A 54,938-nucleotide genomic window follows, 5' to 3' on the forward strand; every position below is an offset into this window, starting at 1 on the left:
GCGGAACTCGTGGGAGAGTTCCACTTCGGTGGGGATGCGGCACCAGTGCTCGATGGCGTACTTCGCCACCTGGCCGGCATAGGCGGAGGTGCCGCAGGCGAGCACGACGATCTTGTCGACGGAACGCAGGATCGACTCGTCGATGCGCAGTTCGTCGAGCACGAGCCTGCCCGAGACGTCGGACCGTCCGAGGAGCGTCTGGCCGACGGCGTCCGGCTGGTCGTGGATCTCCTTCTCCATGAAGGAGTCGAAGCCGCCCTTCTCGGCAGCGGCCGCGTCCCAGCTGACGTGGAACTCGGTGCCCTCGGCGGGTGCGCCGAGGAAGTCGGTGATGGTGACGTCGTCGGGCGTGATGGTGACGATCTGGTCCTGGCCGAGCTCGACGGCGCGGCGCGTGAAGTCGATGAAGCCCGAGACGTCGGAGCCGAGGAAGTTCTCGCCGTCGCCGAGTCCGACGACGAGCGGGGAGTTGCGGCGGCCGGCGACGACGGTACCCGGCTGGTCCTGGTGGATGGCGAGCAGGGTGAAGGCACCCTCGAGGCGCTGGCAGGCCTGCTGCAGGGCCAGGGTCAGGAGGTCGCCCTGGGCGCCGCTCTCGATGAGTCCGCGGTAGAGGTAGCCCACGAGCCCGGCAGCGACCTCGGTGTCCGTGTCCGAGATGAAGGTCAGGCCCTCGCCCGTGAGTTCGGCCTTGAGCTCGGCATAGTTCTCGATGATCCCGTTGTGGATCAGTGCGAGCTTCCCGCCGTCGGCCAGGTGGGGGTGCGCGTTCTGGTCGGTGGGTCCACCGTGCGTCGCCCACCGCGTGTGACCGATACCGGTCAGCGAGCGGGGCAGCGGATCGGCGGCCAGCTCCTCCACGAGGTTCGTCAGCTTGCCGGCCTTCTTACGGGACTCGATGCCGTCGGCGGTGATCACCGCCACTCCCGCGGAGTCGTACCCGCGGTACTCGAGGCGCCGGAGGCCCTCCATGACGACGTCGAGCGCTCCGTGCTGCCCGTCGGCCGACTCCTGGTCGCTCGACGGAGCGACGGAATCCAGCACCGACGTTCCCTGGCCGTGGTCCCGGCCTACGTATCCCACAATTCCACACATGGCATCAAGCCTACCGGTGGCTTCGTTTGTTAATGCGCAGGGCACCGGGCAGAATCGATGGGTGAGTGAGAGAAGCACGGGGACGCAGCAGGCCACCAGTGCCGAATCCATCACACCCTTCGTCGAGCTGGACCGCCAGATGTGGTCGCGCCTGTCCAACGAGATCGAGAGTCCGCTCAACGTCGAGGACGTGCAGCGCCTTCAGGGACTCGGGGACACCCTGAACCTCGACGAGGTGCGCGAGGTGTACCTTCCCCTCTCCCGCCTGCTGAACCTCTACACCGCAGCGGCGGGGCAACTTCATGCGGCCACAAACACGTTCCTCGGGGAGACGACCACCAGGACCCCCTTCGTGATCGGCGTCGCCGGATCCGTGGCAGTGGGCAAGTCCACGACGGCGAGGGTGCTCCGCGAACTGCTGCGGCGCTGGCCCGACACCCCGGATGTGGAACTCATCACCACCGACGGCTTCCTCTACCCCAACGCCGAGCTCGAGCGGCGCGGACTCATGCAGCGCAAGGGCTTCCCGGAGTCCTACGACCGGCGTCGCCTGCTCCGTTTCGTCAGTGAGATCAAGAGCGGGGCGGCTGAGGTGCGCGCCCCCTCGTACTCGCACCTCACGTACGACATCGTCCCCGGACGGGAAGTGGTGGTCCGGCGGCCCGACGTCCTGATCGTCGAGGGCCTCAACGTCCTCGCGCCCGCACGTCCACGACCCGACGGCATCACCGGCCTGGCCCTCAGCGACTTCTTCGACTTCTCCATCTACGTCGATGCGAAGACCACCCACATCGAGCAGTGGTACATCGACCGCTTCCAGTCCCTGCGGTCCGGCGCCTTCGCCGACCCGGAGTCCTACTTCCACCGGTACGCGAACCTCACGGACGAGGAAGCCCGCCAGACCGCCAAGGGCATCTGGGAGCGCATCAACGAACCCAACCTCGTGGCCAACGTGCTGCCCACGCGCGGCCGCGCGCAGCTCGTCCTGACCAAGGACGCCGACCACTCCGTCCGCCGCATGCTCCTTCGAAAGACCTGACCGTGCGCGTCATGCCGTGCGCGGTCCTGACCACTTCGTAGGTATCGGGCCTTCCGCAATCGGGTCCGGATCAGAGCCCGGGATCCAGGGGCACGCCGGTCTCCTCCGCCAGGGCCTGGAGGAGCCGGTCCTGGAACGCGACGTCGTGTACCGCTCGATGCGGCTCGCGCCGCCGTCGGTGGTACCAGTACCCCCCGCTCGTGAGGGCGTCGGGATCGTCACCCGTCGCGAGCCATACCTGGGTCTGGTGGCCGAGCTCGAGGTCGTCGGGTGCGTTGGGCCCACCCATCCTGGTCGGAACCCAGCCGGGGTCCACCGCGTTGCCGAGCAGTCGGGGGTGCAGGCGGGCGAGCGCGACGGCGAGCGTCGTCACGAAGAGCTTGCTGTCCCCGTAGGAGCCGGGCACGCCCCCGCGCCAGTCCACGCCCTCGAGCGACGCGCGCCCGCCGTAGTGGGAGCCGCTGCTCAGGTAGACGTGGCGCCGCGGACCCTTGAGCAGCGCGGTCAGGAGGTAGGGCGCGATGACGTTGACGGGGAAGACCGCCCGCCCGCTCCAGACCCCTGCGTTGTGGATCACCGCGTCCAGCGGCTCCGCCCCGTCCAGTTCTGCCGCGATGCGCAGCACTGCATCCCGGTCCTCGAAATCCCCCAGCACCAGGCCTGCCCCTCGCCGGGTGAGGTCCTCGAGGGCGGCCGCCCGGTCCTGGTTGCGGGCGTGCACCACGACGTCGTGTCCGTTCCCGAGCAGCATCTCAGCTGCTGCCCGCCCGAGCCCGTCGGCGGAGCCGGTGACCAGGATCCTCATGCTCGTGCCGCCTTTCGAGTTGCTGACGCACTCTTCATCGGAGCTGCTCCTCGCCAGGAACAGGTCCCCCGCCGGCTCGTCCGGCCGCCGGCGATCAGCCTAGGGTCCCGCGTGCCGACGGCGCACCGCAAGACCGAACGAACGTCTCGGGGTCTGCAGCGCTGCTGGTGCATGCCCTCCATGCGGTCTGCGTCAGGCGCCGCGGCGGGCTTCCGCGGGCGCAGTCCGGGCGGTCCCACCTGCATCGGACACGCGCGGGGTCCCCTCGCCGTGCGAGCGGTAGCGCCAGAGGCCGATCCCGACGACGACGGCGGCCAGAGCCAGCGAGAGCAGGAGCGACTCCCGGGTCGTGTCCAGGACGAGCATGCCGACCAGCAGTGCGACGATGCTGACGATGGCCACCCAGGTCAGGTACGGGAAGAACCACATCCGCAACTGGAGGGACTGGGCGGACGCGCCCATCCTGCGGCGGAGGATCAGCTGCGAGGCGGCGATCACGAGCCACACGAACAGGGCGATCGCTCCCGAGGTGTTGACCAGGAAGAGGAAGACCGTGTCCGGAGCGATGTAGTTCAGGCCGACGGTGATGAAGCCGACGACCGTGGAGGCCAGCACTGCAGCGGCCGGGACACCCCGCTTCGAGATGCGCATCCAGGCACTCGGGGCGTCGCCCCGGTGGGAGAGCGAGAACAGCATGCGGCTGGCCGTGTAGAGGCCGGAGTTGAGGCAGGACAGCACGGAGGTCAGCACGACGATGTCCATGATGGTGCCGGCCCCGGGGATTCCGAAGAGGTCGATCACCGCGACATACGGGCTCTTGGCCACGGAGGCCGAGTTCCACGGCAGCAGGGTGACCACGACGGCGATCGACCCGATGTAGAAGACCAGGATGCGCCAGACGGTGGATTTCACGGCCTTCTTGACCGCGTCCACCGGGTTCTCGGATTCGCCGGCCGCGATGGTCGCGATTTCGGCGCCGAAGAAGGAGAAGACGACCACCAGGATGCCCGCCAGCACCGCGCCCGGCCCGTTGGGCAGGAAGCCTCCGTTGCCGACCAGATTATCCAGCCCAGGGGCAGGAACGCCGGGGACGAGCCCCAGGATCGCCGCGAGGCCGAACAGCAGGAACAGCACGATGGCGGTGACCTTGATGGACGCGAACCAGAACTCGAACTCGCCGAAGGACTTCACTGAACCGAGGTTGGTGAGGGTGAGGAGGACCATCAGGAGCAGCGCCCAGACCCACTGGTCGATGCCCGGCACCCAGCGGTGCATGATGGCGGCGCCGGCCGTGGCCTCGATACCGAGGACGATGATCCAGAACCAGGCGTAGAGCCAGCCGATGCTGAACCCCGCCCAGCGACCCAGCGCCTTGTCCGCGTAGGTGGAGAAGGAGCCGGTCTCCGGGTTGGCTGCTGCCATCTCGCCCAGCATGCGCATGACGAGGATGACCACCAGTCCTGCGGCCAGGTAAGCGACCAGGATCCCCGGACCGGCCTGCTGGATGGCGGCACCGGATCCGACGAAGAGTCCGGCTCCGATCACGCCGGCAATGGCGATCATCGACAGGTGCCGCGGTTTCAGGGATTTCGACAGCTGGTGGTCAGCGGGCATGGAAGGGCCGTTCTTCGGAGGGGAGTCGGACCGGCTACGGCGGAGTTCGCGGTGCTGCGGGTCACGGGACGTTCTACCCTAGACCGCCGGCCGCGGGATCGAGAAACGATCCAGGGAGCCAGGACTTGCGGATGGGGCTCGCCTGGGCAGTCCCTCGTAGACTGGTCCTCCCACCGTCCCGAGGAGTTCTGTTGTGCCGTATCGCAGTAAGGACCTACTTCAGCAGTGGGTACATGAGTTCGCCGCGACCGGCGCGACCCTGAAGAGCGTCATCGAGGTACTCCGGCACGACGGCGGAGCAGGTGCCGATACAGGGCTGGTGGTGATGCGGATGACCGACCTGCCGTCGGACGTCTACCTTTACCCCGTCTCTCCTGGTAACCCGACGTGGGAAGTCAACTTCGGACCGCGCGAGCGCGACCTCACGATGAGCGCAGGGAAACTCCGCGACCTTGCGAAGGAGTTGACCGAGGCGGCAGCGCTGTGTGAGTTCTTCGAACTCAAGTCGGCACAGCACGCCTCGGCGTCGGGGCGTACTGCGGTGCCGGCTCCGTAGCACCCCACCTGCCGCACCCGACCGGCCGGGACACGGTCCCCTGTCCACGGCCGAAGCTCACCGCCGGACCGGACGGCGTCGTCCTTGTCCTCCCCCGGCATCGGACGGACACTGGGAGCGTGCAGGACGTCGAGGTTTCTGCTGTGACTCTGGAACGGGTCGCCGCATCAGCGATCCAGGCTGATCAGCCGGTGCACGTACTGGACCATGAGTTCCGACCGTTCGGACTGTCCCCGGCCAACATGACGACCGGTGGACTGTGGCAACTGCGGGGTACTGCCGCCGACAGCCGGGGCTACCGTACGTTCCACGCCGTGCTCAAAGTGGTCTGCACTCCCCCTGGTCGAACATCTCGACGAGGAAAGCGCCGGCATCTGGATGGAGGACGTCCGGGAGGATCCCGCGCCGGCGTGGGATGCCGGGCGCTACGCGCACATGGCCTGTCTTCTGGGGCGGCTGGCAGGTGTGCCGGGGGCTCCGATGGGAGTCAGGCGGGACCTGGCAGACTTCGTGGCAGGCCCCGGGAAGCATGTTTTCATCCCCCTGCTCCGTTCGGGGATGCTGTTGCTCGCAGGACGGGTCAATGACGGGCTCATGGATGGCGCGATGCCGCCTGTGCTCGCTCCTGGCTGCGTGGACGCCTACGTACAGGGACTGAGAACGGAAGGCGCCCGCTCTCCCCGGCCCTCGTGCGGCGCGGCGTCGCGATCTCCATGACGATCCAGAGCGGGCTGTCCGCCCTGTTCCCCCGCAGCTGGACGAACGGGTCACGAAGGAGCTCCGCGCTCTCGTGCACGCCCGGGCCGGCATGGCACGCTTCCTCATCGACGAGCCCGCGGCATCCGCACTGTGACACCCGCGGGACGGCAGTAGCGGGACGACGACGAGCATCGGGGCCCGGGCGGTCCTCGATGCTCCCTCCTGCGTGAGCCGACCTGGGATCTCCAGGCGGAGGTGTCACAGAACTCCTGCGGGCGGTGTCTTGATGATGTCGATGAAATTCCGAAGGAGGGCATGATGTCTGGAACGGTGCGTGTAGTGGTGATCGGTGGCGGGTATGCCGGAGTGATGGCGGCGAACCGGGCTGCCGGAGGCAAGCCTGGTGCAGCTCCTGTCGAGGTGGTCCTGCTCGATCCGGGGACGCAGTTCACCGAGCGGATCCGGCTGCACCAGGTCGGCGCGGGGGGCCGGGATACGGCAGGGGTGGACTGGGCAGAGGTGCTGCACCCGCGGGTGCGTCGCGTGCAGGCCCGGGCGCTGAGCATCGACTCCGGGAACCGGCTGATCCGGGGCGACCATGAGCCCCTCCGTTTCGACTGGCTGGTCTATGCCGTCGGCAGTGGGGAACAGCCGGCGTCCCTGTTGTCGGTGGCGAATCGGGCAGCAGCAGGATCGACACGGGAAGCAATCGCCGGGCTGGCTCCGGGCTCGGCTGTGACGGTGGCCGGGGCCGGCCCGACCGGGGTGGAAGTGGCGAGCGCGCTGGCGGTGGCACGCCCCGACCTGCTCATCACGGTCGTTGCGCCATCGGGCCTGACGCACCCGCTCACCGGCCGGCACGCGGTGGCCCGCCGCCTGCAGCACCTGGGGATCTCCGTTGAGGCAGGGGTGGTGGATCCGGTCACCGGGACGGTCACGTCCGACGGGCGCTGCCGTCCTTCCGCCCCTGCAACGATCTGGACGGCAGGGCTCGCCGTGCCGTCCCTGGCTTCGGACAGCGGACTTCCAGTGGACGGGGACGGGCGGCTCCTGGTGGACGTGACCCTCACCGTGCCGGGGCACGAACGCATCATCGGTGCCGGCGACGCTGTGCGTGTCACCGGAGCTGCCGGGGCGCACCTCCGCGCCTCGTGTGCGGCGGCCATCCCGCTGGGGGCCCACGCCGCCGACACCGTGCTCGCCCACCTGTCCGGCGGCGCACCCTCGTCCATCGACATCGGTTATCTCGTGCAGTGCCTCGATCTGGGCGCCGGGCGAGGACACCTGCAGTTCGTGCACCCGGACGACGCGCCCCGCGTCGTGGCACTCTCCGGACGGGGTGCGGGGTGGGTCAAGGAACAGGTCTGCCGGATGACCGTGGCGTGGCTGGCCAGGGAGGCCCGCAGACCGGGGTCCTTTCGAGGGCCTGCGGGCCCGGCCGTGCCCGTAGGCTGATGCCTGTGGCACCCATGACGGAGCAGGACGAGTTGTTCGCCGCCCACCGCTCCATGGTGTTCGCCATCGCCTACGAGATCCTCGGCACCCGCGCCGACGCCGAGGACGTCGTCCAGGACACCTACCTGCGCTGGGCGGGGGTGGACCTGGCCGCGGTCCGCACCCCCGGTCCTACCTCGCGGCCGTCGCCACCCGCACGGCGCTCAACGCGGTGCGGACGGTGGCCCGCCGTCGGGAGGACTATCCCGGGCCCTGGTTGCCGGAGCCCCTGGTGGCGGAGGGAGACACCCCGGAGCAGCACCTCCTGATGCAGGAGCAGCTCAGCTACGCCCTGTCGGTGCTGCTGCAGCAGACCACGCCGGAGCAACGCGCCGTGTTTCTGCTGCACGACGTCTTCGGGTTGCCCTACCAGGCCATCGCCGAGGCGGTCGGCAGGAATGCGGCGGCGGTCCGGCAGATCGCCGTCCGCGCCCGGGCCCGGCTCACCGCCGTCGACCGCACGGTGCTGAGCGCCGAAAGCACCACCGTGGCCCTCACCGCGTTCCTGGACGCGCTGGTCACCGGGGATCTCCAGGCCCTGATGGACGTGCTGGCCCCCGACGCGGTCCTGCTGTCCGACGGCGGCGGCAAGGTCGTCGCGGCCCGCAAGCCCATTCTGGGAGCAGAGGCCATCGCGGCGTTCCTGCTGAAGATCGCCCGTACCCCGGTGCCGCACATGCGCGTGGACATCGGCTCGCTCAACGGTGGCCCGGGAATCCTCATCCGCTCAGGGGATGACCTCGAACTGACCCTCGCTGTGGCCCTGGATCACCGGCGCAGGATCACCGGCATCTACCTCGTGCGCAATCCCGACAAGCTGCGCCGGCCGGCGACCGCCACCGCGCGGCGGGGCGTCCCCACGACCGGCGGTGGCCCATAGCAGGTCCTCCCACGTGAGCGGAACCGGCTGTGCCCTTGTCCTCGAGGTCCGTCCTGCGGAAGCTGGGATGACGACACCCGCCCGGTCAGACCAGGAAAGAGGTACCTTCCGTGACACAGCTTGGCTTCCACTGTTCGCATGAACAACTCGGGCCCCGGCAACTCCTCGACAACGTGAAGAAGGCGGAGGACGCCGGCTTCACCGCCGCGATGTGCTCGGACCACCTGAGTCCGTGGAGCGAACGCCAGGGCGAGTCGGGCTTCGCCTGGACGTGGCTGGGGTCCGCGCTCGAGGCCACGTCGCTCTCGCTCGGAGTCGTGACCGCGCCGGGCCAGAGATACCACCCGGTCATCACCGCCCAGGCTATCGCCACCGTGGAGCTGATGTATCCCGGCAGGTTCTGGGCGGCGCTCGGCAGCGGGGAGGCGATGAACGAGCACATCACGGGTCAGAGGTGGCCTTCCAAACCGGAACGCAAAGCGCGCCTCGCAGAGTGCGTCGACATCATCCGGGCGCTCCTGACAGGGGAAGAGGTCAGCCATCAGGGCCTGGTCACGGTCGACCGGGCGAGAGTATGGTCGCTGCCCGACACTCCGCCGCCTCTTATCGGAGCGGCAGTCACCCGGGAAACCGCCGCCTGGGTGGCCTCGTGGGCCGACGGTCTCGCGACGATCCTCCAGCCGATGGACGAGCTGCGGAAGGTCATCGGCGCCTACCGGGACGCAGGGGGCCGCGGCGACGTCGTCATCCAGACCCAGGTGAGCGTGGCGCCCAGCCGCGAGGAGGCTCTGTCCATCGCCCACGATCAGTGGCGGACGAATGTCTTTCCGCCACCCCTGTGCTGGGACCTCGAGACTGCGGAGCACTACGACCAGGCAGCCGAGCACGTCACCCCCGCTGCCGTGGCCGAGTCCGTCTTCGTCACCGACGACCCCGGCCAACTCGTCGATCTCCTCGACGCGATCTCGGAGCAGGGGGCCGACCGGATCTACCTGCACAACGTCGGCAAGGAGCAGGATTTCTTCCTTGCAACGATGGCAGAGCAGGTACTGCCCCAACTGGACATCACCCCACGACAGACTCCGGAGGTCGCCGTACCCGGTTCCTGATGCCGGTTGCCGGCTCCCCCTACCGGCCTTCTGGCTGCCTTCCTATACTTGCGCCATGGCAATGTCATTGCTGTTCGGCGTGATTGCTTCCAGCGCCCTGATAGTGGGCGCATTCATCGGGTTGCGTTTCGAACTGCCCAAGCGCGTTCTGGCGATCCTCCTCTCCTTCGCCGCTGGATCACTGATCACGGCCCTGACCTTCGAACTCTTCGAGGACGCCTTCGAGCAAGGGGGCATCTGGCGTGCAGCGGTCGGTCTGCTCGCGGGCGCCGTGGTCTTCACGGCCCTGAGCGCGTTCCTCGACCGCTGGGCGCAGCAGGGTGACCGATCCGTCCCGGCGGACGAGTACGAGGGCAGCCCCAAACTCGACACCGATGCTGCTGCCTCGGACCGCTCCCCCACGACGGCGTCCACCCGCGGTGCGGCGGGCCTGGCCCTCCTGGCCGCAGTCACCCTCGACGGCGTTCCCGAGAACATCGCCCTGGGCGTCGCGCTCGGCGGAGGGACGGGCGGACTGGCTCTGCTGGCCGCGATCTTCGTCTCCAACCTGCCCGAAGCACTCGTGGGCGCGTCGTCGATGCGCAGCCAGGGCAAGTCCTCTCGGACGATCCTCGGCCTCTGGGGCATCTGCGCGGTGTTACTGGTCATCGCTGTCGTCGTCGGTGCCGGACCGCTCTCGGGTGCCGACCCGGAGACCATTTCGCTGCCCTTGGCTTTCGCGGCGGGAGCGGTCATCGCCTCGCTGGCCGACACCCTCATGCCGGAAGCCTACGAACACGGCGGGCCGGCAGTAGCCCTCAGCACCGCCGCCGGATTCGTCCTCTCCTTCATTCTGTCCCTCATGTGACGCGCGCCGCGCGCAAAAACCAAGCGAGCTTACTAGCATGGAGGTGATGGCCGCCATCGCATCAGGACGAACGGCCGTTGCATTTGGTCTCACCCATCCTTCGACGGCTGCTGCACGAACAAGCTTCAGTAGTCACTGCAAGCATCACTCACATACTTAACTGGGAGAACAATCATGACCACAGCAAACACCCACGGCGCGGGCACCCGCACCAACGTCCAGAAAGCAGCCCTCGCCGTCGGCGCGGTCTTCCTGCTCGTCGGGCTCCTCGGGTTCATCCCTGGTATCACCAGCCAGTACGACCGGCTCAGCTTCGCCGGGCACGAGTCCGGCGCCATGCTCCTCGGCCTGTTCCAGGTCTCGGTCCTGCACAACATCGTGCATCTGCTCTTCGGTGCCGCCGGCATCGCCATGGCCCGCACCATCAGCGGAGCACGTTCCTACCTGCTGTACGGGGGCATCATCTACCTCGTCCTGTGGATCTACGGACTGGTCATCGACCAGAACTCCGCCGGCAACTTCGTGCCCCTCAACGGAGCGGACAACTGGCTCCACTTCCTCCTCGGCGTCGGCATGATCGCCCTGGCCCTGCTCCTTACCCGCGGGCGTGACCGCAAGGCAACGCACGCCTGACCTGAACCGTCAAGGTGAAGCGCGAAAGCGCACCGATGAGGCTCCGGGATATACATTTCGGAGCCTCATCCGCGTCCGGGAACTTATCGGGTGGGGAACGAAGACGGCTTACTATACGGTTTGTCCATGACCTCACCGCGCCGGTTCGACACCATCACGATCATCTTCAATCCGAACAGCACCGGAGATGCCCCGACGCTCGCAGCTGAGCTCCGTAATGAACTGGTGCCCGCGCTGCCCGGGTCGGAGGTGATACTGCAGCCCACGGAGCACGCAGGGCATGCGATCGATCTGGCCCGAGAGGCGGCTTCGGGACCGAACGCCCTGGTCGTCTCGGTCAGTGGTGACGGCGGGTACAACGAGGTCGTCAACGGCGTACTGGCCGGCGGCAGGGACGATGCCGTGTGCGCGGTCCTCGCGGCGGGCAACGCGAACGACCACCGCCGCGTGACGGGGCGCAAGCCGCTGGCCGAGGCCATCATCGAGGGCCAGGTCCGCAGGATCGACGTCCTGCGCCTGAGCCTGGACGCACCGGGAGCAGAACCGGTCCACGCCCATTCCTACATCGGCTTCGGGCTGACACCGGTCATGGCGATCGACCTGGAGAAAGGGAGCAAGGGCGCCCTGAAGGAGATGTTCTCGGTCGCGCGCACCTTCCGGAAGTTCAAGCCCTTCGAGATTCGCCTGAGTGACGGGAAACGCCAGAAGTTCGACAGCCTGATCTTCGCGAACATCGCCCAGATGGCGAAGTACGCGACGCTGAGCGAAGCCGACGAGCAACCGACCGACGGCCAGTTCGAGGTCATCCTCTTCCCGCACGCGGCCAAGTGGCGGATCCTGCTGACTGCCGTGCGAGCAGCCACGAAGGGGTTGGGAGACCAGCCGAGCTATTCCCGGTACCGGTTCTCGACGCTCAAGCCCATGCCGTACCAGATCGACGGGGAAGTGAAATCCGTGGAAGCGGACACCGTCATCACCATCGAGAGCGTCCCGCGAGCCATGTCGACCCTCGGTTGATCATCGACTCTCGCCGGGCCGCAGCACACCGCTCTGTCCGCGCGTCCAGGCTTCCGGCCTGCCCGCTCCCGACCACGATCCCGACCCCGACAGGAAACTGATCCGCCCGTGGCCCTCCGATCCGCCAGGTACCTCCCGCCTGCCCTCCTGCCTGCCCTCCTCCCCCGTGGGACGGGGCGGACAGCGAGCAGCCGGTCGATCGAGGGTGAAGGGGAGCTGTACCGGTTGCATCGGCACGTCAGGGCGGGAGATCCCGTGCCAGAACCGGCGTTCGTGCTGGTCCACGGCATCGGGATGTCGCACCGGTACTTCGATCGCCTGCAGGCCGAGCTGCTCGATCACGGTGATGTCGTGGTCTTCGATCTTCCTGGTTTCGGTGGCACTCCCCGGCCGTCGCGTCGATTGGGAGTGGCGGACTACGCGCACCTGATGGGGCAGGCTCTCGAGCAGGCCCGGCTGTCGTCGTGCGTCCTCGTGGGGCATTCGATGGGCGCACAGTTCGTCACGGAGCTGGCGCTGCAACGCCCCGATCTCGTCTCGGCGGTCGTCCTCATGGGTCCGGTCACCGATACGGCTCATCCCTCCGCCGTCCGGAATGCCGTGGCGCTGGCAGTGGACAGCCTTCTGGAGACACCGTCCACCAATCTGCTCGTCGCCGGTGCGTACCTTCGGTGCGGCATCCGCTGGTACCTGACCGAGCTGCCCGTGATGCTCGGCTATCGCCTCGATGATCGGCTTGCCCGGGTGGTCCAGCCCGTCCTGATACTCCGCGGAAGCATCGACCCGATTTCCCGACGGGCCTGGTGCGGGCGGCTCGGCAGAGCAGCCCGCCGCGCGATGGTGGTGGAGGTACCCGGCCAACCGCACGGCGCACACCGCGGCGCTGCACCTCGGGTCGCCCGGGAGATCAGGCAGTTCCTCGGCCGCTACTCCGCCGCAGTTCCGGAGGACCACCGGCACGCACCGGAGACGCAACTCCGCGGATGAGGACGGCGACGACCGGCCGCACGCACAGCGGGGCTCGGACGGCAAGGGCTGTCGGCAGCCCCAGCACGGCCCTTGCACAAGCCTCGCTCATGCAGAATGGAGCACTGGGACGCGTGCTAGGAGGAGCCTGTGAGCTTTGAAGACCTTGATCGGGTGGTAGCTGCGGCACGGAAGGACACCGCTGCTTCACTCGATGACCCGTCTGCCAGTATCGACCCGCCGGAGGAACTCCAGAGCGCAGTGGCATCGGCGATCAGCAACGGCGAGTCCCTGGCCGCGGTCGCTGCCATCGCCGACCTGTCGCCTCTGGCGGCGCTCGACGTGCTGGAGCGGCACGGCCCCCAGGCGAGCCCGGCCTCACCTGTCAACTGATCCGACCGACTGATCCGACCGACTGATCTGCCCGGCTGTCCCGGTGCACCGCTTCGCGGGTGTCAGGTCTCGAGCATGTCCCGCAGGTCGAGTTCCTCATTGACTTCCTCGAGCCGGAATTCGGTCTCGGGATGCGCCTCGCCGTCGGTCGCGTACTCGAAGTCCAGCTCACGGTGGACCTTGCTGTTCAACACCTCGACCTGCTCCGTCGGCAGGGAGCCGACGTCGGGGAATGCCTCGTGGGGCGCGATCCTGCTTTTCATAACCATCCATTTCCCACTGAGTCGACGAAAGCGCCATGCCGGGCATCCGCAGCGGCAGGAACGGGAGCGCCGCCACTGATTGTAGGCATACCGGAAGCCGTCCATCGGCCGCGGGGTGGTGCACTCCGTGAATCCTGAACCAATCTTGAGCGGAGGGTGCGCATCGACGTCGACCCGGCGGGAGCCAGGCCCGCCGAAGATCTCACAGCGGTCCGGGGCCTCGGATAGGTGAACGTCACGGAGCGTTTACGCAGCACGCAAGGACCGGAAATGCGCGCTCACTAGCGTCAGGGGAAAGCAGGACCACCCATCCCCTGGAGGACTCCGTGAGCATTGACGAAGCATCATCGCCCCTGGCCGCCGCGCCGGCAGCTCCGGCGAGCGCGCCGCCGCTGGGGCACCGCAGCGGCCGCTGGATCGACAACTGGGACGCCGAGGACACCACGCAGTGGAACAGCGTCGGCAAGTCCATCGCCAAGCGGAACCTCCAGTGGTCCATCGCCTGCGAATTCCTCGGCTTCGTGGTCTGGCAGCTCTGGTCGATCGTCGTCGTGTACCTGCCCGCGGCAGGCTTCACCTTCTCGACGTCGCAGATCTTCTGGCTGATCTCCATGCCGTCCCTCGTCGGGGCCACCCTCCGCATCCCCTACACCTTCATGGTGCCGAGGTTCGGCGGCAGGAACTGGACCATCATCTCGGCCCTCCTGCTCCTGATCCCGACGATCGGACTCGCGCTCTGCGTCTCGAACCCGGAGACTCCGTTCGGCGTGATGCTCGCCGTTGCGGCGCTCGCCGGCTTCGGCGGCGGCAACTTCGCAAGCTCGATGGCGAACATCACCTTCTTCTACCCCGCTCGCGAGAAGGGCTGGGCCCTGGGCCTGAATGCCGCGGGCGGCAACCTCGGTGCGGCCGTCGCCCAGCTCGTGGTCCCGGTCGCCGTCGTGCTCGGTGCCGCGGCCACCCTGAACCTGCCGCTCGCCGGCCTGCTCTGGGTGCCACTGATCCTGGTCGCCGCCTTCGGCGCCTGGAAGTACATGGACAACCTCTCCAGCGCCAAGAGCGACCTCGCCGGTTCACTGGCCGCCGTCCGCGAACCGCACCTGTGGATCATGGCGCTGCTCTACATCGGCACCTTCGGGTCCTTCATCGGTTTCGCGGGTGTCTTCCCGAAGCTGATCGCCGATACCTTCCCCACCTTCTCCACGATCGCCATGGGCCCGGTCACGCTGGGCCTGGCCTTCCTAGGTCCCTTGGTCGGTTCCCTCGCCCGGCCCTTCGGCGGGCGCCTCGCGGACCGGTTCGGCGGAGCACTCATCACCGTCGGGGCGTTCGCCGTCATGGCGGCTGTCGCCCTCGCCGTCGTCTGGACACTCCCGCTGGCCAACTTCTGGCTCTTCCTCGGCCTGTTCCTCGTGCTCTTCGCCGCCGCCGGATCGGGCAACGGCGCCACCTACCGGATGATCCCGGTGATCTTCGCCCGGCGCGGTGCCGCCGCAGGATCTGCGGAGCTGCGTGAATCCGTCAGCACGGCCCGCAAGTCGGCGGCGGCCCTCGGCCTCATCTCGGCGGTCGGCGCCTACGGCGGCTTCCTCATCCCGCAGGTCCTCAACGCCTCGAAGGGCGCCTCCGGAAGCTACGACGGCGCGTTCTACGGGTTCGTCGGCGGCTACGTCCTGATGCTCGCCGTGACCTGGTTCTTCTACCTCCGCCGCTCCTCGACGCTCGGCAAGGTCTGACCGGTGGAGCAGGCCGGGACCGGGCAGCAGACGCACTGCCCCTACTGCGCCCTCCAGTGCGCCATGACCGTCACGGCGAGCCACAGCCACGGCAGGAACGACGGCGTGACGGTCACCGGGCGGGAGTTCCCCACCAACCGCGGCGGGTTGTGCCGGAAGGGCTGGTCCGCCGCGGACCTGCTCAGCCACCCGGACCGGCTCACCGCCCCCCTGGTGCGCGGCGCCGACGGCGTGCTGCGGGAAGCGGGGTGGGATGCCGTGCTGCACCTGATCGCCGACCGGGTCCGCAGCATCCAGGCGGATTCCGGCCGGGACTCGGTCGCGGTGTTCGGCGGCGGCGGCCTCACCAATGAGAAGGCCTACACGCTCGGCAAGTTCGCCCGGCTCGCGCTCCGCACATCCCGCATCGACTACAACGGCCGGTTCTGCATGTCGTCGGCGGCAGCGGCCGGGAACCGCGCGTTCGGCGTCGACCGCGGCCTCCCCTTCCCCCTGGAGGACCTCGACGCCGCGTCCGTGGTCCTGCTCCTCGGCTCGAACACCGCGGACACCATGCCGCCGTTCGTCCAGCACCTCCGGGGAGCGCAGGCCGCCGCGGGCCTGGTCGTCGTCGACCCACGGCGCTCCGCCACCGCCCGCCTGACCGACCAGGGCAAGGGCGTCCACCTCCAGCCCACGCCCGGCACGGACCTCGCGCTCCTCCTCGGCCTCGCGCACGTGGTGGTCGCCGAGGGCCTCGAGGACCGCCGCTACCTCGCAGCACGGACCAGCGGGTACGACGACGTCGCACGAGGGCTGGCCCGCTGGTGGCCCGAGCGCGTGCAAGGCATCACGGGCGTCCCCTCCTCCGCCATCCGGGCGACGGCGAGGCTCCTGGCGCAGGGAGCGCGCAGCGGAGCACAGGGCGGCCCTGGTGCCTACATCCTCACCGGGAGGGGCATCGAGCAGCACGCGGACGGCACCGACACGACCACCGCGGCGATCAACCTCGCGCTCCTCCTCGGCCTGCCCGGCACACCGCACAGCGGCTACGGGACACTGACGGGCCAGGGCAACGGGCAGGGCGGCAGGGAACACGGCCAGAAGGCGGACCAGCTGCCCGGCTACCGGAAGATCACCGACCCTGCGGCCCGCGCGCACGTCGCCGCGGTCTGGGGGGTGCCCGAGGACGCCATCCCCGGGCCCGGACTGCCCGCCGTCGAACTCCTCGCCTCCCTTGGCCAGCCGGGCGGCACCCGCTGCCTCTTCGTGCACGGTGCCAACATTGCGGTATCGGCACCGAATGCCTCGGCGGTGATCGACGGACTCAAGTCGCTCGACCTCCTCGTCGTCTCGGACTTCTTCCTGTCCGAGACCGCAGCACTGGCCGACATCGTGCTGCCCGTCCTCCAGTGGGCCGAGGAGGAGGGCACGGTGACGAATCTCGAGGGCCGGGTCCTGCGCCGACGAGCAGCCGTTCCCCCTCCCGCCGGCGCCCGGAGCGAACTGTGGCTGATGCAGGAACTCGCCCGCCTGCTCGATGCTCCGTCGCTCTTCAGCGACGACCCGGCGACGATGTTCGACGAACTCGCCCGCGCCAGCGCCGGCGGGATCGCCGACTACTCCGGACTCGACTACAGCGTGCTCGACGGCGGAGCGGCCGCGTACTGGCCCTACCCCGCGGGGAGCACCGGCACTCCGCGCCTGTTCCTCGACGCGTTCGCCCATCCGACCGGACGCGCCGTGCTGGTGCCGGTGGCTCCTCGGTCGACCGCCCTCGACGCGCGGGTCCCTGCCCCGCTCCTGCTCGCCACGGGCCGACTGCTCGAGCACTACCAGTCCGGGACGCAGACCCGGCGGGTCCCCGAACTGCTCGCCGCCCAGCCGACGGCACGCCTGCAGCTCCATCCCGCCACCGCCCAGGACCTCGGCATCGCGCAGGGCGACCCCGTCGTCGTCACCAGCACCCACGGCGAGGCCCGGGCGCTGGCGGACCTCACGTCCGACATCCGCCAGGACACCGTCTTCCTCGCCTTCCACTACGCGGAGGCGGAGAGCGCCAACCGGCTCACGGGAAGCGCCACTGATCCGGTCTCGGGCATGCCCGAGTTCAAGACGACACCGGTCCGGGTCTCGTCCCTGTACACCCGCGTATTCACCGACCAGCTGGAGGCCATCGCATGAGCAACGCCGACATCCCTGTTCCGGAACGGATCGTCGTCGTGGGCTTCGGGCCCGTCGCCGCGCGGCTCATCGAGCACCTCGAGCCGCTCGTCGCCGCAGGACGTGTGGCGTTGACGGTGATCGGCCAGGAGCAGGACGCCGCCTACAACCGGGTGCTCGTCGCCGACGTCGCAGTGGGCCGCACAGGGGAGTCCGCCATCCGGCTCGCCGACGCGGCGGCGCTGATCGCTTCGGGTGTCGACGTCCGGCTCGGCGCCCGTGCAACGAGGGTGGACCGGCCCTTCCGGCGGGTCCTGCTCGACGACGGACAGGCCATCGGCTACGACCGCCTGGTCCTCGCCACCGGGTCACGCCCTCTCCTGCCGCGGCTCGAGGGGCTCCACGACGAGCTCCCACTCCCGCCGGGCGTGAGCTTCCTCCGGGACCTCTCCGACGCGCGAGCCGTGTCGGCGGCCCTGGCCGCGCGGCAGCGCATCGTGGTGCTGGGCGGAGGCATCCTCGGCATCGAGGCGGCCCTGGCCGCCGCCGAGGAAGGAGGACGCGTCACGCTCGTCCACAACGGCAGGGCTCCCATGGAGCGGTTCCTCGGTGAGGGCGCACGGGTCCTGGCCGCGGCCCTGACCAGGGCCGGCATCACCGTGGTGGCCGGCACGTCCACGGGCATCACCCTCGCGGACGGGCGCTTCTCGGGTCTCACTCTCGAGGGCGGATCCCGGGTCGACGGCGGCGCCCTCGTGCTCGCCTGCGGCGTGAGGCCGCGTACCGAACTCGCCGACGGGTGCGACCTTCCTACTGCCGCCGGGATCCTCGTGGACCACGAACTCCGCGCACTCGACACCCGGGACATCTGGGCGATCGGCGACTGCGCCGAGGTGCGCTGCTGGGACGGTTCCTGCCCGGCGTGCACCGGTGTCACTACTCCGCAGGGGCTGATCGGCCCTGGCTGGCAGCAGGCGGACCAGCTCGGTCGAGCCTTCGCGGCGGACCTGTCCGGTGTCCCCGCCGCCGCCGTCGGCCCGCCCGACCGGCGGGACGCCGTCCTGGTCCTCAAGGCCCGCGGTGTCGACGCCGTGACCGCGGGCGAGACCGACGCCGATCCGTGGACGGTGGATCCGGGCCTCGCCGTCGCCGTCTGGGCGGACCCGGGGCACGGTCGCTACGCGAAGATGGTCACGCGCGACGGCGTCCTGACGGGCCTCGTGTGCGTGGGCATGCCGCGGACCGGCGCGGAACTGGTGCTGCTCTTCGAACGCGGCAGCGAACTCCCCGCCGATCGCTCCAGCCTCCTGCGGCTGGACAGCATGGAGGGTGCGAACGCTGCACGGCCGCCAGGACCCGATGCGACCCTGTGCCGGTGCGCGGGGATCACGCGGGGCAGGGTGCAGGAGTCCGTCCACTCGGGCTGCGCCACGGTGCAGGACGTCTCGGTGGGCACGCGGGCCGGAACCGGCTGCGGGGGCTGCCACGACGACATCAGGGCCGTCATCGAGCAGCACTTCGCCGTGGCATCGTGACAGGCATCGTGGCCGGGTGGACCAAGGGGGGTGGACCAGACGGGTGGAACGCGCGGGTGGGACGCGCACGGAGGGCGGCCGCGTGATGCAGGCAGGACGGACCGCGAGCGCGGCCGGCACCTACACGTGCAGCCGGTACCCGCGCTTGACCACGGTCTCGACCAGGCCGGGGTCCGGCAGGGACTTCCGCAGCCGGTTCACGTTCATGTCGAGGGCATGGCCGGCACCGGTGTGCGCGAGGAGGTGCGTCAGCGCATCACGGCTGAGGACGGCACCGCGCGCCGACAGCAGCGCCTTGAACAGCACGAGCTGCGCGGGCGCCAGCTCCACCTGGACCTCGTCCACCCGGACGGACCTGCCCCGCACCTCCACGTAACCGGAGCGGGTCCGGAGCTGCTCGACGTGGTGTTCGGCGAGGTGGTCGCAGACCAGGCGGATCAGGGCGCCCATGCGGTAGCGGTCGGGCACGATGGGCTCGATGCCGGCGTCGAGCAGGGGCTGAGCGGTGACCGGCCCGACGGCGGCCGCGAGGACGCTCCGGCGGAACCGCTGGATCAGTTCCTCCTGCAGTCCCTGCTCCGCGGCCGTGTTGAATAGCGCGTCCACGGCGGGGGCGCTCGTGAAGGTGACGCAGTCCAGCTGCCCGGCGCAGACGGCCTCGATCAGCCTCGGCAGCCGCTCGGAACCCTCGGGCTTGATCCAGCGGTACGGCGTGACGGTGAGCAGGGTCGCGCCCGCCGCGCGGAGCCGGGCCAGCTGGTGCGCGTCGGCGTAGGCGTGCAGCTGCACGCCTATGGTGAGGCCTGAAAGGTCCTGCTGCAGCAGCTCGTCGACCAGCGTCGCCGTCGTCTCGTCCGAACTGATGCCGACGTCGTCGAGCCCCGCCGCGCGCACGGCTCCCCGGGCCTTCGGCCCGCGCACGTAGATGCGGCCGTTTCCCAGGACGTCCAGCAGGTCGTCGCCGAGCCCGGCGGCATCCGCCGCCTCGAACCAGCGGCGCATGCCGTAGGCGGTCGTGATGATAAAGAGGTCCGGGCGGGCCGCCACCATGGCATCGGTGTCGGAGAGCAGTTCCACGTCCTCGGCGATGGGCGCGATCTTCAGGGCCGGTGCGTGGAACACCGAGGCGCCGCGACGCTCGAGGGCGTCGATCAGGTCCCCCGAGCGGCGGTCCGACGTCACACCGATACGGAAGCCGGCCAGCTGCCCTCCCGACCCGTCCAGGCGGATCGCCTCGGTCATGACGCCAGCGATTCGGTCAGGCGGGCGAGGTGCGCGGCACCGCCCTGCAGGTCGAGGCCCACACGCACCACCTCCCCGATCACGAGCACGGCGGGGGACTGGCACCGCGCGGCACCCGCCGCCGTGACGATCGTGGCGAGGGTGCCCGCCGTCGTGCGCTGGGACGCGCTGTACCCGCGCTCGACGACGGCGACCGGCATGTCCGGGCGCATCCCGGCGCGGCCGAGGCCGGCGACGAGCTGCGGAAGCGTGGAGACGCCCATGAGGATCACGATGGTCCCGCCGAGGCCGGCCAGGTGCTCGTGCTCCTCGTCGCTCAGCGGAGCGTGGCCGGACACCACCGTGAACAGGTGGCTGACGCCCCGGTGGGTGACCGGGATACCGGCGGCAGCGGGGACGGAGATCGCCGAGCTGACACCGGGCACCACGCGGCACGGAACCCGGGCCGCAAGGCATGCCGCGAGCTCCTCGCTCCCCCGTCCGAAGACGAAGGGATCGCCGCCCTTGAGGCGGACCACGGAGTTGCCCTCGAGCGCATAGCGGACCAGGAGATCGTTGATGCCGGCCTGCGGCACGCGGTGGTGACCCGGCAGCTTCCCGACGTCCACGAGCTCCGCCGCCGGGGCGAGCTCCGCGAGCGCGTCGGTCGGGGCGAGCCTGTCGTACAGGACGACGTCGGCCTCGCGGAGCGCCGCGGCCGCATCGAGGGTCAGGAGTCCGAGTGCGCCCGGCCCGCCACCGACGAGGGTCACGGTGCCACTCCCCTGCGCGGCTGCCTCCCGCACGAAGAGTGCGCCGCTGCGGCGGCACCGCTCGCGCAGAGCGTCCACTGCACCGTCCGAGTTGTCCGGGCCGTTCGCGTCTCCGACCAGGACGGTAAGCGCGGCGCCACAGAGCACCGCGTCCGTGCCGGCCTCCGCAGTCTCCCGCCGGTCGACGTCGGCCCCTGCGGCCCTGTAGCGGGCCACGGCCCTGCGCGAGGCCCGCTCGGCCCCGAGGACCACCACGCGGCGCCCGGCCAGATCGATCTCGAGTTGCATGGTTCAGCCCTCGGTTCCTGGTGCGGTTCCTGCTGCGGAGCGGACGGGGATCGCCGCTCCGAGGTTCGTGCGCCGGGCCTGCGCCTCGATCTCGGCGGGGGTGGCCGGTCGCCGCTGGCCGCGCTCCTCGACGAGGACGATCGACTGGTCCGCGGCGTCCGGAGCGTTGACGAAGGACCGGAAGCGGCGGAGCCGGTCGGGGTCCTTGAGCGTTGCAGCCCACTCGTCCTCGTAGTGCTCCACATGGCGGGCCATCGCCGCCTCGAGGTCCTCGGCGATGCCGAGGGAGTCATGGATGACCACGTCGCGCACGTGGTCGAGGCCGCCGTCGAGGTCGTCCATCCAGCGGGCCGTGCGCTGCATGCGGTCGGCGGTGCGGATGTAGTACATGAGGTACCGGTCGATGTAGCGGATGAGCGTCTCGCCGTCGAGGTCCTGGGCGAGGAGCTGTGCGTGAGCGGGCTGGAAGCCGCCGTTGCCGCCGACGTAGAGGTTCCAGCCCTGGTCGGTGGCGATGACGCCGACGTCCTTCCCCCGGGCTTCCGCACATTCCCGTGCGCATCCGGAGACGCCCATCTTGAACTTGTGGGGGGCGCGGAGCCCGCGGTAGCGCAGTTCGAGGTCGATGGCCATGCCCACCGAGTCCTGCACGCCGAACCGGCACCAGGTGGAGCCGACGCACGACTTCACGTTGCGCAGGGCCTTGCCGTAGGCCTGGCCGGATTCGAAGCCCGCCTCCACGAGGATCTTCCAGATCTCCGGGAGCTGTTCGAGACGCGCGCCGAAGAGGTCGATCCGCAGGGCCCCGGTGAGTTTCACGTACAGGCCGAACTGCTCGGCGACCTGCGCGATGACGGCGAGCTTCTGGGGAGTGATCTCCCCGCCCGGGATGCGCGGCACCACCGAGTAGGTGCCGTTGCGCTGCATGTTGGCCAGCGCGCGGTCGTTCGTGTCCTGCAGCGTGCCGCGGCCGGCGTCGAGCACGTATTCCCCACGCTGCGTGGCCAGGATCGAGCCGATGGCGGGCTTGCAGATGTCGCAGCCGTGGCCGGCCTTCGCCTCATCCGACGCCCCGAAGCGGCGGATGATGTCCTGGAAGGAGGCGAGGTCGAGCGCCTGGATGGCCTCGAACAGTTCGGGCCGTGACATCGCGAAGTGCTCGCAGATGCCCTTCGAGACGGTGCGTCCGGCCTTCGTGAGCTCGCTGTCGAGCAGCTTCTTGAGCATCGGCACGCACGAGCCGCACTGGGTCCCGGCACGCGAGCACGCCTTGAGCGACGGCATGTCGAGCGCCGGCTCCTCGGCGCCGTCCCCCGTCCCGTGCACCGCGGAGCGGCAGGCGCCGGCGGTGACGTTGTTGCAGGAGCAGAGGATGACGTCGTCGGGCAGGTCGGACTGCGGAGCCTCGCCGCCACCGGCGGAGGAGAGGTAGGCTCCGGGTTCGGCGGGCAGCTCGCGGCCCAGCAGGGGCCGGAGGGCCGAGTAGGGCGCGGCGTCGCCGACGAAGATGCCGCCGAGCAGCGTCCGGGCATCGTCCGTGACCACGAGCTTCTGGTACAGGCCCCTCGCCGGGTCGGCGTAGACGATCTCGAGGCTGCCAGGAGTCTCCGCGAGCGCGTCACCGAAGCTCGCGACCTCGACGCCGGAGAGCTTGAGCTTGGTCGCGGTGTCGAAGCCCGGGAAGTAGGACAGGCCGCCGAGGATGCCGTCCGCACAGACCTCGGCCATGGCGTTCGCCGGTGCCACCAGGCCCATGCTGACGCCCTCGTAGCTCGCCACCTCGCCGATCGCCCACACGCCCGGCAGGGCGGTCTCGCAGGCTGCGCTGATGACGACGCCGCCGCGGGGCGCCACCTCGAGCCCGGCCTCCCTTGCAAGTTCGTCGCGCGGCCGGATACCCACGGCGAACACCACGAGGTCGGCGGGGAGGACGGATCCGTCACTCAGCGCGACGCCGGTGACCCGCCCGCCGTCGTCCGTCTCGATGGAGGTCGGCGCACCGCCGCAGTGGATGCCCAGGCCCTTCGCCTCGATGAGGCGCCCGAGTGCCTGTCCGCCGCCCTGGTCGAGCTGTGCGTTCATGAGCCAGCCGGCCCGGTTGACCACGGTCGACTCGGCGCCGAGCTGCTGCAATCCTCCGGCCGCCTCGAGGCCGAGGAGCCCGCCGCCGATGACGACGGCGCGCGGGGCCCGGCCGAGGCCGGCGGCGAGCCGGGCGGTCTCCGTGCGGAGCCACTGGACGTCGTCGAGCGTGCGGTAGACCGCCGCGTGCTCGCCGCCCGGCAGGGGCAGCCGTACGGCGTCCGATCCGGTGGCGAGGACCACGTCGTCGTAGGCGTACTTCTCACCGGAGGCGCCCACGACGCACCGCGCTGCGAGGTCGAGACGGACCGCCCGCTCGCCGGTGACGAGCCGGATGGCAGGTTCGCGCCACATGAGCTGTTCCCCGAGGCTGAGGTCCACGTCGCCGGTCAGCGCGCTGCTCAGCGCCACGCGGTCATAGGGCGCGTGCGCTTCCTCGGTGAGCACGGTGACGGAGAGGCCGTCGGTGCCGCGCCGCCAGAGGGCCTCGACGAACCGGTGCGCTGCAGGTCCCCCGCCCACGACGACGATGCGCCGTTCGGGCGCTGCGGGAACGCCCCCGGAGGGCCGTGATGATCGGTTCTCGCTCATGGTGTGCCTTCCATCCGGGCCGGGGTGGTCCCGCGTCTGGTTCCACCGTACGGAGGGGCAATTACTCCTGTGTGTCGCGGATGTATCGCAAAGTTAACTTCGGGCTCACGGGCCGGCGCTGGGCCGGTGAGGTGCAAGTTACCCGGGCGCAACAGCCCCGGGACCTGGGCGACACGTCCCCGGCCTAGCGTTGTGCTCAACGCACCGGACCCCGACATCAACACCCGACATCAGCACTCGACATCAGCAGGAGAACGCCATGACCGAACTCGTACTCCAGCGCCCCACCGCCGTCTCGGCCTGGGTGGCCGTCTGCAGTCTCGATGACCTCGAGGAGTGCTGGGGCGAGGCCGCGCTCGTCGGCGGGGAGCAGATCGCCCTGTTCCGGCTCCCGGGGAACCTGGTCCACGCCGTCGGCAACATCGATCCCCGCACGCAGGCCGCCGTCATGGCCCGGGGCATCGTCGGCTCGCGCGGTGCAGCGCCGACCATCGCCTCCCCGCTGCACAAGGAGATCTACGATCTCGCCACCGGTGCCTGCCTCTCGGGTGGACAGGGACTCCGGGCGTATCCGGTGCGATGCGTGGACGGCGTGGTCGAAGTGGGTGTGCTCGAGGTGGGCCCTGTCGAAGCGCGCGGTGCCGCCTGAGCGCGCACGTCCCTTCCGTCAATGTTTCAATGGCTGCCATGACCGCGCCTTCCAGCACCGCCCCCGTCCTCATCGCCTGCGCACACGGTACCGACAACGAGCAGGGACGCCGCGAGATCGACGCCGTGCGGGCCGGGATCTCCGCGTTGCGTCCGGGGCTCGACGTGCTCGAGGCGTACGTCGACGTGCAGGTGCCCGATCTGGTGGACGTCGTGGCGTCGCTCCCGCCGGACCGGCCGGCCGTCATCGTCCCGCTGCTGCTGTCCGTCGGCTACCACGTGAAGGTGGACATCGCGCGGGCCGCTGCGAGCAGGCCGGGAACCGTGTCCGCCCTTCCGCTGGGACCGGATCCGCGCCTCGCCTCCGTCCTGCAGCAGCGCCTCACCGAGGCGGGCGTGGCCGATGGTGATGCCGTGGTCCTCGCCGCCGCAGGGTCGTCCGACGCGTGCGCTGCCGAGGACGTCGCGGAGGTCCTCGCGGTCCTCGCGGAACTCCGGACGGGTCCGGTGCGCCCGGGCTTCGGGTCGAAGGCCTCGCCGTCCGTCCCCGAGGCCGTCGCGGCCTATCGCGGGGGCCAGGAGCCGGGTCCGGTCGCCCTCGCCTCCTACCTGCTCGCTCCCGGGTACTTCCACGACCAGCTGGCGAAGGCTGGCGCCGACGTCATCAGCGCTCCCCTGCTGCCGAGTCCCGTCATCGCCAAGATCGCGCTCAGCCGGTACGATGACGCCGTCGCGGGCCTCGGACTCGCTCAGCAGGGAGGAACCTGCCAGCGGCCGTGCCGCGCGCTCGTGTCGTCGTGTGTCCGAAGCGGTTCAGCCCAGCCCGTCTGATGCTGCCCGGGCCGCTGCTTCGACCCGTTCGGCGTGTCGCCTGCGTTCCTCAGCGCCTCCGGCCCCGCTAATCGGGTCGCCGGCCCACGTCCCCGAAGTAGCCGAGTTCCGCGGAGGCCACGTGCTTCACGAGGCCCAGCAGGTTGGTGCCCGGGGGCGCCAGGGGCCTGCGGATGTCGTACTCGCCGAGGCCGTTCCGCCCGTTGTGCTGGTGTTCATCGTGCAGTGGTCGGCGACAGGCTTACTTACCGGGGCATGAGTAGTCGTAATCGAGTCCGCCCGAGACGTACTGCGTCACAGTGACCGTACTGTCGGGCGTCAGTCCAGGCAGAGAACAATTCGACTTCGCTCCGCGCAAGGTCCTCGCGCCTGCAAGCCAGCTCGGCAGTCCTTCGAGGGAGCTGCCGGGTGGCACAGTTCCGGCGATAGCTCCCCACTGATAACCGGTCGAGTAGATCCCGACGCCGGCGCCGATGTCCTCGAAGTAATCAGCCATTCCTTCAAGGTCCGCCCGGTTCAGGCTTGGGCCGTCGAGGTCCGGGTTGCTGCTTGTGCCGCTTTGCCAGCTATTGCCCGTCTCCACGTCCAGCCACCAGAAATATGAGCCGGGGTTGGAAAGCGGCTTTGTAGCCTCCAGTCGCTTCGCGTCCTGATGGGCCCTTACGTAGCCGTACATGTAGGAGCAGGCGCGGTTGACTGGAGCCGGCTGGTCGGCTTTTACTCGCGCACATGTTCCATAGGGATTGCCAACCAACACGCCGTCGTCATTCTTGTTGGACGACGGCCACCAGGAGCCGGCATGTCCTGGGTTGGCGGTATTCACGTATAGGGCAACCTTCGGTTGCCCAGTTTCTACGGAATTCGTCGTAGCTCCCTCGGCCCAAGGAAGTTGCGCGGAGAGGCAAGGGTTGGTGTTGTTAGCCAGTCCGCCGTTCACGCCCACGATCGCAAATGCTGCCGAGCTGGGAAGGGGCTTGTCGCATTGGGGCCAGGACACGTCATTACCCACCGAGTCTGCAGTTCCCGATGACGGGCCAGCTGCCACCGGAGCCGTTCCTGTGACCGTTAGTCCAAGAAGTGCCAGGAACGTGCATGCCGTCTTCATCCCGAAACTAGCCATGCCCAACGGTACGTCTGCCAGCGACATGACACGCCGTCGTCGGTCGTCGGGCTTCGGCCGTCACGCCGGTCCCCACCTACGGTCCCGGGCGGGGCAGCGCGGGCGCGGTGACCGCTTAGGACGACCGGGCCACCCGAACCACGGGGGCACGCCTCAGGCGACAGGCTCCAGAGAGAGGCGCTCCTGCACGGTGGCAGCGAGTTCCTCGGCGATGCGCTGGGCCGTCTCGGTATCGGCGGCCTCGACCATGACGCGGACGACCGGCTCGGTGCCTGAGGGACGCAGCAGGACCCGCCCGGTTTCGCCGAGGATCTGCTCCGCCTCGCGGACGGCCTCCTGCACTCCCTCGTCCGAGGTGGCCGCCGTGCGGTCCACGCCACGTACGTTGATGAGCACCTGCGGGAGTTTCGTCATGACGGCCGCGAGTTCCTTGAGGCTCTTGCCCGTCGCTGCGATGCGCGCGGCGAGCTGCAGGCCGGTGAGGACGCCGTCACCGGTCGTCGCATACTCGGCGAAGATCACGTGGCCGGACTGTTCGCCGCCGAGGCTGTAGTCGCCGTCGCGCATGCCCTCGAGGACGTAGCGGTCCCCGACGCCGGTCTCCTTGATGGAGATGCCGGCCTCGCGCAGGGCGATCTTCAGCCCGAGGTTGCTCATCACGGTGGCCACGAGGGTGTCGTCCTTGAGTTTCCCGGCGTCCTTCATGGCCAGCGCCATGACGGCCATGATCTGGTCGCCGTCCACGATCGTGCCCTCGTGGTCGACGGCGAGGCAGCGGTCGGCGTCGCCGTCGTGGGCGATGCCGAGGTCCGCTCCGTGCTCGAGCACGGCGGCCTGGAGCTGCTCGAGGTGCGTGGAGCCGTAGCCGTCGTTGATGTTCACGCCGTCCGGGTCCGCACCGATGACCACGATGTCCGCGCCGGCGTTTTTGAACACCTCCGGGGAGCAGCCGCTCGCCGCACCGTGGGCGCAGTCGAGCACCACCTTCAGCCCGTCGAGGGGGTGCGGGATGGTCTGGAGCAGGTGGACCACGTAGCGGTCCTCGGCGTCGGCGAAGCGCCGGATCCGGCCTACGTCGCCGGCGACGGGGCGGCGGCGTGGACTGGACATCTCGGCCTCGATGGCGTCTTCGAGCGCGTCGCTGAGCTTCTTGCCGCCGCGGGCGAGGAACTTGATGCCGTTGTCCGGGGCCGGGTTGTGGGAAGCGGAGATCATGACGCCGAAGTCGGCGTCCAGGTCGGCGACGAGGAACGCCGCGGCGGGCGTCGGCAGCACGCCGGCGTCGTAGACGTCGACCCCGGAGCTCGCGAGGCCCGCTTCGACGGCAGCGGCGATGAACTCGCCGCTGATTCGGGGGTCGCGGGCGATCACGGCGGTGGGCCGTCGATCACCGTCGACCGCGTTGTGGCCCAGCACGACGGCGGCCGCCTGGGCCAGCTGCAGGGAGAGTTCCGCCGTGATCAGGCCGTTGGCCAGGCCGCGCACACCATCGGTGCCGAATAACTTGCTCATCGTGGATCATCCTAAGTGAAGAACATGAGACCGCTCAGGTGGGTCCCCAACAGGTTAAAGCACGATGCCCGCCCGGAACCCCGGACGGGCATCAGCGCGTGTCCCTACAAGACGAAAGAATGTGACCCAGCCCGCGCTCTGGAGCGTGGAGCCAAGAGGCAATTTTCGCCGAGGGGACCCAAGCGGAATCGCGCCTGCGATTCCGCTTGGGGAAGGCGAAAATTACCTCTTGGAGTACTGAGGCGCCTTGCGTGCCTTCTTGAGACCGGCCTTCTTGCGCTCGATGACGCGGGCGTCACGGGTCAGGAAGCCTGCCTTCTTGAGGGCGGGGCGGTTGTTCTCGCGGTCGATCTCGTTCAGCGTGCGCGCAACACCGAGGCGAAGAGCACCGGCCTGGCCGGAGGGCCCACCACCGTGGATGCGGGCGATGACGTCGTACGCGCCGTCGAGCTCGAGGAGCTTGAACGGGTCGTTGACTTCCTGCTGGTGCAGCTTGTTCGGGAAGTAGTCAGCGAGCTCGCGCCCGTTGACGATCCACTTGCCGGTGCCGGGGACGAGGCGCACGCGGGCGACTGCTTCCTTGCGGCGTCCAACGGCTCCGCCGCCGACGGTCAGCGCGGGGCGCTCCTTCGCGGTGGTCTCGCTGGCCTCGGTGGACTCTGAGGTGTAGCTCGTAAGCTCCTCAGTAGGTTCATTCAGCTCTTCAGGGTTCTGAGCCACGGTTCTCCTTGAATTAATTTCTTAGTGTGTGGTGGCCAGGACTACTGGGCGACCTGGGTGATTTCGAACGTCTTGGGCTGCTGTGCGGCGTGGGGGTGCTCAGCACCGCGGTAGACCTTCAGCTTTCCGATCTGCTGGGCTGCCAGCGAGTTCTTGGGAAGCATGCCGCGGATAGCCTTCTCGACTGCGCGCTCCGGGTTCTTGTCCAGGAGTTCCACGTAGCTGGTGGACTTCAGGCCGCCCGGGTAACCCGAGTGGCGGTAGGCGCGCTTCTGCTCGAGCTTGGAGCCGGTGAGGGCTACCTTTTCAGCGTTGATGATGATGACGAAATCGCCCATGTCCATGTGGGGAGCGAAGGTCGGCTTGTGCTTTCCGCGGAGCAGGATTGCGGTCTGGCTGGCAAGACGGCCGAGGACGACGTCGGTTGCATCGATTACGTGCCACTGGCGGCTGATGTCGCCTGGCTTCGGGGTGTACGTACGCACGGTTATGGCCTTCGTTTCTATTTCGGTGTCGCCCGCATCTACGGAAACCTCCGTGCCCGCGGGCTCAGCTTATTCATGCGTTACCGGAACTTCAGGTGAGGGCTGAAATACGACCAGTTATCCCGTAAATCTCGGCTCCGCCCCCGGGCCAGGTGGTTCTGCAACTGAACCGCTCCGAGAGGCGCAGACGTATCGAGCTGGGATACGCACAACGACTACCAAGATTAGCCTGCCGGCATGCCTCAGGTCAAAATGGCGGCGACGTCGGCTGGGCGGGTGATCCGGGCACATCTCGGCGGGCTTCCAGCTTTGGTGTACTCGCACGCCGCAGGGCGAAGTACCTGCCGCTGGTCTCGGACCACTTGCGTGCGGGGAGCGGTTGCCCGGTTAAACGCAGGTTCTCCGCAGGAGAAGGTCCAAAGGATGAAGCTTCCCTCAGGTTCGCCTCGATTCAAGCGTTCACCGCCGAATCGGCGATTAGGTTTCTGCTCAGAGCTGGCACGGGGCCAGCCCCCTCGGACCTTCCGTCCACGGTTCGTCCACTCTAAACAAGGAGCTCATCATGATCGCACTGTTCGCTACCCTCTCGACCGTCCTCCACACCGCCAAGGCCCGCCTCGCCAACGAGGAAAAGGGCGCGACCATGGTCGAGTACGGCCTGATGGTGGCCCTCATCGCCATCATCGCCATCGGCGGTGTCTCCCTGATCGGGCCCGCCCTTGAGACGATGTTCACGGACATCGCCGGCGATCTCTGATCCTTCACGTCCGATGGCTCCGACGGCAACGTTGGAGCCATCGCCGTCTTCGCATCCGCCGGCAGGATCATTCCCAGAGCAAGGACCGAACTATGCGCCGATTGCGCAACGAGCGTGGGGCCGTCGCCATCGAAATGGCGCTAGTCCTACCAGTCCTCCTGATCATTCTCCTCGGCATCCTCGAATTCGGTCGGGTCCTGAACGTTCAGGTCTCCCTTACTCAAGCAGCACGAGAGGGCGCCCGTCATGCGGCAATCCACTACAACGACGGCACTCTGGACGTCGAGGGGACGGCGCTTGCCGCCGCTCCGGCACTCGCTGGCCTTCCCGTGACCGTGGATGATAACGCCGGCGCGTGTGATACGGACCTCAACGTCACCGTGACAACCAACGTGTCACTGCCTTCGATGTCCGGATTCCTGGACGCCGGACTCTTCCCGATGAACCTTGAGGGGATAGGGGTCATGCGATGCGGCGGATGAATCAGAAGCGCCACACAGCAGTCGCAAGGGACGAGCAGGGGGCAGTCGCTGTGATCGTAGCTCTCATGATGGTGGCCCTCCTAGGGATGGGGGCCCTCGCCGTCGACGTCGGTGCAATGTACGTGGAGAAGGCTCAACTCCAGAACGGAGCGGACGCTTCTGCGCTCGCCATCGCTCAGGACTGCTCAGGGGGAGGTTGCGGCACCTTCACGACCACTGGGCAGAACTTTGCGAATTGGAACGCCGGCGATACGACCAGCGGCATCACGTCCATTACCTTCCCGACAGCAACCAGCGTGCGGGTGGAGACCAACGCCCGTGAGGCGGGAACGGGTGCGGACCACTTCTCACTCAGCTTTGCGCGTGTCCTTGGGTTTGAAAACACGGACATCACGGCTGCTGCAACAGCGAGCTGGGGAGCGCCTACCGGAGGAAGCTCCCTCCCCTGGACCGTCAGCGAGTGCATCTTCCGCCAGTCCCTGAGTGCGTCGCAGCGCGCGCAGCTTGATTCCACGGGGAACTTTGTGGGTGATCCCGTTCCGACACACATCCTCCTGCGTTACGACACCGGCGCACCGCTGTATCCCGGATGCGCAGACCCGTATCGGCCCGGTGGATTCGGTTGGCTGGACCTCGACGGTTCTGGATGCTCGGCCGCTGTGGTTGCCCCGGGAATTGTGAGCGGTGATACGGGAAATAGCCTCCCAAACGTATGCAAGTCCCAACTTCCGACCCTCACCGTGGATCCGGTCCTGATTCCCCTATTCAACTCGGCGTCGGGCACGGGAACCAAAGCCAACTACTCGCTGATCGGCTTTGCCGCCTTCCAAGTCACGGGTTACAAGTTCGGCGGCGCCCCTTCGGAGACCAGTCTCGACCCCCTCGCACCCAACTGCACCGGAAGCTGCCGTGGAATCCAGGGATTCTTCACGCGCTTCGTCTCGCTCGATGAAGGCCTCGTGACCTCGCCCACCGCACCCAATTTCGGCGCCTCCGTCGTCGGCCTGTCCGACTAGGACCGGCCGTGACCTCTCGTACCACTTCCCCTCGTCACTGCAGGAGCTATACACCGTGAAGACACGTCTCATTGGAGGGCTGGCAGCGCTCGTACTGGCAGTCCTCGGCACCACGCTCCTGGTCCTCTACGTGGGAGCAGCCGACAGCCGCGCACAGGAGGGACTCGACCCCACCGAGGTCCTCGTGGTCAGCGAGCGCATCCCCGCCGGGACGCCCGTCGAGGAGCTGCAGGACCTCGTTGCTACGGAGTCCCTCGTGAAGTCCGCCGTCGCTCCCCGGGCACTGACCACCCTCGACGGCCAGGAGAACAAGATCACCGCCATCGACCTCCTGCCCGGCGAGCAGCTTCTCGCAGAGAGGCTCGTCGCGCCCGAGGATTTCAGCCCGGGCACCGTGCCAGTCCCGGACGGTCTCGAGGAAGTCACCATCCTGCTCGCTCCCGAGCGGATGCTGGGCAGCCGCATCACGGCCGGCGACCGGGTCGGCGTCTACATCTCGGGCGAGCTCGAGGAAGAGGCGCCCGATTGGAAGCGGTTGCCCGAAGAGATCTTCGGCTTGAAGGAGCACACGAACCTCAGTCTGCAGAACGTCCTGGTCACCGCCGTCCAGCAGGCGGCGCCGGAGACGGAGGACTCCGCAGGCGCCGGCTCGGACGCGGTCACCATGCCGAATGGATCCGCCTTCGTGACCCTCGCACTGGATGACCTCAATGCGGGCAAGGTCATATTCGGGGCCGAGTTCGGCAGTATCTGGTTCACCAAGGAGTCGGATACCTCCGAAGAAGTGGATATCCCGGTCATCACCATCCCGGAGGTCCTCAAATGAGCAGGTTCGTGATCATCACCGCGGTGAGGGACTTCGAGAGTCGTGTCCGGCAGGCGATTGTGGGCGTGCTGCCCGGGGACCTGCAGACACTTCCACCCGAAGCCGTCCTCCTCTCTCCCGATGCCCTCCTGCAACAGGTTTCCGGCGGTCAGCCCGACGTCCTGATCTTCGGGCCGGGTGTGCGGCCCGACGACGGGTTGGCCCTCGCGTCGATCTTCGACCTTCAGTACCCGGAGATCAGCCTCGTTCTCGCCGCACCGGCGACGCCCGATCTCATGCTGGGAGCCATGCGGGCCGGCATCCGCGACGTCATCAGTGCCGAGATCGACCTTGGTGACCTGCAGGCACTCCTCCAGCGTGCATCCACGGCAGCCGAACGGCGCCGGCGGAACAGCGGACAGCAGTCCGAGACGAACGACATGCGCGGACGCGTCATCTCCGTCATGTCGCCCAAGGGCGGCGTTGGCAAGACAACCGTGGCCACCAACCTCGCGATCGGGCTGGGCAAGATCGACCCGATGAGTGTGGTACTCCTCGACCTCGACCTACAGTTCGGTGACGTGGCCACCGGCCTTATGCTGGAACCGGAACACAGCATCACGGAGGCCGTGCACGGTGCGGCTGCCCAGGACTCGATGGTCCTCAAGGCGTTCCTGACCGTCCACCCCGCCGGGATCTACGCGCTCTGCGCACCGCGGTCCCCTGCGGACTCCGACTACATCACCGCCGAACATGTCAGCCGTCTCATTAACCAGCTCGCCACGCAATTCCGTTACGTCGTCGTGGATACCGCGCCCGGACTGGGCGAGCATTGCCTCGCGACCCTGGAACTCGCCACGGATGGTGTATGGATCTGTGGCATGGACGTACCCAGCGTGCGCGGCCTCCACAAGTGCTTCAGCGTGCTCAGCGAGCTGCAGCTCCTTCCTCAGAACCGGCACACCGTCCTCAACTTCGCCGACCGGAAGGCCGGCCTGAGCGTCCGTGACGTCGAAGCGACCCTCGGCGTTCCCGTGGACGTCGTCGTCCCCCGGTCGAGAAATCTTCCCTTCTCCACCAACCGGGGGATTCCGGTCCTGCAGGGCACCACGAAGGATGCCGCCTACCGCGGGCTCCAGAAGCTCGTCGATCGTTTCGATCCCGCCGTTGTGGCCGAGGCCCAACGGAAGGCGCACCGGCGGGCGGTGATCGCGTGAAGCTCTCGGAACGCATGAACCAGGTGACCGCAGCCTCCGACTCCCCCACCGCCGCGGCTCCGGTGATCGAACCCGATCCGTCGAGGCCGTTCGCCCCGATCGTCGCCCCAGCGGCGGCTACTGCAACCGTCCCCGTCGCACTTACACTGGCGCCCTCGACTCTTTCGGCACGGGTCGCCGGTCCTGCGGGAGCTCTGCCCGGACACCGGCCCCAGGCAGCCGTTCCGGTCGTCGATGCCCTCGCAGGGCTTAAGCAGCGCGCGGCCGCGGCACTCTTCGATCGCATGGGTAGTCGCTTCGGGGATGCGTCGGTGTCGGACGAGGAACTGCGGAAGACGGCAAAGGAGGAGTTGTCCGCCGTCATCGACGAGGAGCAGGTTCCGCTGTCCCCGGAGGAACGGCGCCGGCTGATCCGCGAGATCGCGGATGAGGTCATGGGCTATGGTCCCTTGCAGCGTCTACTCGAGGACCCCTCGATCACGGAGATCATGGTCAACAGCTCCGAGCAAATCTACGTGGAGCGCAAGGGAAAACTCACCCTGACCGACCTGCGCTTCACGTCGGACGACCACCTCCGGCAGGTCATCGAGCGGATCGTGTCCAAGGTGGGCCGCCGGATCGACGAATCGTCGCCTCTCGTCGATGCGCGGCTCGAGGACGGTTCGCGCGTCAATGCGGTCATTCCACCCCTCGCCGTGAATGGTCCCTCGCTCACCATCCGAAAATTTGCACAGGTTCCCATCACGGTCCATGACCTCCTGGGCTGGGGGTCGCTGACACCGGAAATGGCGGAACTCCTTGAGGCGTGCGTCAAGGCCCGCCTCAACATCATCGTCTCGGGTGGAACCGGCACGGGTAAGACCACGATGCTCAACGTCGTATCCGGCTTCATCCCCGACGACGATCGTATCGTCACCATCGAAGATGCTGTGGAACTGCAGCTGCAGCAGGCGCACGTCGTCCGGCTGGAGAGTCGTCCTGCCAACATCGAAGGCAAGGGCGCCGTAGGTATACGCGAACTGCTCAAGAACTCCCTCCGGATGCGCCCTGACAGGATCATTGTCGGCGAGTGCCGAGGCGGCGAAGCCCTCGACATGCTGCAGGCCATGAACACGGGCCACGATGGTTCCCTGTCCACCGTGCATGCCAATTCCCCTCGTGATGCGATCGCCCGGCTGGAGACCCTCGTCCTCATGGCCGGCATGGATCTTCCCCTCCGGGCGATTCGCGAGCAGATCGCTTCCGCAGTGGACCTCATCATCCAGTTGACGCGTATGCGCGACGGAAGCAGGCGCGTCACCCATGTCACGGAGGTTCAGGGTATGGAGGGGGAGATCGTGACACTTCAGGATGCCTTCCTCTTCGACTATTCCGCGGGGATGGACGCGCAGGGGCGATTCCTCGGCCGGCCCCTGGCGACCGGCATTCGTCCCCGTTTCCTGGACCGTTTCGACGAATTGGGGATTCACGTATCGCCTGGAGTCTTCGCTACGATGCAGCATCCGGTGGGGCGGCGATGATCCTCTCGCCCGTGGTCCTGGGGTTCGGGATACTTCTGTGCTTCGTCTCGCTACTGCTGCTGTTCGTCGTGGTTTTGAAGCCGCGGGCAGGAGCGATTCCATTGAGTCGCAGGCGCCCCGACGTGCCCCAGGAGCTGTCCGTCTTCAGCCGGGTTAGTTCGTCGACAGTAGGAGCGGTGGACGACGCGCTCGGCAAATCGGGCGGACTGTACGGTAAGGATTTGCTGTACGACGCGGGTGTGAAGATGAGGCCCGCAGACTTCACCGTCTTCATCCTGTCGATATCCCTCGTCGCAGGACTCCTCATAGGATTTCTCTCCCATGCGGTGCTTGGACTCCTTGTCGCCTGCGTCGGGCCGATCATTGCCCGCGTGGTGCTGTCCATCAGGAGGGACAAGCGCAGGGCCCGCTTCGACGCCCAGCTTCCTGACACCATCCAGACGCTCATCGGCGGGCTACGGGCCGGACACAGCGTGATGCGCGCCATCGATGCCGTGGCAGCTGAGGCCGAGGAGCCGGCATCGGAGGAACTCGCGCGAATCGTCAACGAGACGCGTATTGGCAAGGATTCGCACCTCGCCATCGAGGAAGCAGCTGCCCGTATGGACAGCGAGGACTTCCGCTGGATCGCGCAGGCCATCCAGATCCACCGTGAAGTAGGAGGAGACCTTGCCGAAGTCCTTGAGCACGTCCTCGAGACCATTCGGGAGCGGAGCCAGATTAAGGGCCAGGTGCGGGCACTCAGCGCTGAAGGCAAGATGTCCGCCTACATCCTGATGGGTCTGCCGGTCGGTATCGCGCTGCTGTTCGGCGTGATCAATCCTCCCTACATCCTCATGCTGGTCGAAAATATCCTCGGCTTCGTCATGATCGGCGCTTCGGCTGTCATGTATGCCATCGGCGGCTTCTGGCTCAGTCGCATTATCAAGATCAAGTTCTAGGGGCCCGCATTGTCACTCTTCGTCTGGTGCGCTGCTGCATCCATCGTCTTCCCCGTGGCCTACCTCGGCTGGTCCTTCTCCACGTCCGACCGCAAATCCGTGCTCGCAATTCACGCCAATTTGAATCACGGTATTGGTGAGCGCGGCGACCAGTCCCGGGACGCATCGTCAGCCCTTACGGTGATCGCGCGCAAACTGACACCGGAAGGCTATATCGCCAAAATCGATGGATGGCTCGCGCTTGCAGGGAGACCCGCCTCCATGCCGCTCGAGAAGCTCATCGTCGCAAAACCGGCGCTGGCCCTGATCGGTGCTGCTTTCGGTCTCCTCCTCTTCAGCAGAGCCCCAGGTGGGGGAATTGTCGCCCTTGGATTGTTCGTCACGATCTTCTTCTACTTCGTACCGGATCTGCTGGTGTGTAACACCGGCATCAAGCGCCAGGAAGCGATCCAGACAGAACTGCCGGACACCCTGGACCAGATGCTGATCTCGGTCGAGGCGGGGCTCGGCTTCGAGGCCGCCATGGCACGAGCGGCCGCGAACGGTAAGGGCCCGATGGCGCAGGAGCTCATGCGGACCCTGCAGGATCTCCAGGTAGGGCGCCCGCGCCGTGAGGCGTACCAGGCCCTCGCCCAGCGGTCGTCTGTCCAGGACCTGAAGAGCTTTGTCAGCGCGATCATCCAGGCCGACAAATACGGGATCGGTATCGCGAAGGTCCTGCGCGCGCAGGCGAAGCAGTCGCGGGTCAAACGGCGTCAGCGTGCTGAGGAGAAGGCTATGAAGCTGCCCGTAAAGGTGTTGTTTCCCCTACTCGTCTTCATCTTCCCGGTGATGTTCATCGTGATCCTGGGCCCCGCCGTCATCAACGTCATTGGCACCTTCAAAGGAATTTGAGCGGCGAAGCTATAACTCCGCCGTAATAGCTTCGTCCGCCCATGGAGGCCTTCCTCAAAAGCCCACAGTATTCATGGTCGAACCCCGAACAGGAAAGTAATTGCGCAGTTATCCGTCAGCATCAGCCGGTTTCCGGCCAATGGTCAGATCCCGGAAGTAGCCTGACATGGTGCTACCGAATGTCGCCCCGATGGTCCTCCCTCTCGTGGACCTTGCTGTCCTCTCCCAGCTGGAGCGGCAGCTGAACGACCCCGTGCCTGCCCGGGCGTTCGCGCGCGACTACATCACAGGATTCGAGACACGCTACCTTCGCCTCACCAGCTCCATCGGCACAGTGGACCTCCCCGCTGCCCTCGACGCCGCCCTCAGTCTGCGCAACTCGTCCGCCATGGTCGGCGCCGCACGGCTCTCCGCAATGGCCGCGGATTTGGAGACGGCTGTCACCTCAGCAGACCTGGAGACCGCGCGAGCAACACTGCCCGAGATCGAACGGTGCGGGCTGGACACCATCAACGAGCTTGAGGTCCGGTACCTCGCGTCCACCTGAGCGGCGATTCAGGTACGGCAGGCGTCAACCGGTAGCCCACACCACGCACGGTCTGCAGCCAGCGGGGGTTCTTCGGGTCCTCGTCCAGCTTCCGCCGGAGGTTGCCGATGTGCACCTCGATGGCTCGCTCGTCCGAGTCGCTGATGTAGGCGTCCTCGCCGTAGTAGTCACCACGCACCACCCGCACCAGATCGGCCTTCGTCCTCACCGCACCGTTGCTCTTCAGCATTTCGTGCAGCAGGTCGAACTCGCTGCGCGTGAGCGGCAGGTCGGCCCCGTCCAGGAGGACCGTGCGGGCCGCAGCATTGAGGACCAGCCCGTTGTGCTCCAGCGACGACGACGCCTCAGACACCGGAGCGGACGGTGCGGCAACAGCTACCGCAGGGGCTGCAGTGCCGGCGTGGGCAACCCCCACAGGCTCGGGAACGGCCCGTGGGCGCCGCAGCATGGCAGCGATGCGGGCGCGAAGCTCCCGCGGACGGAACGGCTTGGTGAGGTAGTCGTCCGCGCCGAGCTGCAGGGCCGTGAGGGTGTCCAGCTCGTCACCGCGCGACGTCAGCATGACCACGTAGCAGTTGCTGGAGCTCCGGATGCGTCGGAGCACCTCGTATCCGTCGATGTCCGGCAGCCCGACATCGACCGTCACCACGGTCGCGTCGTGCTCGCGGACCAGGTCGACGCCGGCCCTTCCGCTGGGTGCCACGTGGACGTCGAATCCCGACTGCCGCAGGACGGCCGCCACGAGATTTCGCACATCGGCGTCATCCTCAATGACTACCGCTACGCCCGGATCGCTCATTCGGTTCCTACCCCCATGTGACCTGCGCTGCTGCGCGCTCGACTCGTCATAAATCCCATTGTGCATGCCCGCGCACCGGAATTACGCCGCCTTCCGGTGCAAAACGCGTTACAAGGGACATAATGTGAGGCAGTACGTAGGTCTCAGCGTCGGAAAGTTCTCTATCATGTGGTCTCTCATCTTTCCTTGGATAGTGCGTGCCTAGGGATGCTAGTGCGGTTCGTCTGCGCGCAATGGCATCGAGGTTCACCATCAACCGCTCCGTTGTGCTCTGCCAGATCCCCCTCACCGTGATCGTCGTCGTCATCGGCGTTACGGCGCCGGTCCTCCGGCCCGGCCTCATGTCGAATCCGACATTCGACCTCGGTTTTTCGATGATCCTGCTCCTGCTGGCCCTGAGCGTCGCAGTCCCGTGGCGTGTGCTCCCGCGCGGCAGCCTGCTGGCGGTGCCCGTTCTCGACTTCGTCGCCATCGCCCTGCTTCGGGCCGGTGCCGCGGAGACCCAGCCGGCCCTCGGCGTCCTGGCCGTCTTTCCCGTGCTCTGGCTCATGCGCTCCTCGCTGCCCGCCTGGGCCGCACTCAGCCTCACCGTGGCCGGCTCCCTCCTGGTGACCGCCTGGCCGATACTAAGCACCTTCGATCCGTCTCGCATGCGCTCGTATCTCGGAATCCTGCTCCTCCCGATCGTGATGCTCTGCATCGCCGTGACCATCCGCGTCATGACTCTCAGCGCCCGGGCGCGCGAGCTGGAGATCGAGCGCAAGGACCGTGAGCTCAACGACCTGCTGCGCGCGGCCATGGACCGTGAACGGGTCCTGACCGCAATACTCGACACCGTCGACGTCGGGCTCACCGCCGTAGATGCACACGGCAACACCACGCTCACGAACCGCCAACAGGAACTGTTCAACCGGCTCGCAACAGGGCACGACGAAACACACCGCTCCCTCTACTTCGGCCCGGACCGCACCACGCCGCTCCCCCTGGAGAAAAGGCCGATATACCGCGCCCTCACTGGCCAGACCTATGCCGACGAGCTCATCTGGGTAGGCGAGGGCGACGCGCAGCGCGCGCTCTCTACGGCGGCCCGACCTATCAAGAATGCCGATGGCCGTATCGCCGGTGCACTGATCGTGTGCAGTGACGTGACCGAACTCGTCGAGGCGGTCACCGCCAAGGACGCCTTTATCTCGAACATCTCCCATGAGTTCCACGCCCCCCTCACGTCTGTGCTCGGCTACCTCGAACTGGTCATGGAGGACGAGCACCCGCTGCCCAACCATCTGCGAGGGTATGTGGACGTCGCCGGCCGCAACGCGGAACGTGTCCTGCACCTCGTGGCCGACCTGCTGTCCACTGCAGGGGATAAGGTTCGGGTCCATCCCCGCCCGGTGGACCTGGCCGCCCTCATCGAGATGAGCGTGAGGTCGAACCGGCTCCGGGCTCAGAGGAATAAGGTGAAGCTCCAGAGCGATGCCCAGAACCCGCTCTGGACGCTGATCGATCCACTGCGGATCTCCCAGGTACTCGACAATCTCGTGTCCAATGCGATCAAGTACTCCCCCGGCGGCGGTGTGGTGAGCATCCATGCGGAGGAAACGGAGACGTGCATCAACCTGCACGTCGAGGACAGTGGCATGGGCATGACGGAGCAGGAGGTTCGGCAGGTGTTCTCGCGCTTCTACCGGACCCCGGCGGCACGGCGTGCCGACATCGAAGGGGCGGGCCTCGGACTCGCTATCACCAAGTCCATCGTGGAGAGCCACGGCGGGGCCATCTCCTGCGTCAGCTCGCCGGGCAAGGGAAGCCGTTTCACCGTCACGCTGCCGGTCGACGGCGATGTCAGTCGGGTACCCCGGGATTCTATGGAGGAGTCCGTCTAGGTGGTCCTCGCCCTTTCCATAGCCGTCCTCTCCGCCTCCCTCTGCTATGCGCTGTTCGCCCTCGCCGGCAGGGATCCGCGCACGGTCCTCCCCACGACCTGGCGGGTTCCCATGGCGCTGCTGGCAGGAATCCTCGCGGGGGCCGGCAGTGCTGTCACAGGGGCATCGTGGAACCTGCCACTCGTCGTCGCCCTCGCGGCCTTCGGCGTCGTACTAGGAGCGATCGACGCGCGTTCCAAGCTGTTGCCGAACGCAGTCCTCCTGCGGTTCCTGGCGATCACGGTGCCCCTGCTGCTCCTGGCGGGAGTAGCAACGGGCGACTGGCGCAGCCTGTTGGGGGCCGCAGCAGGAGGTGCGTGCCTCTTCGTCGTCTATCTCCTGCTCGCCCTGATCTCACCGGCAGGCATGGGGATGGGCGATGTGAAGCTCGCAGCCGTCCTCGGACTGTTCGGCGGGTGGGCGGGTGCCGGGGCCTGGATGGGGACACTCCTCGGTGGGTTCCTCCTCGGTGGGCTCGCCGGAATCGGAGTGCTCCTGCTACGTCGCGGATCGCGCAACTCGACCTTCCCGTTCGGCCCCGGCATGCTGCTCGCCGCCCTGGCGAGCTTCGTCCTGCTCGGCCAGTCATCCTAAGACAGGGTGTTGGTGGTGGAGCCCGCTTCGGGGGTTCTGCTTACTGAACGCGCTGAGGGCCAGCGCGTGCTTACTGGCTGTAGGGCCCGGTCTGATTGCTTGAGGAAGATTGTGTCCGGAGCCTGACGGCCGTAACGTTTCGGATCACACAGCGCACCGCCCCTTCCCTGCTCGTGCGAAGACCGCGCTCAAGTTGTCCACATAGGCCTCAGAGCGCAGGTAATAGTACGTGTGTTCGATAAATTGGGGCATGGCCATCGCCCCGATCGAGCGCTTCGCGCATACTCCGACCTCACTCGAGTCGGCGTGTGCGGTTCTCACGGAGTGCGCCCGGGAGGTGAGCCGGCAGAGCCGGGTCATGTCCCGGCCGGAAGCGCTGCAGCTCATCATCGACATCGAACAGGCCTCGAGGATCGTGGACCATCTGCAGATCCTCGCCGCACGCTTGGCCGAAGAGCACTACCGGGTCGATGAACCTGATCTTGGCAGTACGTCCGGGGCTGCGTCGCTCCTGGTTCGGGCGGAACAAGCCATCTGCGCTGATGCCCCGCCTCCAGCCGGTTCCAACACCGCTTCCTCAGGTACCGCCTCCTTCGACGCGGCGTCCGGCACCTCGGGGACCTCGGGCGCCGCTTCCTCGGACCCCGAATTGTCCGTCCGTCACGGCGCCCTGTCGTCCGCATGGGGTACGGGGACGGGAGCAGCAGCGGACGGGTTCAGGGATTGTGCGGACTTCCTGCGCGGGACCCTCGGGATCAGCCGTGCCGAGGCCCGACGCCGGCTTGCCCTAGCCGAACTGGTGCTACCCCGCACCTCCCCCATGGGCGCGGCACTGCCGGCCCGGCTGGAAACCCTGGGCGCGGTGACGAGAGCTGCCCTGGTGAGCGGTCGGGCCGCGACGATCGTGTCCCAGGCCCTGCAGCGGGTCCAGTCCTTCGCGACCCCGGAGCAGCTCGGCTCCATGGAGGAGAACCTCACCCGGCAGGCGGTGGAGTCCGACGAGGACATTCTCCGGGTCCTGGCCAGCCGCTGGGAGGGCGTCCTCGACCAGGACGGGCAGGAACCCACCGACAGAGTCCTCCGGGCACGCCAGGGCGTGTTCCTCAAGGGCCGCCGCCACGGCCTGCACGTCCTGGAAATCGGCGCCACCGACGAGCAGTTCGAACACCTCGCCACCGTCATGAACACCGCCACCAACCCCAGAGCACTCAACGGTCACGTCATCGGTGCCGATGCTGGTACTGCAGGGAACGACACCGGGCCAGGCTCAGGCCCAGACTTGGGCAACGACTTCGGCGGGGGTTCGGGTACGGGTGTGTTCGGTGATCCGGAGGGTGCGACGAGGGCCCAACTGCTGCTGGAGGGACTGGTCGGCGCCTGCAGGATCGCCCTGAGCACGGGCGGTCTTCCCGCGACCGGCGGTCACCGGCCCCAGGTAATGGTCACCATCGACTACCAGGACCTCCTCGGCCACACACAGCACCCCGGACAAGCGGTCTTCGCCGAGCAGGCCAGCGCCCGGACCATCTGACAGATCGCCTGCGACGCGGACATCATCCCGATCGTCCTCGGTGGAGCGGGCCAGGTCCTGGACCTCGGGAGGGCCCAACGCCTCTTCCCACCCCACCTGCGCCGGGCACTGGTCGCCCGGGACAAGGGTTGCGCCTTCCCGGACTGCACCATCCCCGCCAGTTGGTGCGAAGCCCACCACATCGACCCCTGGTCCAAAGGCGGGAGAACCAGTATCGCCAACGGGGTGCTGCTGTGCTCGAGACACCACCACCTCATCCACCAGGGCCACTGGAAAATTGAACCCCGAGACGGCATCCCCTGGTTCCACGCACCAGGGCACCCCGGCGGGGCAGGCACACCCAGGAGAAACACGTATTGGCTGGCCGGACAGGTTATCGACGACCGACTCCACCAACTCGGCGAAGCGCTGGCACGCGCAGAAATCTTGCAAAGGAACCGCTCCCCCACCGGCATCGGCCCGACCCCAGCTAGTCGGCGTCCTCCGCCGCACCGCTTCCCGACTGAGGCTCCAGGTGCCCGGCGTTCCTCCGGGAACGCGTCAGTTCAGCCCGATCGGCAAGTTCCTCATCGCCGGGGTAGGCGATCTCCTCGAGCACGAGCGGATGCGGAGCGGCCAGGATGGACCGAGCGTCCTTGAGGCGGGCTGCGAGCCTCTCCGCCAGCCACACCGGCGGCAGCTCTCCCGAACCCACACGCAACGTCGACCCGATGAGTGCACGGACCATGTTGTGGCAGAAGGCATCCGCCTGCACGGTGGCGTTGATGACGCCGTCGTGCCCGCGGACGAACTCGTAGCGCTGCAGTTCCCGGATGGTCGTGGCCCCCACCCGGGGCTTGCAGAACGCAGCAAAATCCTGCATCCCGAGCAGGTGAGCCGCACCCTCGTTGAGCAGCGCCACATCCAGTGCAGCCGGGTGCCACAGCGTGGTGTGGCGGCGCAGCGGGTCCTGCCCGGCCACGGTATCGGCGATGCCGTAGCTGTAGCGGCGCCAGAGCGCGGAGAAGCGCGCATCGAAACCGGCAGGTGCGCGGGTGGCGGAACGCACGACGACGGCGGGTACGGAGTTCCGGATGGAGCGGCCGCGTCCCGTCATGCCATCGGTCAGTTCACGGTTGATGGTGCCGGTCAGTCGGCGCAGGAAGGCGTCGGCAGGGTCGACGTCACGGCCCCGCGGCATGCCCTCCCACTCGGCCTGGGTCAGGTCGACGTGGGCCACCTGGCCGCGGGCATGGACACCGGCGTCGGTCCGTCCACCGACGGTGAGGCGCGCCTGCCGGCGCAGGAGGGTGAAGAGGGCACCTTCGAGGATGCCCTGGACGGTGATGAGCCCGGGCTGCAGGGCCCAGCCCGAGAAGGGCGCGCCGTCGTAGGAGATGTCGAGGCGGACCCGGACACGCAAAAGCCCGCCATCCCCGGAAGGGATGGCGGGCTCGAGCGTGGTCATGGCGTACGACGGAGGGGAAGAATTACTTCTTCTCGTCCTCGACGGTGCCTTCGACGACGACGACCTCATCTTCGGCGCCGGCTTCGGCGTCGATCGTGGTGTCCTCGGCTGCGACATCGTCGGCAGCGGGTGCCGAATCGACCGACTCGACAGCCTCAGCCGTCTCAGGAACCTCTACGGACTCGGCGGCCGGTTCTGCAGCAGCGGCGGGAGCCTTGGCCTGCTCGGCCTCGGCGACGACGGACTGCTTGGCGGACATGGGCTCCAGCACCAGTTCGATGACGGCCATGGGAGCGTTGTCGCCCTTGCGGTTGCCGATCTTCGTGATGCGGGTGTAGCCACCCTCGCGGTTCGCAACAGCGGGGGCGATGTCCGTGAACAGCTCGTGGACGATGCTCTTGCTGCTGATGACACCGAGGACGCGACGACGCGACGCCAGGTCGCCCTTCTTCGCGAACGTGATGAGACGCTCGGCGTAGGGGCGGAGGCGCTTGGCCTTCGTCACCGTAGTGGTGATGCGCTTGTGCTCGAACAGTGAGGCGGCCAGGTTGGCGAGCATCAGGCGTTCGTGCGCCGGACCGCCTCCGAGGCGTGGGCCCTTAGTGGGTGTGGGCATGGTGATTTCTCCTCATTAGGTGTCCGTCCCGCCGCCTTCCGGCGACGGGCGGACAGATAGCGTTTTAGAGCTCTTCGTCGCCGTAGGCGGCGTCGTCCTCTTCGATGGCAGCAGCGCGGGCGGCAAGGTCGAAACCTGGAGGGGAATCCTTCAGGGAGAGACCGAGCTCGACGAGCTTCGCCTTGACCTCGTCGATGGACTTCGCACCGAAGTTGCGGATGTCCATGAGGTCGGCCTCGGAGCGTGCAACGAGTTCACCCACGGAGTGGATGCCCTCGCGCTTGAGGCAGTTGTACGAGCGGACCGTGAGTTCGAGGTCCTCGATCGGCAGCGCCATGTCGGCAGCAAGCGCTGCGTCGGTGGGCGAAGGACCGATCTCGATGCCCTCGGCGGCGGTGTTCAGCTCGCGGGCGAGTCCGAACAGCTCCACCAGGGTGGTGCCGGCGGAAGCGACGGCGTCGCGCGGGGCGATGGCGTCCTTCGTCTCGACGTCGACGATCAGCTTGTCGAAGTCGGTGCGCTGCTCAACACGGGTCGCTTCCACGCGGAAGGTGACCTTCAGCACCGGCGAGTAGATGGAGTCGACCGGGATGCGGCCGATCTCCGAGTCGCCGGACTTGTTCTGAGAGGCGGACACGTAACCGCGGCCACGCTCGATGGTCAGTTCGAGCTCGAACTTGCCCTTCGAGTTGAGGGTCGCGATGTGGAGGTCCGGGTTGTGGAACTCGACGCCTGCGGGAGGCGCGATGTCCGCAGCGGTGACGACGCCGGGACCCTGCTTGCGCAGGTAGGCGACGACGGGCTCGTCGTGCTCCGAGGAGACGGCAAGATTCTTGATGTTCAGGATGATCTCGGTGACATCCTCCTTCACCCCGGGAACCGTGGTGAATTCGTGCAGCACGCCGTCGATGCGGATGCTGGTCACGGCAGCACCGGGGATCGAGGACAGGAGGGTACGGCGGAGGGAGTTGCCGAGGGTATAGCCGAAGCCGGGCTCGAGGGGCTCGATGACGAACCGCGAGCGGTTGTCGGCGACTACTTCTTCAGTCAGGGTGGGGCGCTGTGCAATAAGCACGTACATTTCCTTTCAGGAAGCATCCGCTATATGACGCTTCTAAATGGGTGGGACTGCGGGTCGGCCGGCTCGAAAGCTACTGGAACGGCACCGAACCGCCCTGCCGGAACATCTCGGTTCCTTCAGGGCGGCACGGTGACCGGGAGAGCAGATTAGACGCGGCGGCGCTTGGGCGGGCGGCAGCCGTTGTGAGCGCTGGGGGTGACGTCCGAGATGGAGCCGACCTCGAGGCCGGTGGCCTGCAGCGAACGGATGGCGGTTTCGCGACCCGATCCCGGTCCCTTCACGAAGACGTCGACCTTCTTGACGCCGTGCTCCTGGGCACGCTTCGCAGCAGCTTCTGCAGCCATCTGCGCAGCGAACGGGGTGGACTTGCGTGAGCCCTTGAAGCCAACCTCACCGGCGGAGGCCCAGGAGATGACTGCTCCGCTGGGGTCCGTGATGGACACGATGGTGTTGTTGAAGGTGCTCTTGATGTGCGCCTGGCCGAGCGCGATGTTCTTCTTATCCTTGCGACGCGGCTTACGCACCGCTCCACGAGTCTTGGGGGGCATTACTTCTCCTACGAAGGTATTGGGTAAAGCATTGAGTGGGACGAAATTCCCGCCGGAGCTTCTGCAAGGAGCGATCCGGATAGCGGGAGTCCCCTGGAAAGGGGCCTCCGCCGGCGAGGGTTCCCTGGCGTGACGAGCGCTAGCGAGTCACGTTAGGGAGCCGGTGGGGAACTAGCGTCCGACCTTCTTCTTGCCTGCGACCGTACGCTTCGGGCCCTTGCGGGTACGGGCGTTGGTCTTCGTACGCTGTCCACGTACGGGAAGGCCGCGGCGGTGCCGAATGCCTTCGTAGCTGCCGATCTCGACCTTGCGGCGGATGTCGGCTGCAACCTCACGGCGGAGGTCACCCTCGACCTTGAAGCTGCCTTCGATGTAGTCGCGGAGCTGGACCAGCTCGGCGTCGGTGAGGTCCTTGACGCGCGTGTTCGGGGAGATCCCCGTGTCGACGAGCGTCTTCTCTGCACGGGTCTTGCCCACGCCGTAGATATAGGTAAGCGCGATGACTACCCGCTTTTCACGGGGGATGTCTACGCCAGCGAGACGTGCCATAGTGGCGGTGCTCCTTTGGTGTTACCGGAGGTCTGAAGCAGAGCGTCCACGGAACGGGTGTTCCGGTCCCCGGCCTCCGTGCCGGGGGTGTACGTCCCTTCGGGACGCTGTTCTGCCGTGAAATGTACTTCTACGCGTGGGAAGAACCTCTGGAAGAGGTTCTTAGCCCTGGCGCTGCTTGTGGCGCGGGTTCTCGCAGATGACGAGAACGTTGCCTTTGCGGCGGACCACCTGGCACTTCTCGCAGATCCGCTTCACGCTCGGGTTGACCTTCATGGTTTTCCTTCGAGTTGATTCTTATTTGTAGCGGTAGACAATACGGCCCCGGGTGAGGTCGTACGGGCTGAGTTCCACTACGACCCGGTCCTCAGGAAGGATTCGAATGTAGTGCTGGCGCATCTTTCCCGAGATGTGGGCGAGAACAATGTGTCCGTTGGCCAACTCAACGCGGAACATCGCGTTGGGCAGCGCCTCGTTCACAGTGCCTTCAATCTCAATGACACCGTCTTTCTTGGCCATATCCTCCGCTAACGTCTATGCCCGCCACTTGCATGGCGGACGGGTTTGGGGTTTTGATTGTCAGACCCGCCGGGAGCCGGAGCTCGGACGGGAAGGTCTTCAGAGCCCAATTGGGCACGAAAAGCAGAGACAACCAACAGACAACTCTACGCTACTGTCCCCGGATCGTTAAATCGGACGGCAGGATCCGCCCCGCTGCCGCACCAGGCGCTACCGGGAACGACGAAGGTCCCGCACCGGAGTGCGGGACCTTCGTTCGTCATCGGGAGCCGAGCTGTCAGCCGGCCAAGGGAGCGGGAGTGACGCCGAGCGGCTCGAGCCGCGAGGCTCCCCCGTCCGGGGCCGACAGGACCCAGATACCGCCGTCGTGCACTGCGACGCTGTGCTCCCACTGCGAGGCGCGCTTCCCGTCCGTGGTGACCACGGTCCAGTCGTCGTCGAGCACTGCGGTTTCCAGTCCTCCCTGCACGAGCATCGGCTCGATGGCGAGGCAGAGTCCGGGCCTGACCTTTGGACCGCGGTTCGCGCTGCGGAAGTTCAGGACGTCGGGCGCCTGGTGCATCTGCGTCCCGATGCCATGGCCCACGTAGTCCTCGAGGATCCCGAGGGCGGGTCCGGGGACCGACGAGACGTAGTCGTCGATCGCGGCGCCGATGTCACCGACGAAACGGGCGGAGGCCAGTGCCGCGATACCGCGCCACATCGCCTCCTCGGTGACGTCGGAGAGCCGCACGTCCTCGGGCCGCTGTGACCCGACGATCACGGTGCGCGCCGAGTCGGAGTGCCACCCGCGCACGACGGCGCCGCCGTCGATCGAGATGATGTCCCCGTCCTGCAGCACGTAGCCGCCGGGGATCCCGTGGACGACCTCGTGGTTGACCGAGGTGCAGATGCTGGCCGGGAAGCCGTGGTAGCCGAGGAAGTTCGACGTGGCGCCCTCCTCGCCGAGGACCTCCTCGAAGACCTCATTGAGCTGGGCCGTGGTGACACCGATCTTGGCCGCTGCGACGGTGCGGTCGAGTGCCGTGGAGAGCACCCGGCCGGCCTCGCGCATCACGAGCATCTGGCTGGTCGTCTTGTACTCGACCTTCGGCTGGCGGAACATTCCCAAGAGTCCTAGCTCGCTACCTTGAGCGCTGCCATGACGCGCTCGGTGACCTCGTCGATCGCCCCGATGCCGTCGACCTTGGTGACGATGCCGCGCTCGTCGTACCGGGACACCACGGCTTCGGTCTGGTCGTGGTAGAGCCCGAGTCGGTGGCGGATGACCTGCTCGTTGTCGTCCGAACGGCCGTCCAGCTTCGCCCGACCGAGGAGCCGCTTCACGAGCTCCTCGTCATCGGCGGTCAGTTGCAACACCACATCGAGTTCGAGCTCGTTCTCGCGGAGGATGTCGTCGAGTTCGGCGACCTGCGACGCGGTGCGCGGGTACCCGTCGAGGAGGAAGCCGTCCTGGACGTCGTCGGCCGCGAGGCGGTCGCGGACCATGCTGTTCGTGACGCTGTCGGGGACGAAGTCACCGGCATCCATGTACTTCTTGGCCTCGAGACCGAGGGGCGTCTCACGCTTCACGTTGTCGCGGAAGATGTCGCCGGTCGAGATGGCCACGACGTCGAGGCGGTCCGAGATCCGCGCGGCCTGGGTGCCCTTGCCGGATCCGGGGGGACCGATGATCAGCATTCTCGTCAACGCAACAACCCTTCGTAGTGACGCTGCTGGAGCTGAGCGTCAATCTGCTTTACCGTCTCGAGTCCCACGCCCACCATGATGAGGATCGAGGTGCCGCCGAACGGGAAGTTCTGGTTGGCACCGATGGCCACCAGCGCGATCAGCGGGATCAGGGCAACAAGGCCCAGGTAGATGGCACCCGGGAGCGTGATGCGCGAGAGCACGTACTGGAGGTACTCGGCCGTGGGACGCCCGGCGCGGATGCCGGGGATGAACCCACCGTACTTCTTCATGTTCTCGGACACCTCGTCCGGGTTGAACGTGATGGCCACGTAGAAGTAGGTGAAGAACACGATGAGCAGGAAGTACAGCGCCATGTACAGCGGGTGGTCTCCGCTGGTCAGGTAGGTGGTGATCCAGTTGACCCAGCCGGCCGGGGCCGTGCCGTCCTGCGGGGTGTTGAACTGTGCGATCAGGCTCGGCAGGTAGAGCATCGAGGACGCGAAGATCACGGGGATGACACCGGCCATGTTGACCTTGATCGGGATGTAGGTGCTGCTGCCGCCCAGCGTGCGGCGGCCCACCATGCGCTTGGCGTACTGGACCGGGATGCGTCGCTGCGACTGCTCCACGAAGATCACGAGGGCGACGACGACGACGCCCATGAGCAGGACGAAGGTGAACACCGTGGCGCCCTGGGTGCGGAGGATCTCGCCGAGCGAGGTGGGGAAACCGGCGGCGATGGCCGTGAAGATGAGCAGCGACATGCCGTTGCCCACGCCACGTTCGGTGATGAGTTCACCCATCCACATGATGAGTCCGGTACCGGCAGTGAGCGTGATGATCAGCAGGATGATGGTGATCAGTGAATCGTTCGGGATCAGGGGCACCGGGCAGTTGCCGAGCAGTGCGCCCGAGCGGGCGAGCGAGACCAGGGTGGTGGCGTTGAGCAGGCCCAGCGCGATGGTCAGGTAGCGCGTGTACTGGGTCAGCCTCGACTGGCCCTGGGCACCTTCCTCGTGCAGTTCCTGGAAGCGGGGAATGACCACCCGGAGGAGCTGCGTGATGATGCTGGCCGTGATGTACGGCATGATCCCCAGCGCGAAGATGGAGACCTGGAGCAGGGCTCCCCCGCTGAAGAGGTTCACGAACTGGTAGAGGCCGCCCTCGGTGTTGCCCAGAGCGAGGCACTGCTGCACGTTTCCGTAGTCGACGCCGGGAGCGGGGATGAAGGCTCCGAGGCGGAAGATGGCAATGATTCCCAGCGTGAACAACAGCTTGCGCCGCAAGTCTGGCGTCCGGAATGCCCGGCCAATAGCGCTAAGCAAGCGTCCTCCTGAAGGTCTGTTGGTCCTGTGGCGGACCCTACACAACAACCGAGTCTAACGGTTGGTCACCCGTGGCAGAGCACCGGCGGGTGTGGTGGCCTGAGCCGAAAAAAGACTCCTGGTGGGCTGATACAGCCCTGCCCACCAAGAGTCTAGTTCCAAAGTGCCGCCGATCACAGCCAACCCCTCCCCCAGCGCGCCGGGGAAGGGGTGGCAGGAGACCTACAGCTCGGTGACGGTCCCGCCGGCTGCGACGATCTTCTCTGCAGCGGATGCGGAGAAGGCGTCGGCCGAGACGTTCACAGCCACGGTGATGTCGCCGGTCCCCAGCACCTTGACGGGCTGGTTCTTGCGGACGGCACCGTTCGCCACCAGGCTTTCCACCGTGACGTCGCCGCCAGCGGGGTAAAGCTCGGAGAGCTTGTCCAGGTTCACGACCTGGAACTCGACGCGGAACGGGTTCTTGAAGCCGCGCAGCTTGGGAAGGCGCATGTGCAGCGGCAGCTGGCCGCCGGCAAATCCTGCCTTCACCTGGTAGCGGGCTGCAGTTCCCTTGGTACCACGGCCTGCGGTCTTACCCTTCGAACCCTCACCACGGCCAACACGGGTCTTCGCCGTCTTGGCTCCGGGTGCGGGGCGCAGGTGGTGGACCTTGAGGGCGTGGACGCGCTCTGCTTTTGCCTCGGGTGCGGCCGAAGCCGCGGTGTTGTTCTCTGCCATTAGTTGGCCTCCTCAACCTTCAAGAGGTGCGGAACCGTGTTGATCATGCCAACGGTGACGGCGTCGGCTTCACGGACCACGGTGTGGCCGATCCGCTTGAGGCCGAGCGACCGCAGCGTGTCGCGCTGGTTCTGCTTGCCGCCAATGGCGGACTTGATCTGGGTGATCTCGAGCTGCGCCGAGCTCACGCGCACGTTCTTCGGTGTGATCGCGGTCATTACGCACCTGTCTTCTGAGCTGCGATTGCGCGCAGCATCTGGTGGGATGCGACCTCGTCGAGGGGCAGGCCACGGCGGGCCGCGACTGCCTGGGGCTCTTCGAGGCGCTTCAGCGCGTCAACGGTGGCGTGAACGATGTTGATGGCGTTCGCGGAACCGAGCGACTTGGAGAGGACGTCGTGGATGCCGACGCACTCCAGTACCGCACGCACCGGACCACCGGCGATAACGCCGGTACCCGGGGAGGCGGGACGGAGAAGAACGACGCCTGCAGCCGCCTCGCCCTGCACCAGGTGCGGGACGGTGCCACCGATGCGCGGAACGCGGAACATCGTCTTCTTGGCTTCCTCGACGGCCTTCTGGATGGCGGAGGGAACTTCCTTCGCCTTTCCGTAGCCGACGCCGACCATGCCGTTGCCGTCGCCTACCACCACGAGGGCGGTGAAGCTGAAGCGGCGGCCGCCCTTGACGACCTTGGCGACACGGTTGATGGTGACGACGCGCTCAATGAACTTGTCCTTGTCGTCATTACGTCCGCCGTCGCGTCCGCCGTCACGGCCACCACGGCCGCGCTCGCCGCCGCGGGAGTTGCCGCCACGCTCGCCACCACGGGCGTTGCCGCGGCGGTTGGCGTCAGCCGACGCGGTGTCAGTTGCACCTGCAGCCGGAGCTTCGGCCGCGGGCTGCTCTGTAGCCGTATTCAATGGGGCTTCCTTTGCCTTGTTTTCCTCGGTCACAGTGCCAGCCCACCTTCACGTGCGCCGTCTGCGATTGCTGCAACGCGACCGTGGTACTTGTTGCCGCCGCGGTCGAAGACGACAGCTTCGACACCGACAGCCTTGGCACGCTCTGCAACGAGTTCGCCAACGCGCTTGGCCTTGGCGGTCTTGTCACCGTCGAATGCACGGAGGTCCGCTTCGAGGGTGGAGGCTGATGCTACGGTCACGCCCTTGGTGTCGTCGACGACCTGCACGAATACGTGGCGGGCCGAACGGTTGACGACCAGGCGGGGACGGACAGCCGTACCCGAGACGCGCTTGCGTACACGGAGGTGGCGGCGTCCACGCGAGGCGGACTTGCTCTTCGAGCTGCGCTTCTTGTTGATGCTCAGACCCATGGTTACTTACCAGCCTTTCCGACCTTGCGGCGGATGATCTCGCCTGCGTAGCGGATGCCCTTGCCCTTGTAGGGGTCAGGCTTGCGCAGCTTGCGGATGGTTGCAGCGACCTCGCCGACCTGCTGCTTGTTGATGCCTGCGACCGAGAGCTTGGTGGGGCTGTCGACGGTCAGGGTGATGCCCTCGGGAGCCTTGACGGCGACCGGGTGGCTGTAACCCAGAGCGAATTCCAGGTCGCTGCCCTTGGCCTGCACACGGTAACCCGTGCCCACGATCTCAAGGTTCTTCTTGTAGCCCTCGGTGACTCCGACAATCATGTTGGAGATCAGCGTGCGGGTGAGGCCGTGGAGCGACCGCGACTCGCGCTCGTCGTTCGGGCGCGCGACGGTCAGGGTGCCCTCGTTCAAGGAGACCTCGATGGGGCTGGGAACCGTGTGGCTCAGCTCGCCCTTCGAGCCCTTGACGGTGACCTCGTTGCCGTTGACTGCGACCTCGACACCGGCGGGAACGGCGATGGGGAGACGTCCAATACGTGACATTATTCTTTCCCTTTCCCGTTACCAGACGTAGGCGAGGACTTCCCCACCCACACCCTTCTTGGATGCCTGGCGGTCGGTGAGCAGACCGGAGGACGTGGACAGGATGGCGATGCCGAGGCCGCCGAGCACGTGGGGCAGGTTCGTGGACTTGGCGTACACGCGCAGACCGGGCTTGGAGATACGGCGGATGCCGGCGATGGAGCGCTGGCGGTCCGGTCCGAACTTGAGGTCGATGGTCAGCTTCTTGCCGACCTCCGCTTCCTCTTCCTTCCAGCCGGCGATGTAGCCTTCGGCCTTCAGAATGTCCGCAACGCGGGCCTTCAACTTGCTGTATGGCATGGACACGGAGTCGTGGTAAGCCGAGTTTGCATTGCGCAGACGCGTGAGCATGTCTGCGACAGGATCTGTCATTGTCATGTGGGCTCTTGCCCTTCCTCGAAACGGTTTCCGGGCTCCGGACGGCACTCAGGGTGCCGGCTGGAGAGGACCTGCAACGTAGTTAGATTAATCTTCGGATTTGAAGGGGAAGCCGAGCGCCTTGAGGAGCGCGCGGCCCTCGGCGTCGGTCTTGGCGGTCGTGACGACGGTGATGTCCATGCCACGTACGCGGTCGATACGGTCCTGGTCGATCTCGTGGAACATGGACTGCTCCGTGAGGCCGAACGTGTAGTTGCCGTTGCCGTCGAACTGCTTGCCGTTGAGTCCGCGGAAGTCGCGGATACGGGGCAGGGCGAGGGAGATCAGGCGGTCCGTGAATTCCCACATGCGGTCGCCACGCAGGGTAGCGTGCGCACCGATGGGCATTCCTTCTCGGAGCTTGAACTGCGCGATGGACTTGCGGGCCTTGGTGACCTGCGGCTTCTGGCCCGTGATCGCGGTGAGGTCCTTGACGGCCCCGTCGATCAGCTTGGAGTCCTTGGCGGCGTCACCGACACCCATGTTCACGACGACCTTGACCAGGCGCGGGACCTGATTGACGTTGGAGTAGTTGAACTCCTCCTGCAGGGTTGCCTTGATCTCGGAGGCGTAGCGCGCCTTCAGGCGGGGAAGAACCCGGGCTTCTGTGGTTTCGACAGTCATTACAGATCCTTCCCTGATGACTTGGCCACGCGGATGCGGACGACGCGCTCGCGGCCGTCGCGCTCGACGGTCTCGGTGCGGTATCCGACGCGGGTCGGCTTCTTGGTCTCGGGATCGACGACGGCGACGTTGCTGATGTGCACGGGTGCCTCGACAACTTCGATGCCACCGGTCGTGGTGCCGCGCTGCGACTGCCCGACCTTGGTGTGCTTCGTGATCCGGTTGATGCCTTCCACGAGGACGCGGTTGGTCTCGGGGAACACCTTCAGTACCTTGCCCTGCTTGCCGCGGTCTCCGCCGCGGTCCTGCTTGGCTCCGGTGATGACCTGGACGAGGTCACCCTTCTTGATCTTGAGCTTTGTCTTCTGTGCCATGGACTACAGCACCTCCGGCGCCAGCGAGATGATCTTCATGAAACGCTTGTCGCGGAGCTCGCGACCGACAGGGCCGAAGATACGGGTACCGCGGGGGTCGCCGTCGTTCTTCAGGATCACTGCTGCGTTCTCGTCAAACTTGATGTAGGAACCATCCGCGCGGCGGCGTTCCTTCTTGGTGCGGACGATGACCGCCTTGACGACGTCACCCTTCTTGACGTTGCCGCCGGGGATCGCGTCCTTCACGGTGGCGACGATGACGTCGCCGATGCCTGCGTAGCGGCGCCCGGATCCTCCGAGAACACGGATGGTCAAGATTTCCTTGGCCCCCGTGTTGTCGGCGACCTTTAGCCGCGACTCCTGCTGAATCACTTATTACTCCTGTCGTCGCGCCGGTTCTCTCATCGAGCCTTGCGGAACGGATATGGGTGGGCCCCGTAATACTGGTACTCAGCACGTGCACGCCGGGCGCGCGGCTGTGCGTGGATCCTTTGCACAGCGGATTTGTGATGAACAAGATTATCGGGCTTTTGCCTATTTGCCCGGTGTGAAGGAAACCCCCGAAGGGATGCCCCGCAAGCGGAAGTCCTGGGCAGGAGACCCTGCGGAGGAACCCTCGTGAGGGCATGCGCCAGCCCACCAGACAGACAAGGTTCTTATCGTATCGCGAAGACGCCCCGGACGCGAAATCGCGTCCGGGGCATCTGCTGCTGTGCCGGCGGGCCGGCATGCTGCTCGGGTGTTGCTACTTGGCCTTCTCGATGACCTCGACCAGGCGCCACCGCTTGGTAGCGGACAGCGGGCGGGTCTCGCTGATCAGGACCATGTCGCCGATGCCGGCGATGTTCTCCTCGTCGTGCGCCTTGACCTTGGAGCTGCGGCGGAGCACCTTGCCGTACAGGGCGTGCTTCACGCGGTCCTCGACCTCGACGACGATCGTCTTCTCCATCTTGTCCGAGACGACGTAGCCACGGCGTACCTTGCGGTAGCCGCGCGAGTTGGCGTCGTGGACGGC

At 67.2% G+C, this 54,938-nt stretch carries 60 protein-coding genes and 2 pseudogenes (2 of these 62 running past the window's edge); 29 read left to right on the plus strand and 33 right to left on the minus strand.

The genetic code is table 11. From position 1 onward, the window contains the following. Nucleotides 1-1,095, minus strand: the 5' portion of a protein-coding gene (glmS, locus tag ACX80H_RS05255; protein WP_459311573.1) for a glutamine--fructose-6-phosphate transaminase (isomerizing). Its footprint begins 846 nt before the window's first position; 1,095 of the gene's 1,941 nt are visible here — the first part of the coding sequence; the start codon lies at nucleotides 1,093-1,095; its stop codon lies off the left edge, out of view. A 61-nt stretch (nucleotides 1,096-1,156) separates the two neighbouring features. Here glmS and coaA point away from each other — a divergent pair, with 61 nt between their 5' ends. After that, nucleotides 1,157-2,134, plus strand: coding sequence for a type I pantothenate kinase (gene coaA, locus ACX80H_RS05260; protein WP_459311575.1), 978 nt, complete (start codon nucleotides 1,157-1,159; stop codon nucleotides 2,132-2,134). Nucleotides 2,135-2,204: 70 nt separating this feature from the next. On the opposite strand, the gene ACX80H_RS05265 is transcribed toward coaA, so the two are convergent. Beyond that, the gene (locus ACX80H_RS05265) at nucleotides 2,205-2,939 is read right to left on the minus strand and encodes an SDR family NAD(P)-dependent oxidoreductase (RefSeq protein ID WP_459311577.1); all 735 of its coding nucleotides are present in this window, start codon (nucleotides 2,937-2,939) and stop codon (nucleotides 2,205-2,207) included. Between the two features lie 192 nt (nucleotides 2,940-3,131). Then, nucleotides 3,132-4,553: an amino acid permease gene (locus ACX80H_RS05270; protein WP_459311579.1), complete on the minus strand. Its 1,422-nt coding sequence runs from the start codon at nucleotides 4,551-4,553 to the stop codon at nucleotides 3,132-3,134. Nucleotides 4,554-4,746: 193 nt separating this feature from the next. On the opposite strand from ACX80H_RS05270, the gene ACX80H_RS05275 reads away from it, so the two are divergent. From ACX80H_RS05275 to ACX80H_RS05320, 10 genes are all read left to right on the plus strand, one after another. Beyond that, entirely contained in the window at nucleotides 4,747-5,109 is a 363-nt protein-coding gene (locus ACX80H_RS05275; protein ID WP_459311580.1) for a hypothetical protein, read from the plus strand. Between the two features lie 1,014 nt (nucleotides 5,110-6,123). Beyond that, the gene (locus tag ACX80H_RS05280; RefSeq protein ID WP_459311582.1) at nucleotides 6,124-7,263 is read left to right on the plus strand and encodes an NAD(P)/FAD-dependent oxidoreductase; all 1,140 of its coding nucleotides are present in this window, start codon (nucleotides 6,124-6,126) and stop codon (nucleotides 7,261-7,263) included. Further along, nucleotides 7,263-7,571, plus strand: coding sequence for a sigma factor (locus ACX80H_RS05285; protein ID WP_459311584.1), 309 nt, complete (start codon nucleotides 7,263-7,265; stop codon nucleotides 7,569-7,571). The genes ACX80H_RS05280 and ACX80H_RS05285 overlap by 1 nt, the downstream gene beginning before the upstream one ends. Continuing rightward, nucleotides 7,535-8,182: a sigma factor-like helix-turn-helix DNA-binding protein gene (locus ACX80H_RS05290; protein WP_459311585.1), complete on the plus strand. Its 648-nt coding sequence runs from the start codon at nucleotides 7,535-7,537 to the stop codon at nucleotides 8,180-8,182. Before ACX80H_RS05285 ends, ACX80H_RS05290 begins: the two co-directional genes overlap by 37 nt. 110 nt (nucleotides 8,183-8,292) lie before the next feature. Beyond that, the gene (locus ACX80H_RS05295; protein WP_459311587.1) at nucleotides 8,293-9,291 is read left to right on the plus strand and encodes a TIGR03885 family FMN-dependent LLM class oxidoreductase; all 999 of its coding nucleotides are present in this window, start codon (nucleotides 8,293-8,295) and stop codon (nucleotides 9,289-9,291) included. 55 nt (nucleotides 9,292-9,346) lie between these two features. Further along, complete coding sequence (locus ACX80H_RS05300; protein WP_459311589.1) at nucleotides 9,347-10,138, plus strand: ZIP family metal transporter; 792 nt, start codon at nucleotides 9,347-9,349, stop codon at nucleotides 10,136-10,138. A gap of 174 nt (nucleotides 10,139-10,312) precedes the next feature. Continuing rightward, nucleotides 10,313-10,771 (plus strand): DUF4383 domain-containing protein, encoded by a 459-nt coding sequence (locus ACX80H_RS05305; RefSeq protein WP_459311590.1) that lies wholly within the window; start codon nucleotides 10,313-10,315, stop codon nucleotides 10,769-10,771. A gap of 126 nt (nucleotides 10,772-10,897) precedes the next feature. Then, nucleotides 10,898-11,788: a diacylglycerol/lipid kinase family protein gene (locus ACX80H_RS05310; RefSeq protein ID WP_459311591.1), complete on the plus strand. Its 891-nt coding sequence runs from the start codon at nucleotides 10,898-10,900 to the stop codon at nucleotides 11,786-11,788. A gap of 255 nt (nucleotides 11,789-12,043) precedes the next feature. Next, entirely contained in the window at nucleotides 12,044-12,775 is a 732-nt protein-coding gene (locus ACX80H_RS05315; RefSeq protein ID WP_459311592.1) for an alpha/beta fold hydrolase, read from the plus strand. Nucleotides 12,776-12,904: 129 nt separating this feature from the next. Next, nucleotides 12,905-13,147, plus strand: coding sequence for a hypothetical protein (locus ACX80H_RS05320; RefSeq protein WP_459311593.1), 243 nt, complete (start codon nucleotides 12,905-12,907; stop codon nucleotides 13,145-13,147). A gap of 62 nt (nucleotides 13,148-13,209) precedes the next feature. Here the strand turns inward: ACX80H_RS05320 and ACX80H_RS05325 are convergent, their stop codons facing one another. Further along, on the minus strand, nucleotides 13,210-13,410 hold the full coding sequence (locus ACX80H_RS05325; RefSeq protein WP_459311595.1) for a hypothetical protein: 201 nt from the start codon (nucleotides 13,408-13,410) through the stop codon (nucleotides 13,210-13,212). A 326-nt stretch (nucleotides 13,411-13,736) separates the two neighbouring features. On the opposite strand from ACX80H_RS05325, the gene ACX80H_RS05330 reads away from it, so the two are divergent. The 3 genes from ACX80H_RS05330 (at nucleotide 13,737) to ACX80H_RS05340 (ending at nucleotide 18,823) form a co-directional block, all read left to right on the plus strand. After that, a complete protein-coding gene (locus ACX80H_RS05330) occupies nucleotides 13,737-15,146 on the plus strand; it encodes an MFS transporter (protein WP_459311596.1) in 1,410 nt (469 codons plus the stop codon). A gap of 63 nt (nucleotides 15,147-15,209) precedes the next feature. Continuing rightward, nucleotides 15,210-17,309: a molybdopterin oxidoreductase family protein gene (locus tag ACX80H_RS05335; protein ID WP_459313368.1), complete on the plus strand. Its 2,100-nt coding sequence runs from the start codon at nucleotides 15,210-15,212 to the stop codon at nucleotides 17,307-17,309. Next, nucleotides 17,306-18,823, plus strand: a complete 1,518-nt coding sequence (locus ACX80H_RS05340) for an FAD-dependent oxidoreductase (protein WP_459311598.1) — start codon at nucleotides 17,306-17,308, stop codon at nucleotides 18,821-18,823. Before ACX80H_RS05335 ends, ACX80H_RS05340 begins: the two co-directional genes overlap by 4 nt. Before the next feature lie 120 nt (nucleotides 18,824-18,943). On the opposite strand, the gene ACX80H_RS05345 is transcribed toward ACX80H_RS05340, so the two are convergent. From ACX80H_RS05345 to nirB, 3 genes are read right to left on the minus strand one after another with little or no spacing between them, the layout of a single operon-like run. Then, complete coding sequence (locus ACX80H_RS05345) at nucleotides 18,944-20,065, minus strand: uroporphyrinogen-III synthase (RefSeq protein ID WP_459311600.1); 1,122 nt, start codon at nucleotides 20,063-20,065, stop codon at nucleotides 18,944-18,946. Then, nucleotides 20,062-21,105, minus strand: a complete 1,044-nt coding sequence (cobA, locus tag ACX80H_RS05350; protein ID WP_459311602.1) for a uroporphyrinogen-III C-methyltransferase — start codon at nucleotides 21,103-21,105, stop codon at nucleotides 20,062-20,064. The genes ACX80H_RS05345 and cobA overlap by 4 nt, the downstream gene beginning before the upstream one ends. Nucleotides 21,106-21,108: 3 nt before the next feature. Further along, a complete protein-coding gene (nirB, locus tag ACX80H_RS05355; RefSeq protein WP_459311603.1) occupies nucleotides 21,109-23,778 on the minus strand; it encodes a nitrite reductase large subunit NirB in 2,670 nt (889 codons plus the stop codon). A gap of 259 nt (nucleotides 23,779-24,037) precedes the next feature. Between nirB and nirD the strand changes: the two genes are divergently transcribed. Then, complete coding sequence (nirD, locus tag ACX80H_RS05360) at nucleotides 24,038-24,427, plus strand: nitrite reductase small subunit NirD (protein ID WP_459311605.1); 390 nt, start codon at nucleotides 24,038-24,040, stop codon at nucleotides 24,425-24,427. A gap of 38 nt (nucleotides 24,428-24,465) precedes the next feature. Continuing rightward, nucleotides 24,466-25,257 (plus strand): sirohydrochlorin chelatase, encoded by a 792-nt coding sequence (locus ACX80H_RS05365; protein ID WP_459311606.1) that lies wholly within the window; start codon nucleotides 24,466-24,468, stop codon nucleotides 25,255-25,257. Between the two features lie 73 nt (nucleotides 25,258-25,330). Here the strand turns inward: ACX80H_RS05365 and ACX80H_RS05370 are convergent. The 5 genes and pseudogenes from ACX80H_RS05370 to rplM form a co-directional block, all read right to left on the minus strand. After that, a pseudogene (locus ACX80H_RS05370) lies at nucleotides 25,331-25,453 on the minus strand (mycothiol transferase); the annotation flags it as partial. A 45-nt stretch (nucleotides 25,454-25,498) separates the two neighbouring features. Further along, nucleotides 25,499-26,080: a glycoside hydrolase family 25 domain-containing protein gene (locus ACX80H_RS05375; RefSeq protein ID WP_459311607.1), complete on the minus strand. Its 582-nt coding sequence runs from the start codon at nucleotides 26,078-26,080 to the stop codon at nucleotides 25,499-25,501. A gap of 450 nt (nucleotides 26,081-26,530) precedes the next feature. Continuing rightward, a complete protein-coding gene (gene glmM, locus ACX80H_RS05380) occupies nucleotides 26,531-27,889 on the minus strand; it encodes a phosphoglucosamine mutase (protein WP_459311609.1) in 1,359 nt (452 codons plus the stop codon). Between the two features lie 222 nt (nucleotides 27,890-28,111). After that, a complete protein-coding gene (gene rpsI / locus ACX80H_RS05385; protein ID WP_087076836.1) occupies nucleotides 28,112-28,609 on the minus strand; it encodes a 30S ribosomal protein S9 in 498 nt (165 codons plus the stop codon). A gap of 41 nt (nucleotides 28,610-28,650) precedes the next feature. After that, nucleotides 28,651-29,094 (minus strand): 50S ribosomal protein L13, encoded by a 444-nt coding sequence (gene rplM / locus ACX80H_RS05390; RefSeq protein WP_301226221.1) that lies wholly within the window; start codon nucleotides 29,092-29,094, stop codon nucleotides 28,651-28,653. 562 nt (nucleotides 29,095-29,656) lie between these two features. Here rplM and ACX80H_RS05395 point away from each other — a divergent pair. The 9 genes from ACX80H_RS05395 (at nucleotide 29,657) to ACX80H_RS05435 (ending at nucleotide 37,273) form a co-directional block, all read left to right on the plus strand. Next, nucleotides 29,657-29,851: a Flp family type IVb pilin gene (locus ACX80H_RS05395; RefSeq protein ID WP_459311612.1), complete on the plus strand. Its 195-nt coding sequence runs from the start codon at nucleotides 29,657-29,659 to the stop codon at nucleotides 29,849-29,851. A 92-nt stretch (nucleotides 29,852-29,943) separates the two neighbouring features. Then, on the plus strand, nucleotides 29,944-30,333 hold the full coding sequence (locus ACX80H_RS05400; protein ID WP_459311614.1) for a TadE/TadG family type IV pilus assembly protein: 390 nt from the start codon (nucleotides 29,944-29,946) through the stop codon (nucleotides 30,331-30,333). Beyond that, a complete protein-coding gene (locus tag ACX80H_RS05405) occupies nucleotides 30,330-31,349 on the plus strand; it encodes a pilus assembly protein TadG-related protein (protein WP_459311615.1) in 1,020 nt (339 codons plus the stop codon). The genes ACX80H_RS05400 and ACX80H_RS05405 overlap by 4 nt, the downstream gene beginning before the upstream one ends. Nucleotides 31,350-31,404: 55 nt before the next feature. Continuing rightward, complete coding sequence (locus ACX80H_RS05410) at nucleotides 31,405-32,175, plus strand: Flp pilus assembly protein CpaB (RefSeq protein ID WP_459311617.1); 771 nt, start codon at nucleotides 31,405-31,407, stop codon at nucleotides 32,173-32,175. Then, entirely contained in the window at nucleotides 32,172-33,371 is a 1,200-nt protein-coding gene (locus tag ACX80H_RS05415; protein ID WP_459311619.1) for a CpaE/TadZ family protein, read from the plus strand. Before ACX80H_RS05410 ends, ACX80H_RS05415 begins: the two co-directional genes overlap by 4 nt. Next, complete coding sequence (locus tag ACX80H_RS05420) at nucleotides 33,368-34,891, plus strand: TadA family conjugal transfer-associated ATPase (protein ID WP_459311621.1); 1,524 nt, start codon at nucleotides 33,368-33,370, stop codon at nucleotides 34,889-34,891. Before ACX80H_RS05415 ends, ACX80H_RS05420 begins: the two co-directional genes overlap by 4 nt. Then, on the plus strand, nucleotides 34,888-35,832 hold the full coding sequence (locus ACX80H_RS05425) for a type II secretion system F family protein (RefSeq protein WP_459311623.1): 945 nt from the start codon (nucleotides 34,888-34,890) through the stop codon (nucleotides 35,830-35,832). Before ACX80H_RS05420 ends, ACX80H_RS05425 begins: the two co-directional genes overlap by 4 nt. A gap of 9 nt (nucleotides 35,833-35,841) precedes the next feature. Further along, a complete protein-coding gene (locus ACX80H_RS05430) occupies nucleotides 35,842-36,726 on the plus strand; it encodes a type II secretion system F family protein (RefSeq protein ID WP_459311625.1) in 885 nt (294 codons plus the stop codon). Between the two features lie 166 nt (nucleotides 36,727-36,892). Further along, nucleotides 36,893-37,273: an Hpt domain-containing protein gene (locus tag ACX80H_RS05435; protein WP_459311626.1), complete on the plus strand. Its 381-nt coding sequence runs from the start codon at nucleotides 36,893-36,895 to the stop codon at nucleotides 37,271-37,273. On the opposite strand, the gene ACX80H_RS05440 is transcribed toward ACX80H_RS05435, so the two are convergent. Further along, a complete protein-coding gene (locus ACX80H_RS05440; RefSeq protein ID WP_459311627.1) occupies nucleotides 37,236-38,072 on the minus strand; it encodes a response regulator transcription factor in 837 nt (278 codons plus the stop codon). The genes ACX80H_RS05435 and ACX80H_RS05440 overlap by 38 nt on opposite strands. Before the next feature lie 233 nt (nucleotides 38,073-38,305). On the opposite strand from ACX80H_RS05440, the gene ACX80H_RS05445 reads away from it, so the two are divergent. The 4 genes and pseudogenes from ACX80H_RS05445 to ACX80H_RS05460 form a co-directional block, all read left to right on the plus strand. Further along, nucleotides 38,306-39,955, plus strand: coding sequence for a sensor histidine kinase (locus tag ACX80H_RS05445; RefSeq protein WP_459311628.1), 1,650 nt, complete (start codon nucleotides 38,306-38,308; stop codon nucleotides 39,953-39,955). Continuing rightward, a complete protein-coding gene (locus ACX80H_RS05450; RefSeq protein WP_459311629.1) occupies nucleotides 39,956-40,588 on the plus strand; it encodes a prepilin peptidase in 633 nt (210 codons plus the stop codon). A gap of 250 nt (nucleotides 40,589-40,838) precedes the next feature. Next, a complete protein-coding gene (locus tag ACX80H_RS05455; RefSeq protein ID WP_459311631.1) occupies nucleotides 40,839-42,119 on the plus strand; it encodes a DUF222 domain-containing protein in 1,281 nt (426 codons plus the stop codon). A 108-nt stretch (nucleotides 42,120-42,227) separates the two neighbouring features. Continuing rightward, nucleotides 42,228-42,386, plus strand: a pseudogene (locus ACX80H_RS05460) (HNH endonuclease signature motif containing protein); the annotation flags it as partial. 202 nt (nucleotides 42,387-42,588) lie between these two features. On the opposite strand, the gene ACX80H_RS05465 reads toward ACX80H_RS05460, so the two are convergent. The 20 genes from ACX80H_RS05465 to rpsQ form a co-directional block, all read right to left on the minus strand. Continuing rightward, nucleotides 42,589-43,566 carry a tRNA pseudouridine synthase A gene (locus ACX80H_RS05465; RefSeq protein WP_459311632.1) on the minus strand — a complete coding sequence of 326 codons (978 nt, stop codon included), beginning with the start codon at nucleotides 43,564-43,566 and terminating at the stop codon, nucleotides 42,589-42,591. A 22-nt stretch (nucleotides 43,567-43,588) separates the two neighbouring features. Continuing rightward, nucleotides 43,589-44,182 carry a 50S ribosomal protein L17 gene (gene rplQ, locus ACX80H_RS05470; RefSeq protein ID WP_459311633.1) on the minus strand — a complete coding sequence of 198 codons (594 nt, stop codon included), beginning with the start codon at nucleotides 44,180-44,182 and terminating at the stop codon, nucleotides 43,589-43,591. A gap of 64 nt (nucleotides 44,183-44,246) precedes the next feature. Beyond that, on the minus strand, nucleotides 44,247-45,257 hold the full coding sequence (locus tag ACX80H_RS05475; protein ID WP_055769255.1) for a DNA-directed RNA polymerase subunit alpha: 1,011 nt from the start codon (nucleotides 45,255-45,257) through the stop codon (nucleotides 44,247-44,249). A gap of 152 nt (nucleotides 45,258-45,409) precedes the next feature. Continuing rightward, a complete protein-coding gene (gene rpsK / locus ACX80H_RS05480) occupies nucleotides 45,410-45,811 on the minus strand; it encodes a 30S ribosomal protein S11 (RefSeq protein ID WP_026531448.1) in 402 nt (133 codons plus the stop codon). A gap of 171 nt (nucleotides 45,812-45,982) precedes the next feature. Continuing rightward, a complete protein-coding gene (gene rpsM, locus ACX80H_RS05485; RefSeq protein ID WP_087076867.1) occupies nucleotides 45,983-46,360 on the minus strand; it encodes a 30S ribosomal protein S13 in 378 nt (125 codons plus the stop codon). 162 nt (nucleotides 46,361-46,522) lie between these two features. Beyond that, nucleotides 46,523-46,636 carry a 50S ribosomal protein L36 gene (gene rpmJ / locus ACX80H_RS05490; protein WP_043440658.1) on the minus strand — a complete coding sequence of 38 codons (114 nt, stop codon included), beginning with the start codon at nucleotides 46,634-46,636 and terminating at the stop codon, nucleotides 46,523-46,525. Nucleotides 46,637-46,657: 21 nt separating this feature from the next. After that, entirely contained in the window at nucleotides 46,658-46,879 is a 222-nt protein-coding gene (gene infA / locus ACX80H_RS05495; protein WP_019481515.1) for a translation initiation factor IF-1, read from the minus strand. A 277-nt stretch (nucleotides 46,880-47,156) separates the two neighbouring features. Further along, entirely contained in the window at nucleotides 47,157-47,984 is an 828-nt protein-coding gene (gene map, locus ACX80H_RS05500; protein ID WP_459311634.1) for a type I methionyl aminopeptidase, read from the minus strand. 11 nt (nucleotides 47,985-47,995) lie between these two features. Next, nucleotides 47,996-48,559: an adenylate kinase gene (locus ACX80H_RS05505; protein ID WP_459313369.1), complete on the minus strand. Its 564-nt coding sequence runs from the start codon at nucleotides 48,557-48,559 to the stop codon at nucleotides 47,996-47,998. 5 nt (nucleotides 48,560-48,564) lie between these two features. Then, nucleotides 48,565-49,875 carry a preprotein translocase subunit SecY gene (secY, locus tag ACX80H_RS05510; RefSeq protein WP_459311636.1) on the minus strand — a complete coding sequence of 437 codons (1,311 nt, stop codon included), beginning with the start codon at nucleotides 49,873-49,875 and terminating at the stop codon, nucleotides 48,565-48,567. Nucleotides 49,876-50,097: 222 nt separating this feature from the next. Next, nucleotides 50,098-50,595 (minus strand): 50S ribosomal protein L15, encoded by a 498-nt coding sequence (rplO, locus tag ACX80H_RS05515; RefSeq protein ID WP_087076874.1) that lies wholly within the window; start codon nucleotides 50,593-50,595, stop codon nucleotides 50,098-50,100. Continuing rightward, entirely contained in the window at nucleotides 50,595-50,813 is a 219-nt protein-coding gene (gene rpmD, locus ACX80H_RS05520) for a 50S ribosomal protein L30 (RefSeq protein ID WP_301226179.1), read from the minus strand. Before rpmD ends, rplO begins: the two co-directional genes overlap by 1 nt. Next, nucleotides 50,813-51,550: a 30S ribosomal protein S5 gene (gene rpsE, locus ACX80H_RS05525; protein ID WP_435868655.1), complete on the minus strand. Its 738-nt coding sequence runs from the start codon at nucleotides 51,548-51,550 to the stop codon at nucleotides 50,813-50,815. The genes rpmD and rpsE overlap by 1 nt, the downstream gene beginning before the upstream one ends. Further along, on the minus strand, nucleotides 51,547-51,930 hold the full coding sequence (rplR, locus tag ACX80H_RS05530) for a 50S ribosomal protein L18 (protein ID WP_087076881.1): 384 nt from the start codon (nucleotides 51,928-51,930) through the stop codon (nucleotides 51,547-51,549). The genes rpsE and rplR overlap by 4 nt, the downstream gene beginning before the upstream one ends. A 2-nt stretch (nucleotides 51,931-51,932) precedes the next feature. Next, the gene (gene rplF, locus ACX80H_RS05535; RefSeq protein WP_459311639.1) at nucleotides 51,933-52,469 is read right to left on the minus strand and encodes a 50S ribosomal protein L6; all 537 of its coding nucleotides are present in this window, start codon (nucleotides 52,467-52,469) and stop codon (nucleotides 51,933-51,935) included. Between the two features lie 18 nt (nucleotides 52,470-52,487). Further along, complete coding sequence (gene rpsH, locus ACX80H_RS05540; protein ID WP_043440638.1) at nucleotides 52,488-52,886, minus strand: 30S ribosomal protein S8; 399 nt, start codon at nucleotides 52,884-52,886, stop codon at nucleotides 52,488-52,490. 87 nt (nucleotides 52,887-52,973) lie between these two features. Beyond that, complete coding sequence (rplE, locus tag ACX80H_RS05545) at nucleotides 52,974-53,549, minus strand: 50S ribosomal protein L5 (RefSeq protein WP_459311641.1); 576 nt, start codon at nucleotides 53,547-53,549, stop codon at nucleotides 52,974-52,976. Beyond that, on the minus strand, nucleotides 53,549-53,923 hold the full coding sequence (gene rplX / locus ACX80H_RS05550) for a 50S ribosomal protein L24 (protein ID WP_459311642.1): 375 nt from the start codon (nucleotides 53,921-53,923) through the stop codon (nucleotides 53,549-53,551). Before rplX ends, rplE begins: the two co-directional genes overlap by 1 nt. A 3-nt stretch (nucleotides 53,924-53,926) precedes the next feature. Then, nucleotides 53,927-54,295, minus strand: a complete 369-nt coding sequence (rplN, locus tag ACX80H_RS05555) for a 50S ribosomal protein L14 (protein ID WP_049829173.1) — start codon at nucleotides 54,293-54,295, stop codon at nucleotides 53,927-53,929. Between the two features lie 373 nt (nucleotides 54,296-54,668). Next, nucleotides 54,669-54,938: the 3' portion of a 30S ribosomal protein S17 gene (rpsQ, locus tag ACX80H_RS05560; RefSeq protein ID WP_087076889.1), read on the minus strand. It continues 42 nt past the right edge of the window; 270 of the gene's 312 nt are visible here — the last part of the coding sequence; its start codon lies off the right edge, out of view; it ends in the stop codon at nucleotides 54,669-54,671.

The organism is Arthrobacter pasteuri, from assembly GCF_054510955.1.

Bases quoted from the DNA above. Each gene is read 5' to 3' on its own strand.
- ACX80H_RS05265 (WP_459311577.1), bottom strand. From the start codon at position 2,939: ATGAGGATCCTGGTCACCGGCTCCGCCGACGGGCTCGGGCGGGCAGCA.
- ACX80H_RS05270 (WP_459311579.1), bottom strand. From the start codon at position 4,553: ATGCCCGCTGACCACCAGCTGTCGAAATCCCTGAAACCGCGGCACCTG.
- ACX80H_RS05280 (WP_459311582.1), top strand. From the start codon at position 6,124: ATGATGTCTGGAACGGTGCGTGTAGTGGTGATCGGTGGCGGGTATGCC.
- ACX80H_RS05285 (WP_459311584.1), top strand. From the start codon at position 7,263: ATGCCTGTGGCACCCATGACGGAGCAGGACGAGTTGTTCGCCGCCCAC.
- ACX80H_RS05300 (WP_459311589.1), top strand. From the start codon at position 9,347: ATGGCAATGTCATTGCTGTTCGGCGTGATTGCTTCCAGCGCCCTGATA.
- ACX80H_RS05305 (WP_459311590.1), top strand. From the start codon at position 10,313: ATGACCACAGCAAACACCCACGGCGCGGGCACCCGCACCAACGTCCAG.
- ACX80H_RS05310 (WP_459311591.1), top strand. From the start codon at position 10,898: ATGACCTCACCGCGCCGGTTCGACACCATCACGATCATCTTCAATCCG.
- ACX80H_RS05325 (WP_459311595.1), bottom strand. From the start codon at position 13,410: ATGAAAAGCAGGATCGCGCCCCACGAGGCATTCCCCGACGTCGGCTCC.
- ACX80H_RS05335 (WP_459313368.1), top strand. From the start codon at position 15,210: ATGACCGTCACGGCGAGCCACAGCCACGGCAGGAACGACGGCGTGACG.
- ACX80H_RS05340 (WP_459311598.1), top strand. From the start codon at position 17,306: ATGAGCAACGCCGACATCCCTGTTCCGGAACGGATCGTCGTCGTGGGC.
- ACX80H_RS05345 (WP_459311600.1), bottom strand. From the start codon at position 20,065: ATGACCGAGGCGATCCGCCTGGACGGGTCGGGAGGGCAGCTGGCCGGC.
- cobA (WP_459311602.1), bottom strand. From the start codon at position 21,105: ATGCAACTCGAGATCGATCTGGCCGGGCGCCGCGTGGTGGTCCTCGGG.
- nirB (WP_459311603.1), bottom strand. From the start codon at position 23,778: ATGAGCGAGAACCGATCATCACGGCCCTCCGGGGGCGTTCCCGCAGCG.
- nirD (WP_459311605.1), top strand. From the start codon at position 24,038: ATGACCGAACTCGTACTCCAGCGCCCCACCGCCGTCTCGGCCTGGGTG.
- ACX80H_RS05365 (WP_459311606.1), top strand. From the start codon at position 24,466: ATGACCGCGCCTTCCAGCACCGCCCCCGTCCTCATCGCCTGCGCACAC.
- glmM (WP_459311609.1), bottom strand. From the start codon at position 27,889: ATGAGCAAGTTATTCGGCACCGATGGTGTGCGCGGCCTGGCCAACGGC.
- ACX80H_RS05395 (WP_459311612.1), top strand. From the start codon at position 29,657: ATGATCGCACTGTTCGCTACCCTCTCGACCGTCCTCCACACCGCCAAG.
- ACX80H_RS05400 (WP_459311614.1), top strand. From the start codon at position 29,944: ATGCGCCGATTGCGCAACGAGCGTGGGGCCGTCGCCATCGAAATGGCG.
- ACX80H_RS05405 (WP_459311615.1), top strand. From the start codon at position 30,330: ATGAATCAGAAGCGCCACACAGCAGTCGCAAGGGACGAGCAGGGGGCA.
- ACX80H_RS05415 (WP_459311619.1), top strand. From the start codon at position 32,172: ATGAGCAGGTTCGTGATCATCACCGCGGTGAGGGACTTCGAGAGTCGT.
- ACX80H_RS05425 (WP_459311623.1), top strand. From the start codon at position 34,888: ATGATCCTCTCGCCCGTGGTCCTGGGGTTCGGGATACTTCTGTGCTTC.
- ACX80H_RS05435 (WP_459311626.1), top strand. From the start codon at position 36,893: ATGGTGCTACCGAATGTCGCCCCGATGGTCCTCCCTCTCGTGGACCTT.
- ACX80H_RS05440 (WP_459311627.1), bottom strand. From the start codon at position 38,072: ATGAGCGATCCGGGCGTAGCGGTAGTCATTGAGGATGACGCCGATGTG.
- ACX80H_RS05445 (WP_459311628.1), top strand. From the start codon at position 38,306: ATGGCATCGAGGTTCACCATCAACCGCTCCGTTGTGCTCTGCCAGATC.
- ACX80H_RS05455 (WP_459311631.1), top strand. From the start codon at position 40,839: ATGGCCATCGCCCCGATCGAGCGCTTCGCGCATACTCCGACCTCACTC.
- ACX80H_RS05465 (WP_459311632.1), bottom strand. From the start codon at position 43,566: ATGACCACGCTCGAGCCCGCCATCCCTTCCGGGGATGGCGGGCTTTTG.
- rplQ (WP_459311633.1), bottom strand. From the start codon at position 44,182: ATGCCCACACCCACTAAGGGCCCACGCCTCGGAGGCGGTCCGGCGCAC.
- rpsK (WP_026531448.1), bottom strand. From the start codon at position 45,811: ATGCCCCCCAAGACTCGTGGAGCGGTGCGTAAGCCGCGTCGCAAGGAT.
- rpsM (WP_087076867.1), bottom strand. From the start codon at position 46,360: ATGGCACGTCTCGCTGGCGTAGACATCCCCCGTGAAAAGCGGGTAGTC.
- rpmJ (WP_043440658.1), bottom strand. From the start codon at position 46,636: ATGAAGGTCAACCCGAGCGTGAAGCGGATCTGCGAGAAGTGCCAGGTG.
- infA (WP_019481515.1), bottom strand. From the start codon at position 46,879: ATGGCCAAGAAAGACGGTGTCATTGAGATTGAAGGCACTGTGAACGAG.
- map (WP_459311634.1), bottom strand. From the start codon at position 47,984: ATGTTCCGCCAGCCGAAGGTCGAGTACAAGACGACCAGCCAGATGCTC.
- ACX80H_RS05505 (WP_459313369.1), bottom strand. From the start codon at position 48,559: ATGCTGATCATCGGTCCCCCCGGATCCGGCAAGGGCACCCAGGCCGCG.
- rplO (WP_087076874.1), bottom strand. From the start codon at position 50,595: ATGGCAGAGAACAACACCGCGGCTTCGGCCGCACCCGAGGCAAAAGCA.
- rpmD (WP_301226179.1), bottom strand. From the start codon at position 50,813: ATGACCGCGATCACACCGAAGAACGTGCGCGTGAGCTCGGCGCAGCTC.
- rplR (WP_087076881.1), bottom strand. From the start codon at position 51,930: ATGGGTCTGAGCATCAACAAGAAGCGCAGCTCGAAGAGCAAGTCCGCC.
- rplF (WP_459311639.1), bottom strand. From the start codon at position 52,469: ATGTCACGTATTGGACGTCTCCCCATCGCCGTTCCCGCCGGTGTCGAG.
- rpsH (WP_043440638.1), bottom strand. From the start codon at position 52,886: ATGACAATGACAGATCCTGTCGCAGACATGCTCACGCGTCTGCGCAAT.
- rplE (WP_459311641.1), bottom strand. From the start codon at position 53,549: ATGACTGTCGAAACCACAGAAGCCCGGGTTCTTCCCCGCCTGAAGGCG.
- rplX (WP_459311642.1), bottom strand. From the start codon at position 53,923: ATGGCACAGAAGACAAAGCTCAAGATCAAGAAGGGTGACCTCGTCCAG.